42 protein-coding genes (1 of these 42 running past the window's edge) are annotated in these 57,671 nt (G+C 69.8%); 25 read left to right on the forward strand and 17 right to left on the reverse strand.

Annotated features, from left to right (window positions below; genetic code table 11):
- Nucleotides 1-64: 64 nt before the first annotated feature.
- Nucleotides 65-937, reverse strand: coding sequence for a glucose-1-phosphate thymidylyltransferase RfbA (rfbA, locus tag BKH28_RS01115; RefSeq protein ID WP_075417104.1), 873 nt, complete (start codon nucleotides 935-937; stop codon nucleotides 65-67).
- A gap of 204 nt (nucleotides 938-1,141) precedes the next feature.
- Between rfbA and BKH28_RS01120 the strand changes: the two genes are divergently transcribed.
- Together BKH28_RS01120 and manA are read left to right on the forward strand one after the other, a co-directional pair.
- Nucleotides 1,142-1,723: a dTDP-4-dehydrorhamnose 3,5-epimerase family protein gene (locus tag BKH28_RS01120; RefSeq protein ID WP_075417141.1), complete on the forward strand. Its 582-nt coding sequence runs from the start codon at nucleotides 1,142-1,144 to the stop codon at nucleotides 1,721-1,723.
- 71 nt (nucleotides 1,724-1,794) lie between these two features.
- The gene (gene manA, locus BKH28_RS01125; protein ID WP_075417105.1) at nucleotides 1,795-2,985 is read left to right on the forward strand and encodes a mannose-6-phosphate isomerase, class I; all 1,191 of its coding nucleotides are present in this window, start codon (nucleotides 1,795-1,797) and stop codon (nucleotides 2,983-2,985) included.
- A gap of 9 nt (nucleotides 2,986-2,994) precedes the next feature.
- On the opposite strand, the gene BKH28_RS01130 is transcribed toward manA, so the two are convergent.
- Entirely contained in the window at nucleotides 2,995-3,828 is an 834-nt protein-coding gene (locus BKH28_RS01130; protein ID WP_075417106.1) for a TIGR03089 family protein, read from the reverse strand.
- Nucleotides 3,829-4,156: 328 nt separating this feature from the next.
- Between BKH28_RS01130 and BKH28_RS01135 the strand changes: the two genes are divergently transcribed.
- Genes BKH28_RS01135 through BKH28_RS01145 form a run of 3 tightly spaced genes read left to right on the forward strand, consistent with a single transcriptional unit; the run spans nucleotide 4,157 to nucleotide 10,484 of the window.
- Nucleotides 4,157-4,477, forward strand: a complete 321-nt coding sequence (locus tag BKH28_RS01135; RefSeq protein ID WP_003787027.1) for a WhiB family transcriptional regulator — start codon at nucleotides 4,157-4,159, stop codon at nucleotides 4,475-4,477.
- The gene (locus tag BKH28_RS01140) at nucleotides 4,474-8,562 is read left to right on the forward strand and encodes a glycosyltransferase (protein ID WP_075417107.1); all 4,089 of its coding nucleotides are present in this window, start codon (nucleotides 4,474-4,476) and stop codon (nucleotides 8,560-8,562) included. Before BKH28_RS01135 ends, BKH28_RS01140 begins: the two co-directional genes overlap by 4 nt.
- Nucleotides 8,559-10,484: a DUF5719 family protein gene (locus BKH28_RS01145; RefSeq protein ID WP_075417108.1), complete on the forward strand. Its 1,926-nt coding sequence runs from the start codon at nucleotides 8,559-8,561 to the stop codon at nucleotides 10,482-10,484. The genes BKH28_RS01140 and BKH28_RS01145 overlap by 4 nt, the downstream gene beginning before the upstream one ends.
- A 35-nt stretch (nucleotides 10,485-10,519) precedes the next feature.
- Here the strand turns inward: BKH28_RS01145 and BKH28_RS13100 are convergent, their stop codons facing one another.
- Nucleotides 10,520-10,822, reverse strand: coding sequence for a metallopeptidase family protein (locus BKH28_RS13100; RefSeq protein WP_081379986.1), 303 nt, complete (start codon nucleotides 10,820-10,822; stop codon nucleotides 10,520-10,522).
- 234 nt (nucleotides 10,823-11,056) lie between these two features.
- On the opposite strand from BKH28_RS13100, the gene BKH28_RS01155 reads away from it, so the two are divergent.
- Nucleotides 11,057-11,491 carry a DUF3499 domain-containing protein gene (locus BKH28_RS01155; RefSeq protein ID WP_034491867.1) on the forward strand — a complete coding sequence of 145 codons (435 nt, stop codon included), beginning with the start codon at nucleotides 11,057-11,059 and terminating at the stop codon, nucleotides 11,489-11,491.
- Complete coding sequence (locus BKH28_RS01160) at nucleotides 11,488-11,724, forward strand: Trm112 family protein (RefSeq protein WP_075417110.1); 237 nt, start codon at nucleotides 11,488-11,490, stop codon at nucleotides 11,722-11,724. The genes BKH28_RS01155 and BKH28_RS01160 overlap by 4 nt, the downstream gene beginning before the upstream one ends.
- 58 nt (nucleotides 11,725-11,782) lie before the next feature.
- Here BKH28_RS01160 and BKH28_RS01165 read toward each other — a convergent pair whose 3' ends face one another.
- Nucleotides 11,783-12,661: an RDD family protein gene (locus BKH28_RS01165; RefSeq protein WP_075417111.1), complete on the reverse strand. Its 879-nt coding sequence runs from the start codon at nucleotides 12,659-12,661 to the stop codon at nucleotides 11,783-11,785.
- A gap of 17 nt (nucleotides 12,662-12,678) precedes the next feature.
- Between BKH28_RS01165 and BKH28_RS01170 the strand changes: the two genes are divergently transcribed.
- Entirely contained in the window at nucleotides 12,679-13,674 is a 996-nt protein-coding gene (locus BKH28_RS01170) for a stage II sporulation protein M (protein WP_075417112.1), read from the forward strand.
- A 23-nt stretch (nucleotides 13,675-13,697) separates the two neighbouring features.
- On the opposite strand, the gene BKH28_RS01175 is transcribed toward BKH28_RS01170, so the two are convergent.
- The 5 genes from BKH28_RS01175 to BKH28_RS01195 form a co-directional block, all read right to left on the reverse strand.
- Nucleotides 13,698-14,990, reverse strand: a complete 1,293-nt coding sequence (locus BKH28_RS01175; protein ID WP_075417113.1) for a DUF58 domain-containing protein — start codon at nucleotides 14,988-14,990, stop codon at nucleotides 13,698-13,700.
- 65 nt (nucleotides 14,991-15,055) lie between these two features.
- On the reverse strand, nucleotides 15,056-16,159 hold the full coding sequence (locus tag BKH28_RS01180; RefSeq protein ID WP_075417114.1) for an AAA family ATPase: 1,104 nt from the start codon (nucleotides 16,157-16,159) through the stop codon (nucleotides 15,056-15,058).
- Nucleotides 16,156-17,367 (reverse strand): DUF4350 domain-containing protein, encoded by a 1,212-nt coding sequence (locus BKH28_RS01185; RefSeq protein ID WP_075417115.1) that lies wholly within the window; start codon nucleotides 17,365-17,367, stop codon nucleotides 16,156-16,158. Before BKH28_RS01185 ends, BKH28_RS01180 begins: the two co-directional genes overlap by 4 nt.
- Nucleotides 17,364-18,050, reverse strand: coding sequence for a DUF4129 domain-containing protein (locus tag BKH28_RS01190; RefSeq protein WP_075417116.1), 687 nt, complete (start codon nucleotides 18,048-18,050; stop codon nucleotides 17,364-17,366). The genes BKH28_RS01185 and BKH28_RS01190 overlap by 4 nt, the downstream gene beginning before the upstream one ends.
- 7 nt (nucleotides 18,051-18,057) lie before the next feature.
- Nucleotides 18,058-19,461: a hypothetical protein gene (locus BKH28_RS01195; RefSeq protein ID WP_075417117.1), complete on the reverse strand. Its 1,404-nt coding sequence runs from the start codon at nucleotides 19,459-19,461 to the stop codon at nucleotides 18,058-18,060.
- 279 nt (nucleotides 19,462-19,740) lie between these two features.
- On the opposite strand from BKH28_RS01195, the gene mtrA reads away from it, so the two are divergent.
- Genes mtrA through BKH28_RS01210 form a run of 3 tightly spaced genes read left to right on the forward strand, consistent with a single transcriptional unit; the run spans nucleotide 19,741 to nucleotide 24,117 of the window.
- Nucleotides 19,741-20,421 (forward strand): MtrAB system response regulator MtrA, encoded by a 681-nt coding sequence (gene mtrA, locus BKH28_RS01200; protein ID WP_003786992.1) that lies wholly within the window; start codon nucleotides 19,741-19,743, stop codon nucleotides 20,419-20,421.
- 34 nt (nucleotides 20,422-20,455) lie between these two features.
- Nucleotides 20,456-22,339: an MtrAB system histidine kinase MtrB gene (mtrB, locus tag BKH28_RS01205; RefSeq protein WP_075417118.1), complete on the forward strand. Its 1,884-nt coding sequence runs from the start codon at nucleotides 20,456-20,458 to the stop codon at nucleotides 22,337-22,339.
- On the forward strand, nucleotides 22,336-24,117 hold the full coding sequence (locus BKH28_RS01210) for a GerMN domain-containing protein (protein ID WP_075417142.1): 1,782 nt from the start codon (nucleotides 22,336-22,338) through the stop codon (nucleotides 24,115-24,117). Before mtrB ends, BKH28_RS01210 begins: the two co-directional genes overlap by 4 nt.
- 135 nt (nucleotides 24,118-24,252) lie before the next feature.
- Here the strand turns inward: BKH28_RS01210 and hpf are convergent, their stop codons facing one another.
- Complete coding sequence (gene hpf, locus BKH28_RS01215; RefSeq protein ID WP_075417119.1) at nucleotides 24,253-24,903, reverse strand: ribosome hibernation-promoting factor, HPF/YfiA family; 651 nt, start codon at nucleotides 24,901-24,903, stop codon at nucleotides 24,253-24,255.
- Between the two features lie 215 nt (nucleotides 24,904-25,118).
- Entirely contained in the window at nucleotides 25,119-26,114 is a 996-nt protein-coding gene (locus BKH28_RS01220) for a ComF family protein (RefSeq protein WP_075417143.1), read from the reverse strand.
- 308 nt (nucleotides 26,115-26,422) lie between these two features.
- On the opposite strand from BKH28_RS01220, the gene secA reads away from it, so the two are divergent.
- On the forward strand, nucleotides 26,423-29,242 hold the full coding sequence (gene secA, locus BKH28_RS01225) for a preprotein translocase subunit SecA (protein ID WP_075417120.1): 2,820 nt from the start codon (nucleotides 26,423-26,425) through the stop codon (nucleotides 29,240-29,242).
- A gap of 71 nt (nucleotides 29,243-29,313) precedes the next feature.
- Here secA and BKH28_RS01230 read toward each other — a convergent pair whose 3' ends face one another.
- Complete coding sequence (locus tag BKH28_RS01230) at nucleotides 29,314-29,835, reverse strand: Rv3235 family protein (protein WP_075417121.1); 522 nt, start codon at nucleotides 29,833-29,835, stop codon at nucleotides 29,314-29,316.
- A gap of 96 nt (nucleotides 29,836-29,931) precedes the next feature.
- Nucleotides 29,932-30,840, reverse strand: coding sequence for a LysM peptidoglycan-binding domain-containing protein (locus tag BKH28_RS01235; protein WP_334070552.1), 909 nt, complete (start codon nucleotides 30,838-30,840; stop codon nucleotides 29,932-29,934).
- A 192-nt stretch (nucleotides 30,841-31,032) separates the two neighbouring features.
- On the opposite strand from BKH28_RS01235, the gene BKH28_RS01240 reads away from it, so the two are divergent.
- The gene (locus tag BKH28_RS01240) at nucleotides 31,033-31,581 is read left to right on the forward strand and encodes a Fis family transcriptional regulator (RefSeq protein ID WP_075417123.1); all 549 of its coding nucleotides are present in this window, start codon (nucleotides 31,033-31,035) and stop codon (nucleotides 31,579-31,581) included.
- A 23-nt stretch (nucleotides 31,582-31,604) separates the two neighbouring features.
- On the opposite strand, the gene BKH28_RS01245 is transcribed toward BKH28_RS01240, so the two are convergent.
- Nucleotides 31,605-31,829 (reverse strand): helix-turn-helix domain-containing protein, encoded by a 225-nt coding sequence (locus BKH28_RS01245; protein WP_075417124.1) that lies wholly within the window; start codon nucleotides 31,827-31,829, stop codon nucleotides 31,605-31,607.
- 203 nt (nucleotides 31,830-32,032) lie between these two features.
- Between BKH28_RS01245 and BKH28_RS01250 the strand changes: the two genes are divergently transcribed.
- The 5 genes from BKH28_RS01250 (at nucleotide 32,033) to rplL (ending at nucleotide 36,632) form a co-directional block, all read left to right on the forward strand.
- Nucleotides 32,033-32,713 (forward strand): hypothetical protein, encoded by a 681-nt coding sequence (locus tag BKH28_RS01250; RefSeq protein ID WP_075417125.1) that lies wholly within the window; start codon nucleotides 32,033-32,035, stop codon nucleotides 32,711-32,713.
- Complete coding sequence (locus BKH28_RS01255) at nucleotides 32,710-34,746, forward strand: AAA family ATPase (protein ID WP_075417126.1); 2,037 nt, start codon at nucleotides 32,710-32,712, stop codon at nucleotides 34,744-34,746. Before BKH28_RS01250 ends, BKH28_RS01255 begins: the two co-directional genes overlap by 4 nt.
- Nucleotides 34,747-34,833: 87 nt before the next feature.
- Nucleotides 34,834-35,316: a DUF6912 family protein gene (locus tag BKH28_RS01260; protein WP_075417127.1), complete on the forward strand. Its 483-nt coding sequence runs from the start codon at nucleotides 34,834-34,836 to the stop codon at nucleotides 35,314-35,316.
- A gap of 341 nt (nucleotides 35,317-35,657) precedes the next feature.
- The gene (rplJ, locus tag BKH28_RS01265) at nucleotides 35,658-36,179 is read left to right on the forward strand and encodes a 50S ribosomal protein L10 (protein WP_075417128.1); all 522 of its coding nucleotides are present in this window, start codon (nucleotides 35,658-35,660) and stop codon (nucleotides 36,177-36,179) included.
- A 63-nt stretch (nucleotides 36,180-36,242) separates the two neighbouring features.
- The gene (rplL, locus tag BKH28_RS01270) at nucleotides 36,243-36,632 is read left to right on the forward strand and encodes a 50S ribosomal protein L7/L12 (protein ID WP_003783501.1); all 390 of its coding nucleotides are present in this window, start codon (nucleotides 36,243-36,245) and stop codon (nucleotides 36,630-36,632) included.
- A gap of 380 nt (nucleotides 36,633-37,012) precedes the next feature.
- On the opposite strand, the gene BKH28_RS01275 is transcribed toward rplL, so the two are convergent.
- Nucleotides 37,013-38,134, reverse strand: coding sequence for a hypothetical protein (locus BKH28_RS01275; RefSeq protein WP_075417129.1), 1,122 nt, complete (start codon nucleotides 38,132-38,134; stop codon nucleotides 37,013-37,015).
- A gap of 719 nt (nucleotides 38,135-38,853) precedes the next feature.
- Here BKH28_RS01275 and rpoB point away from each other — a divergent pair.
- Entirely contained in the window at nucleotides 38,854-42,375 is a 3,522-nt protein-coding gene (gene rpoB / locus BKH28_RS01280) for a DNA-directed RNA polymerase subunit beta (protein ID WP_075417130.1), read from the forward strand.
- A gap of 179 nt (nucleotides 42,376-42,554) precedes the next feature.
- A complete protein-coding gene (locus BKH28_RS01285) occupies nucleotides 42,555-46,508 on the forward strand; it encodes a DNA-directed RNA polymerase subunit beta' (RefSeq protein ID WP_075417131.1) in 3,954 nt (1,317 codons plus the stop codon).
- A 110-nt stretch (nucleotides 46,509-46,618) separates the two neighbouring features.
- Here BKH28_RS01285 and BKH28_RS01290 read toward each other — a convergent pair whose 3' ends face one another.
- Nucleotides 46,619-47,575: a DUF4862 family protein gene (locus tag BKH28_RS01290; protein ID WP_075417132.1), complete on the reverse strand. Its 957-nt coding sequence runs from the start codon at nucleotides 47,573-47,575 to the stop codon at nucleotides 46,619-46,621.
- A 148-nt stretch (nucleotides 47,576-47,723) separates the two neighbouring features.
- On the opposite strand from BKH28_RS01290, the gene BKH28_RS01295 reads away from it, so the two are divergent.
- The 5 genes from BKH28_RS01295 (at nucleotide 47,724) to BKH28_RS13660 (ending at nucleotide 56,704) form a co-directional block, all read left to right on the forward strand.
- Complete coding sequence (locus tag BKH28_RS01295; RefSeq protein WP_075417133.1) at nucleotides 47,724-50,159, forward strand: sialidase family protein; 2,436 nt, start codon at nucleotides 47,724-47,726, stop codon at nucleotides 50,157-50,159.
- A gap of 74 nt (nucleotides 50,160-50,233) precedes the next feature.
- Nucleotides 50,234-52,468 carry a beta-galactosidase gene (locus BKH28_RS01300; protein ID WP_075417134.1) on the forward strand — a complete coding sequence of 745 codons (2,235 nt, stop codon included), beginning with the start codon at nucleotides 50,234-50,236 and terminating at the stop codon, nucleotides 52,466-52,468.
- A 105-nt stretch (nucleotides 52,469-52,573) separates the two neighbouring features.
- Entirely contained in the window at nucleotides 52,574-53,656 is a 1,083-nt protein-coding gene (locus BKH28_RS01305) for a hypothetical protein (RefSeq protein ID WP_075417135.1), read from the forward strand.
- Between the two features lie 486 nt (nucleotides 53,657-54,142).
- Nucleotides 54,143-55,033: a hypothetical protein gene (locus BKH28_RS13655; protein ID WP_256695417.1), complete on the forward strand. Its 891-nt coding sequence runs from the start codon at nucleotides 54,143-54,145 to the stop codon at nucleotides 55,031-55,033.
- 39 nt (nucleotides 55,034-55,072) lie between these two features.
- A complete protein-coding gene (locus BKH28_RS13660) occupies nucleotides 55,073-56,704 on the forward strand; it encodes a hypothetical protein (RefSeq protein ID WP_256695418.1) in 1,632 nt (543 codons plus the stop codon).
- Between the two features lie 66 nt (nucleotides 56,705-56,770).
- Here BKH28_RS13660 and BKH28_RS01315 read toward each other — a convergent pair whose 3' ends face one another.
- Nucleotides 56,771-57,671: the 3' portion of an AAA family ATPase gene (locus BKH28_RS01315; RefSeq protein ID WP_075417136.1), read on the reverse strand. The gene runs 2,543 nt beyond the window's last position; only the last 901 of its 3,444 coding nucleotides appear in the window; its start codon lies beyond the right edge, outside the window; its stop codon occupies nucleotides 56,771-56,773.

Raw genomic sequence — 57,671 nt, forward strand, 5'->3', positions numbered from 1 at the left:
CAGCTGGTGCCGCCCGCCCGCGGTACTGGTTCAAGGAGCCGGCGTCGGATGCTCCGGTGGCCGTTCAGGCCTGCTGGTGCTCCAGCAGGCCCAGGAGGTAGGCGCCGTAGCCGGACTTGACCAGGGGCTCGGCGCGCCGGCGCAGCCCTTCGTCGTCGATGAAGCCCATGCGCCAGGCGACCTCCTCGGGGGCGCCGATATTGAGGCCCTGACGGTGCTGGACGGTGCGGATGAAGCTGGTGGCGTCGGCCAGGGAGTCGAAGGTACCGGTGTCGAGCCAGGCGGTACCGCGGGGGAGGACCTCGACGGTGAGCCTGCCGGCCTCCAGGTAGGTGCGGTTGACGTCGGTGATCTCGTACTCGCCGCGGGCGGAGGGCTTGAGGTTCCCCGCGATCTCGACGACGTCGTTGTCATAGAAGTACAGGCCGGGCACGGCGTAGTTGGAGCGGGGGCGGGCGGGCTTTTCCTCGATGGAGATGGCCTTGAAGTCCTCGTCGAACTCGACGACGCCGTAGGCCGTGGGGTCGGCAACCTGGTAGGCGTAGACGACGCCGCCGTCGGGGTTGGTGTGACGGCGCAGCTGCGTGCCCATGCCGGGGCCGTAGAAGATGTTGTCGCCCAGGACCAGGGCGGCACTCTCGGAGCCGATGAAGTCGGCACCCAGGACGAAGGCCTGGGCCAGGCCGTTGGGCTCCTGCTGGACGGTGTAGGACAGGTTGACTCCGAGCTGGGAGCCGTCGCCCAGGAGGCGGTGGAAGGAGGGGGCGTCATGGGGGGTGGTGATGATGAGGACGTCCTGGATCCCGGCGAGCATGAGGGTGCTCAGCGGGTAGTAGATCATCGGCTTGTCATAGACGGGCACCAGCTGCTTGGAGGTCCCCAGGGTGATCGGGTTGAGTCGTGTGCCGGAGCCTCCGGCCAGAATGATTCCTCGCATGCCCCAAGCATGACCCATCCGGGCCCTCGAGTGGCACCAGGATCGGGCGAATCCGGGGTGCATGTCCGTGGTGCGCGGCACGTTCGGCTCGTGCGGCCGCGTCCCTGAGGTACTGGTGCGGTGGCGCCGTTAGACTCCGTCAACAGGGCTGCGCCGAGGTGGCGACGCCGATATCGGGACTGACACGTGCGGAAGGGACTGTTCATGGGGCAGATCGAGCTGGGCAAGCCGCTCGCGATCGAGAAGACGCCGATTCCGGGATTCCTGCGGATCGACCTGACTGTTCACGGGGACAACCGCGGCTGGTTCAAGGAGAACTGGCAGAGGGAGAAGATGCTGGCCCTGGGGCTGCCCGACTTCGGTCCGGTTCAGAACAACATCTCCTTCAACAATGAGGTCGGGGTGACCCGGGGTATTCACGCCGAGCCCTGGGACAAGTTCGTCTCTGTGGCCACCGGCCGGGTCTTCGGAGCCTGGGTGGACCTGCGCGAGGGGCCCTCCTTCGGGTCCGTCTACACCTGCGAGATCGACCCGTCGGTGGCGGTGTTCGTGCCTCGGGGCGTGGGCAACGCCTACCAGACGCTGGAACCCAATACTGCCTACACCTACCTGGTCAACGACCACTGGTCGGCCGACGCCCAGTACACCTTCCTCAACCTGGCCGACGAGACGGCGAATGTGCCCTGGCCGATCGCGCTGAGCGATGCGATCCTCTCCGACAAGGACAAGGCGCACCCCCGCCTGGCCGACGTCACGCCCTTCCCGGCTCCCGGGGCCAAGGCCTAGGACGCGCCACCACCGTACCGGTACGGTAACAAGGGCTAGGACGTGCCTGAGAGTCGGTACGGTGAGGCGCTATGAGACGACTTGAGCCCGCCCGCCAGCAGTACGCCTGGGGGTCGACCTCCGCCATTCCCGCGCTCCTGGGTGTGGCCGACGACGGCGCCCCGTGGGCCGAGGCCTGGTACGGCTCCCACCCGGCCGGTCCGGCCCAGGTCGCTGAAGGCGGTTCCCTGTCCGATCTCATCGACGCCGAGCCGGAGCGTCTCCTGGGTGAGGACATCATCTGGCGCTTCGGGCACCGGCTGCCCTTCCTCCTCAAGCTCATTGCGCCCGAGCAGCCACTGTCCCTCCAGGTCCACCCCAGTCAGGCCCAGGCCGCTGAGGGCTACGCCCTGGAGGAGGAGGCGGGCATCGCCCTGGACCATCCCTCCCGCAACTACAAGGACACGAACCACAAGCCGGAGATGGTCCTGGCCCTCACCCGTTTCCAGGCCGTCGCCGGTTTCCGGGCCCCGCGCCGCGCCGTCGAGGTCCTCGCCGGCCTGGACAGCCCTCTGGCCCGCAGGATGCGCCGCACCCTGCGCCTCAACCCCACCCGCTACGGCATCAGGCAGGTCTTCTCCGACGTCGTCTCAGCCGCCACGCGTCCGAGTCCCCAGGAGATCGACGCCCTTGTCACTGAGATCGCAGCCAGGTTCGAGGCCGGCACGTCCCCGTCGCTGCGAGTGGACTCCAACGTCGTGAAGATGGCGGGTACCTTCCCCGGGGACCCCGGCATCGCCGCTGCGCTCCTGCTCAACCCGGTCACCCTGCAGCCCGGTGAGGCGCTGTTCGTGCCCGCGGGAAGCGTTCACGCCTACATCTCCGGTCTGGGCGTGGAGGTCATGGCCTCCTCCGACAACGTGCTGCGCGCCGGACTGACCGCCAAGCACATCGATGTCCCCGAGATGCTGGCCTGTGTCGACTACGTGGCGGCGCCGCCGGTGCGCCCGGCCCCCGAGTACCTGTCTCGCGCGACCCGGGCTTACTACGCGCCGGTGGATGACTTCGAGCTCATGGTGACCACCGTGGTGGCCGCCGACGGCCGCCTGCCGGTCCCCGGACGGGGACCACGCATCCTCCTGGCCGTCGAGGGCGCCATGACGCTGGTGACCCAGGCCGACTCGCAGACGCTCGCCCAGGGCGAGGCGGTGTTCGTCGGTGCCGACGAACGCAGCCTCTCCGTTGAAGGGGAGGGCACCCTTGTCCAGGCCGATGTCCCCTGACCCCGGTGCTCAGTGGGGCTGAGCCCCGCCGGTCCACTCGGTGATGCCTTCCTGCCGGATGGCGGTCGCGGCGATGTCGTCACCCGCCTCGGGGGTGAGAATCACCGCTGTGCGCCCCGAGCGCCAGGCGACCAGTACCTCCTGGAGCATCTGGGCGGTGTCGGCATGGCGCACCAGGGCAGCACGTGAGGCGGACCGGTTGTCGGCTCCTGCGGTTCGGCAGGACGCCTCGACCTGGGCCACCAGCTGGGCGCGCGTCAGGGACGTGGGTCGTGGATCTGACGGGGCAGTGCCCGCAGGTCCGCCCTGAGCCGCAGGCGCAGCGGGATCGGAGGAGAGGACGCCGCGGTCACCGAGGTCGCTGAGACACATCAGGTCAGCAGCGGCGCTTACCGGAGTGAAATGGTCGGGATAGTGCATGAGGTCGGCGGCGCCGTCGAGTACGAGGGCGGGCAGCTCTCCCGGCCAACGCAGCGCCAGCGAGGCTGGGGGGACCAGTACCTGTGCCTCGGCCTCATCGCAGAGGTCCTCCGGGGTGAAGGCCACACTCAGCTCGGGGACGAGGCCGGCGGCGCTGATCTCCTCACTGCTTCCCAGGAGCACACTGCGCCCCGCCATCCACGTACCGCACGCCCAGGCGACGGTCCGCCAGTGCGGAGGAAGCCCCACATGGACTCCGTCACCCGGCACTGACTCTGCTGTGATCAATCCCGCGATCTTCGCCATCCACATGGACAGGACGTGTCCGGTCAGCTCGACTCGCTCGTCGATTCGATAACAAATGAGCCACGGCCTGTCGGCATCCTGAGGGCCGGGGAGCAGCGGGAGCAGGGGGTCGCGCATGACTCTGATTGAAGCAGATCTACTGACTATCAGGAAACTCCCTGGTGGCATCCAGCCGGTCGGGGCAATATGGAAACGTGCGCCAGGCCCCCTGAAATTCTCTGAAATTCCGTGTGTATTCCCGCTGTCAGCCAGGCAGTGGGAGCCTCCCAGGGGATTTGTAGGAAGTCGACATATGGTGGCGACCAGATGGGGTTATTCCTTGAGATATCAAGGAATGATGTCGGTGGTCACGAGAGGGTGAAGTTTCCCTCGGTGGCTTGACTGGCCTTGTCTCACACGCATGTAATTCTTACTGGCAAGAAGCTCGGATCGAAGGGAGGCCGGCATGTGGAACATCCTCGGCGACGGCCCACTGAAGCACCCGGAGGAGCCTGACGCGGAAGTACTGTCGCTCCTTTTTGGTGGCGGTGACGACGTCGATGAAGGTCCTCTGGCATGGCAGGAGCGCGCTCTGTGCGCTCAGACGGACCCGGAGGCGTTCTTCCCTGAGAAGGGTGGTTCCACACGCGAGGCCAAGCGAGTCTGTGCGACTTGTGAGGTTCGTGAGGAGTGCCTCGAGTACGCCCTCGCCAACGATGAGCGCTTCGGTATCTGGGGCGGTATGTCGGAGCGCGAGCGGCGCAAGCTCAAGCGTCGCGCAGTATGACCCGCACCGGCTCCACACAGGGAGCCAGTCGGGTAGGAGCCCTGGCCGTCGTCGTGTCGGCCGGGGCGAGCCCGTTTCTGGCGCAGACACTGTCCGCGATCACCGCACAGACCTGTGCGCCCGACGTCGTTCTCGTCGTCGATGTCGCCTCGCGAGCCAACGGGCTGGGGGACGGGACCCCGATCGAGGAGCTTGTTGAGAGGTCGGGACTGGACGCCGTCACCGCAGTGCGCGTCGTTAGGGCCAAGGAGGCCAAGAGCTTCGGAGACGCCGTCGCCCGGGGGCTGGCCGCCTATGCCGGACTCGTCGCCGCCGGCAACCGCAAACGCCGTAGTCCGGAGGCTGTCGACGGCGTAGAGGATTCAGACAGTGAGGCCACCTCGAGCGGGCCGCGCACCTCGGTGCGGGACCTTCTGCTGTCAGGCTCCGGTCCCATCACCGGCCCCACCGGAGCGCTCTCACCGATCACCGCCTACGAGCAGCGGCTCGTCGCGCCCACCGAGGCCACCCCGGAGATGCCGGAGCACCAAGTGTGGTTCTGGCTGCTTCATGACGACTCCGCTCCTGCTCAGGACTGCCTCGAGCGGCTCCTCACTGCTGCGACCAATGCGCGCTCCGTGGGAGTCGTCGGTCCCAAGCAGGTGGGCTGGGACAACCCCGAGCTGCTCCTCGAGGTCGGGCTGCGCGCCACCGCCTCGGCCCGTCGCGCCAACGACATCGTCCCCGGCGAGGTCGACCAGGGCCAGCACGACGACCGCAGCGATGTCCTGGCCGTGGGAACGGCCGGCGCCCTCGTCGACCGGGCCGTGTGGGAAGAGATCGGCGGCATCGCCCCGTGGCTCGGTCCCTTCGGCGACGGTCTGGAGTTCTCACGTGCCGCGCGCCTGGCCGGATACCGCGTCATCGTCGAACCCACCGCCGTCATCCGCCACCGACGGGCCTCCTACCAGGGGCTCCGCCGCCCCGCATCCGTCTCGCACTCCTCCAGTGCGCAGCCCCGTACCGATGCCGAGGCCATCGCGGTCAAGCTCCCCGAGCCCGACCCGGAGAGATCCTTCCGGGCTCGGCGCAGTGCCCAGCTCACCAACTGGGCGGCCTTCTCCACCCGCCCCATCGGTCTGCTGCTGACCTGGTTCGTCGTTCTGGGACTGATGCGGGTCGTGTGGCGACTCGCATCCAAGGCACCGGCGCTCGCCCGTGACGAGCTCGCTGCGGCTCTGACCGTGGCCGGACGTGGCCGACGGATCAGAGCGGCCAGACGCCGGCTCGCCCAGCACACCAAGGTGCCCGCATCCGCGCTGGGGCGTCTCTACGCGACGTCGGCCGAGATCCGTGGGGTGCGTCGTGACCGCACCCGCCAGGAGCGCGAGCGTCGTGCCCGAGCGGCAGCCCCCAGTGAGCTCGAGCTGCGTGAGCTGGCCGCATTGGCCCGTAGCCGGCGCCGCACCCTGAGCGCGGTCATGGTGCTGGTGCTGGCGCTGAGCACCTTCGGCCTGTCCCGGCTGCTGCTCACCCGCTCCATCACCGGTGGGGCTCTGCCCCTGTTCAGCGGCGGCTGGCGTCAGATGTGGGACACCGCCTGGAGCACCTGGATCGCCACGGCGGACGGCTACCCGGGCGGCGTCACCCCGTTCCTGGCCATCCTGGCCGGGCCGGCGGCTCTGGGGCGGCTGGTGGGGTTGGAGACCAGCGCACTCATCAGTGCTCTGATACTCCTGGCCGTGCCCCTGGCGGCACTGGGGGCATGGTTCGCCGCCGGCACGATGACCCGGAAGGTGGCTCTGCGGGCCTGGGCCGCGCTCGTGTGGGCGCTGGCTCCCGGCCTCCTGCTCTCCTTGGGACAAGGACGTCTCGGCGCTCTCCTGGTCCACCTCGTCCTTCCCTGGGCGCTGCTTGCCCTGGCCCGCGCCGTGGGCGCCGACCGGCGGGACCTCGTTCTGTCCGGGCTGGTGGGTGCCCACCTGCTCACTGATGAGGAACGCGCCGAGCTCGACCGCTTCTCCACCGAGAGAGTCGCCGATCTCGCCCACCTGGACGAGGAGGCGCAGGCCGCCTCGAGCGTCCAGGACGCCACCGAGTCCTCGCAGGAGGGGGACGCTGAGAAGGCGCCCGCCTCGGATGACGCCTCGGTGGGCGCGGCTGCGGAGCCGAGCACCACGAGTGTGACGGCCTCCGCCGATACTGAGGCCGGGACCTCGGGCGATGACACTCATGACCGTGGTGAGGACGAGGCGGAGGCCGGTCGAGCGGCCTCCGCCCTGGCGACCGCGCGCGAGGTTCTCGAATCCCTCAATGCCCCCGACCCGGCCGCCCCGGAGGCCGAGGTCGACCTGCCCTCCACCGAGAAGTACGGGTACGGGTCGGCGACGGCCGCCGCTGTCGCGGGACTGCTGCTGAGCGTCGTCGTCGCGGCCGTCCCGGCCACTGCGGCCGTGCTGACTGTCATCATCCTGCTGCTGTCCGTGACCACGCGACGCGGGTTCAAACTCATCCTCACTCTGGTTCCCATGCTGGTCACCGCCGCCCCGGCCTGGTGGGGCGCCTGGCGCCTGGGCCAGAGGGCCGGTTGGGCCGAGGGGGTTCGGCTGCTGCTGACCGATATCGGCCTGCCCGTCTCCGCACCGGCACCGAGCAGTCTCGACCTGCTGGCCGGCTCTCCCGTGGACCTGAACGCCCTCGTCACCTCGGGGCCCTGGAGCGCTCTGCTCCGGGTAGTGCTCGCGCTGGTCCCGGTCCTCGGCGTCCTCGGTCTGTTCGTCTCCCGACGCGTCCGGGTGGCCCGCACCGGCATCCTCCTGGCCCTGGGCGGCCTCGTCCTGGCCGGGGTCTGCCTGCGCACCCCGACCGGGTTGGGCCCGGACGTCGCCGGAGGCGGCCTGGCCCCCGTCAACGGCTGGGCCGGGGCCGGTCTCTCCCTGGCGCTGAGCGGTTTCCTCACGGCGGCCCTGACCGCGGGCGAGGCCATCTTGACCCTGATCGGACAACGGGCCGGAGGCGGCCGTCGAGCCCTGGAGCGCCGGAGTCGGAAGGACACCGACGCGACGTCCTCCACGGCCGCCGACACGAAGGCGAGGCGGGCGGGATCACGCCGACTCAGGGCGGCCTTCACGACCGCGGCCTGTCTCGTCCTGCTCGCCCCGGTGGTGGTCGGCGCCGTCTGGTCCTACCAGGCCCACCGCGGCAGCAACCCGCAGGTCCTGGCGCTGCACTCCACGCCCCAGCAGATCCCGCTCATCGCCGAGCAGTTCCAGGGGTCGGGGGCGGCTGGCAGGGTCCTCAGACTCACCTCCACCCCTCAGGGGCTCCAGGCCACCATCTGGCGCGGGCCCGGCACCCAGATCAGCGACGTCCTGCCCGGAGCGGTCAATATCGAGGCGCGCACCCGTGCCGCGGGGGCCCTGGCCGCCCCCGGATTCAAGCCCACCAGGGACGGGCAGGGGAAGGGGCGCAGCCTCACCTCCTCCGCTCAGGCTCTCGTTCTGGAGGACCCGGCTGACGCCGAGCTCGCCCAGATCGTCACCCGCGCCACCGCCGGCCAGGACAAGGGGGCCGCCGATGCTCTGGCGGCCCACGGCATCGCCGTCGTCCTGCTCGATCACAAGGAGGGTGACGCCGTCACCGCCGAGGCCCGTGTGGGCCTGGCCTCGACGCCAGGACTGGAACAGCTCGCCCAGACCACTTCGGGCAACTCCTGGCGGGTCACGTCTTCGGCGCATCCCGACTCGGCCCGCCTGAGCCTCGTCGACGCCGGAGGCGAGGTCACCCCGGTCGCCTCCACCGGTACCGGCTCGGGGACCCGCACTCGGATCCCCGCTGGATCGGGCGCCCGAACCCTCGTCATGGTGGAGCGGGCCGACGCCGGCTGGAGCGCCACCCTCGATGGTCGGCGCCTCGAGGCCACAAAGGTCCTCACCCAGGACGGCAGCTGGAAGCAGGGCTTCGCCGTCGGCTCCGAGGGCGGGGAGCTGGTCGTCACCCACACCCGCAAGTCCACCGCCGCCGCGACCTACACGATCTGGGCCGTCTGGGCTCTGACCCTGGTGGCGGCACTGCCCCTGCGACGCGGAAAGGAGATGGCCTCATGACTCAGCCCCGTGAGGACGACACCGACAGCCAGCAGGAGTCGCAGGGCACGTCTGAGTCCCGGCCCCCGGAGCACGAGTCGATGAGCCCGGGCCCGGAGCAGGCGGACGACGAGACCGCCACCGTGGACGAGGTCGAGGACGAGTCCGCCGGCGGTCCCGTGAGCCAGGATCAGGACACGGACAGCGCCTCCGCTGATCCTGCCGAGGATGGCGCCGGCACTGACGACGAGGAGACGGCCGATACCGGCGACGCCGCCCAGGATGACGCCCACGCGGACGACGAGGAGACGGCCGACACGGACGACTCCTCCTCCAAGGCCCCGGACACTGGCGAGCCCGACACCCCCTCTAAGAAGCGTCGGAGGGGCTCCGGCAGCTCCAGGCGACACCGCCGGCCGCTGGGGCAGACGGTCGCTCGCGGCGTCGGCATCCTGACCTCGGTCGCGCTCGCCGCTGCCGTCGGAGGCGTCGCCTGGTGGGAGCACGCCGCACCGACCACACCGACCCCGCAGCTGCAGGCCCTGAGCCTGGCCCAGCCCGGAGGCGCCACCACCTACGTGTGCCCGCATGCGCCCACCAATACGTTGCGGGGCACCGACGTCGGCGCCATGGACTCCACCACCGCCATCGTTCCCGCGAAGGGAACCGGGGCCGCCCAGTCGGCCACCTACGCGGGTCGGAGCGTTCCCACCGACACCGTCACCTCGATGAACAGCGCCGAGGGCGGCATCCTCGCCCTCGTCCCCGCTGACGGCCGGGTGGCCAACGCCGTCGGATCGGTGACGACTCTGACCAAGAGCGGTGACCTGCGGGGGCTCACCGCGGCTCCCTGCACCCAGCCGGCCGCCATGTCCTGGATCGTGGGCGGCTCCATCGCGGCGGGCTCGTCGGCCGAGCTGCGACTGACCAACCCCGGCGTCACCCCCGCCACCGCGAAGGTCACCCTCTACGGATCCATCGGCCGACTCAGCCTGCCCAGCAACGGGGAGGTCACCGTGCCCGCGGGCGGCTCCTCCTCCCTGGCCCTGGAGACGAAGGGCAGCCAGGACCCGCGTATCGCCGTATCCGTCGAGGCCGACGGCGGCTCCGTGGTGCCCGCGCTCGTCACCGAGTCCCTCGACGGGGAGACCCCCGCCGGCACCGACGTCATCACCCCGGGAGCCGCTCCGGCCACCGACCTCGTGATCCCCGGCGTGGAGATCGTCGAGCCCGCCTCACAGGGCGAGGTTCCCCAGGCCAAGACCGGTGCCGACTCCTCCGACACCCCGGCCGTGCGCATCGTCAATCCTGGACAGGCCCCGGCGACCGTGTCGGTGACCATGCTCGGCAAGGACGGGGCCCGCTCGCTGAGCGGGGCGCAGTCCGTGACCATTGACGCAGGCTCCGTCTTCGACATCCAGCTGGCCGGTGTGCCCGCAGGCACCTACGGTGTGCAGGTCACCTCGAGCACGCCGGTGGGAGCCGCTGTCCGCATGGTGCGCAGCGGTGGTGAGTACCCTGCGCGATCCAAGGCCCTCGTCCATGACCAGGCATGGGCGCAGGCCGCCCTGCCGGGAGCCGCGGACTCCGGCCTGCTGGCCGTGCCGCGCTCGGCCTCCCTGAGCTCCGCGGTCACTGTGGCCAACAGTGGCGCGGCCACCTCCGTCACCCTGTCCTCCCTCGACGGTTCCTGGCGCCAGGACGTCAAGGTCGCCAAGGGCAGCTCCGTCGTCGTCGAGGTGCCGGCCAAGGTCGCCGCCGTCCGCCTGAACTCGGCCGGTCAGGAGGACTCGTCGGGGGCATCGCGCACATCGAGCGGCTTGGCCGCCGCCACCATCGTGACCGCTCAGGCCGGGGGAGACCTGGCCGGGACGCTCATCTCCACCGTGCCGGCTCAGCCCGACGCCGCCGTTCAGGCCCAGCGCCGCATCCTGCTGGACTGACGGGCTCCGCCCAGGCGGGGGGGGGAGAGCCCGACTCACCGCGCCGAGCCCGGGTCGATCTCCTCGGGGCGGCGTCCCAGCATGAGGGCCACCTGCTCGACGACGACACGGCGCACCAGATCGGCCAGCTCGGCCTCGTTCGTGGCTCGGGAGGCCACCGGTCGTCGGTAGATGACGACGCGCGCCGGCAGCCCCGCTCGCGGCTCTGCGGTGAAGCCGCGTCCCAGCACTACTGAGCGCTCCCAGGGCGCCGGGTCCGAGGGAGGGACCTCCTCGACGGCGAACTGGATCTGATCCACCGACGGCCAACGCCTGGCCAGGTCCTGGGCCGCGTCCACGACGAGCTCATCGAAGCGCTCGGCGCGAGTGCGCCAGGCCGGCAGGTTCGGCGGCAGGAGCGGACCACGCATCCCCCGACCGTGACGATCACGACGACTGCTCGGGCGCCGCGCCGGTGCAGTGGCGGATCGCGGCGGAATCGGCCCGGGCGGGAAGGGGAACAGGTCGGTCACATCGGCCAGCCTAGGTGGCGTCTGGATGACCGGCGGGCAGCGGCACGGTAACCTGCGAGCGTGAGAAGAGTCCGACACTGCCGCAAGCCCGGCTGCGAGCGCCCAGCCGTGGCCACCCTGACTTCCGTCTATGCGGACTCGACCATCGTGCTGGGGCCGCTGGCCACCGAGGCGCAGCCCGAGGCCTACGACCTGTGCGATAAGCACGTCTCCTCCTTCACCGCCCCCCGGGGCTGGCAGATCATCCGCCTGGCCACCGAGTTCGAGCCGGCGCCGCCCAGCGAGGACGACCTCCTGGCCCTGGCCGACGCCGTTCGTGAGGCATCCCGCGCTCCGCGCCCCGTCGCCTCGCCGGCCGAGCACCGGCCCCGCCCCGGCGGGATCATGCCGGCGTCCCTGACGGCCCCGCTGCCGCCCCCGCCGGAGATCGCCGAGGACGAGATCCTGCGGCGAGGGCACCTGCGGGTCCTGCGCGGACAGAAGGACGACGTATGAGCCTGTCGGACAACGCATCCGTGCCCGAGCCCGGGCCGGTCCTCCCCATAGGGCTGAGGTCCGCTCTGCGCTGCCCGCTGAGCGGGGGCGAGCTCTTTGACGGCGTCGACGACGCCGGATGTCCGACCCTCGTCTCTCGGGGTACGGGCCTGGCCTACCCGGTGCGCGACGGCGTGCCGATCCTCCTGGTCCACGAGGCGCTACGCGTACCCGGTCCCGCCCCGCTGGGATGAGGCTGCGCGCCCCCGTCCCGCCCTGGACGATCCGGCCTGGGGGCGAGTCAGGGGCGCTTCAGCGCCGCCGGGACTCCCGACCCACCTCATAGGGCGGACGAGCCATGTCCCGGAGCACGTCCTCCTCCAGTCGGCGGTCGCGGCTCTCCAGCACCAGCTCACGGTTACGCCGCTCGGTGAGAACCGCGGCGAGGAACCGTTCGGGGTGCGTGCCCGCAGGCGGCGGGGGAGAGACGTATCCCTGGACCTGAGAGGCCAGTTCCAGCCCCAGCTGGTGGCGGGAGGCGGGCATGAGGGAGGAGGCCCGTTGCAGGAAGGTTCGCGCCGTCAGACTCAGGTCCCCGGGCAGGGCGCGCAGGTCCGTGCCCGCAGCCCACTCGGTCAGCTCGGGGGGCATCAGCAGCGGCGGCGCCGTGTGAGACCGGTGATGCTCTCGCACCACGTAGGTGCCGGCCAACATGTCCCCGAACCGCTTCCCCCGCTTGGAGACGATGCTGGCGCACAGGGCCGGCACGGCCCAGGTGCCCCAGATCTCAACGACGGCGAGCAGGGTCCGCACCAGGCAGTGACGCAGCTTGACGGTGCCGCCGTCGTCCCGCACCACCCGGGCCCCGGTCACCATGCGGCCCAGGCTCCGGCCCCCGCTGAGGAACTCGACGAGCAGTGGGATGACGACCAGCCAGGCGAGGGCGACCAGGGACAGCAGCGCCTGGAGGAACGCGAGATTCTCCTGGAGATCTGAGCCGTCGGCGATGGTCAGTGCCATGACCATGAGCACGGACAGTCCTGCCCCCAGGGCGTAGACGGTGTAGTCGACGAGCCCCGAGGTGATGCGATTGACGACTGTTGCCGGGGTGATGTCCAGGGCGACTGCCTCGCCGGTGATGAGCAGCTCGGGCTCGATCATCCGCTCGGAGGATGTGGGTGACGCGGTCATCGTGACAGACTCCTTGCGTGGATCTTGATGCCTTTTCTGCGGCTCACCGCGATCAGTGGGAACGTCTCGATGTACTCGTGGGGCGTCGCCACCTCAGCGGCGCTGAGACCGACGAGCTCGTGGCCCTTTACCGTACGTGTGCCCGCCATCTGTCGCGGGTGCGCTCGGCCGCACCGGATCCGCAGCTCATCGCCGAGCTGTCCTCCCGTGTAGCGGTGGCTCGTGGCCGTCTGACCGGAACGCGGGAGGTGAGGAGCCACTCGGTGCGTCGCTTCGTTCTCCAGTCCGTGCCCGCGGCCCTGTACCGCATCCGTTGGTGGACCTGCGGGGTCATGGTGGCCGAGATCGCCCTGGCGCTGGTGGTGGGGGTGTGGACCCTGCGCAGTCCTGAGGCCATGGCCGCCCTGGGCAGCCCCGAGAAGCTGGACGCTTACGCCCATGAGGCCTTCGAGTCCTACTACTCCACATACTCCGCCTCGGACTTCGCCGCTGTGGTGTGGACGAACAACGCCCGTGTCGCGGCGGTCTGCGTGGCTGGAGGGATCACCGGTCTCGTGCCGCTCGCCATGCTCTACACCAACGCCGTCAACGTGGGGCATGCCGGGGCGATCATGGCCGACCACGACATGCTCGGCGTATTCTTCTCGCTCATCTCGCCTCACGGCCTGCTGGAGCTGACCTGCATCTTCATTGCCGGTGCCGCCGGGCTCAAGCTCTTCTGGACCATGCTGGTCCCCGGCCCCCGCAGCCGCTCCGCCGCGCTGGCCGCCGAGGGACGCGCCCTCATCACGGTGGCCGTGGGCCTGACCGCCGCCCTGGCCGTTGCCGGGCTCATTGAGGCCTTCGTGACTCCGGCCCCCATTGCCTGGCCGGTGAAGATCACCATCGGATCCGGCGCACTGGCACTGCTGTGGGCCTACACGCTCATCCTGGGGCGCTCCGCCGTCGCCGGAGGAGCCACGGGGGACCTCGAGGATGACGAGGCCGGCTACGTCCAACCCGAGGCCGGCTGAGCCGGGTGACGGCACGGTGCACCTCATAGCCGCCCCGCCGCCTTGAGGCCCAGGTAGCAGTCGGCCAGTGCCGGTGCGAGCCCCTGGTCCGCAGCCTCCACGACCTCGACCCCGCCACGGCGCAGACGGCGGCGTACGGCGTCCAGCTCCACCAGGTCCTTCTCCGCGGAGGCGGCCACGTACACCGAGTCAGTGTCGTCTCGAGCAGCCCTGAGCTCCTCCAGCTCGGGGTCCAGGGCCGAGGCGAGAACGACCGTGTGATCCCGGGCCAGAGTCGTCAGCGTCCGAATCATCGTCGCGTCCCCTCCGCTGCCGTCCAGGGCGGAGATGACAACCACCAGCGCGCGCTGCGAGAGCGTCGTACGCACCAGGGAGGCCATGAGGGTCCAGTCGAGCTCGGTCAGGCGCGGTTCCACGTCCGTCAGGTGCTCGGCCAGCTCGGTCATGAGCACCGGTCCGGAACTGCCTCGCACCTGTGCGCGCACGGCGTCGTCCATGGCCAGGACGTCGACCCGGTCGCCGGCGCGGGAGGCCAGGGCCGCCAGCAGCAGGGTGGCCTCGATCTGGGCGTCGAGTCGGGGGGCGTCCCCCAGCCGGGCGGCCGACAGGCGACCTGAGTCGATGATGACGAGCACCCTCCGATCGCGCTCCGGTCGCCAGGTGCGCACCAGCACCTCGCCTCGGCGGGCCGTGGAGCGCCAGTCGATGGAGCGCACGTCATCTCCGACGACGTACTCGCGCAGGGAGTCGAACTCGGTCCCCTCACCGCGCACCATGACGGCGCTGCGTCCGTCCATCTCCCGCAACCGGGCCAGGCGCGAGTGCAGGTGACGACGTGAGCGGAAGGCGGGCAGGACCCGGACGGAGGCCGGAACGTTCAATGACGCCTGCCGCCCCGCGATGCCCAGAGGACCCATCAGCCTGACGGTCATCGGTCCCGCTTCGCGATCCCCCCGGCGTCGGGGCGTGAGTACCGTGGAATGACGACGGCGCTGGGCCGGTGGGAGCGTCATCGTCCCACGCTCGTGGGTCGCCCCTGCGCTCGGGGGCCAGGCATCGCGCAGCAGGAGACGGGCCGGGCGCCGACCGGTGTTGGTGATCGTGAGCGTCGCGGTGATCGACTCACCCAACCGCACTCCGTGGCTCACCGAGCGTGAGGCCCGCAGCACTCCGGGCGAGGGAGCGCAGACCACGTCGATCATGACGAGGACGGTGACCACGCCGGCCCAGGCCAGCACGGTCGCCGGGCGTGGCGCGATGAGGACCAGGACGATCCCCGCAAGCATCGCCCACACGGCGCGCATCGTCAGGAACATGCCACTCCTGTCATGAGTCGGTCAGGTGATCGGTTCTGTGCTCTTGGTCGTCCGAGACCGGCGTCTCAGCGCGGGACCGGAACGGTTCTCAGCACGGACTCGATGACGGACTGAGGGGTGATGCCCTCCATCTCGGCCTCGGCGTGCAGCTTGATGCGATGGCGCAGAGCCGGCAGAGCCAGGGCCTTGATGTCATCGGGAGTGACGAAGGAACGGCCGGCGAGCCATGCCCAGGCCCGCGACGCGGCCAGGAGCGCGGTGGCTCCGCGGGGTGAGACCCCCAGGGCCACCGAGGGCATGGACCGGGTGGCGCGCACGAGGTCCACCGCGTAGGCCAGCACTTCGGGCGTGACTCCGACCGTGCTCGCCTGGGCCCGGGCCTGAGCCAGGTCCTGGACCCCGGCGACCGCCTGTAGCCCTGCCGAGGGCAGGTCGCGTGGATCGAATCCCGAGGCGTGGCGGGAGAGCACCTCGATCTCCTGGGCCCGCTCGGGCAGGGGCAGCACCAGCTTGAGCAGGAAACGGTCCAGCTGAGCCTCGGGAAGCGGGTAGGTCCCCTCGTACTCCACGGGGTTCTGGGTGGCGATCACCATGAACGGATCCGGCAGACCCCGGGGCTCTCCGTCAATGGAGACCTGGCGCTCCTCCATGGCCTCCAGCAGTGCCGACTGCGTCTTGGGAGGAGTGCGGTTGATCTCGTCGGCCAACAGGAGGTTGGTGAAGACGGGGCCGGCCCGGAAGGAGAACTGCGCGCTGCGGGAGTCGTAGATGAGAGAGCCGGTGACGTCCCCGGGCATGAGATCGGGGGTGAACTGGATGCGTTTGGTCTCCACGTCCAGCGCTGTGGCCAGCGACCGCACCAGGAGGGTCTTGGCCACGCCGGGGACTCCCTCGAGCAGGACGTGCCCGCCGGCGAGCAGGGCGATGACCAGTCCGGTCACAGCGGCCTCCTGGCCGACGACGGCCTTGCTCACCTCGCTGCGCACGGCCACCAGGCGCTTGCGCGGGTCGGAGGCGGCCTCCTCGTGGGGGGCCGCCTGAGGGGCCTGGGTGGCACTGCGGGTACCCGAGGCGTCCGGGCCCCCGGGGGCCTGAGGGTGGGGGACGCCGGTGCCCGTATCACCTGCGATGCCCGGTTCGCGACGGGGGTCGGTGCTGTCCGTGCTCATGTGGAGTGAACCTCGCTCTCGAGTTGGTCAAGCTGAACTGCCAGGGTGGCCAGGGCACTGTTGCTGGAGGGTGGCGGACCGTAGAGAAGAGAGTCCACCGTGGTCGGGGCGGTTCCCGAGGCCATGGCGACGGCGGCGATCACGTCGCGGCGCGAGGTCCCGGGGGGCAGGCCCAAAGCGGCGCCCAGACGCAGCGCGGTACCCGAGCGCAGGGCCTGAGCGGCCCGGGGCCGGTCCGAGCCCTGACGGTAGAGACGCCCGCGCGCCACCGTGGTCTCGGTGGAGCGCACGACGACGGGCAGGTCCTCACTCACGACGCCGCCGAAGCGGCGCCCCTGGACGACTGCCAGCACACCGGCGATGACGATGAGCTGAAGGATGAGGACCGGTAGCCAGGGGGGTGTGGAGGCGGAGTTCCACACGGAGGGGGTCTCTGTGCGCTGCCCGTCCAGCCACAGGACGCGGTTGTGGTGGCCCAGCGCGCGTACGCCCAGGGCCGCGTGCCCCTCCTTGGCCAGGTGCGTGTTGGTCACCGGTGCGGGATCGGGCAGGACACGCAGCGTGGCCCCGCTGGGCAGGGAGTCTGTGGCATAGGCGTAACGGTCCTCACCCACTGGGAAGCAGCCGACGGCGTCGTCATCGCCCTGCAGGGACACGGAGGCGCGTGTACCGGCCAGGCTCTGGGCGGCCTGGGCGTCGATGTCGTCGCACTGCGGCGCCAGGGTGGTGGAGGCCGTTGCCGCGGTGCCCTTGGCGGTCATGCCCGTCAGTCCCGTCAGAGCGTCGCTGCCGCCCTCGGAGCCGATGACGACGACGTCTCCGCCCGCCTGGGCCAGGGCCTGCCTGTCCTGGTCGCTGAGACGGTCGGCGTTGACCACGGCGATGGTCGCGCCCTGGCGACTGGCATCCAGGGCCTCGGAGACGCTGCTCGCCTTGCTCACGGAGATCCCCTCGTGGCGCAGCAGCTCGGCGACGGCCATGGTTCCCCATTCCTTGGGGTTGTCGATGGCCAGAGGGACCGTGGAGGTGATGGTCCGGGCCCACACGGTGAGCAGGACGGGGATGAGCATGAGGGACACGGCGATGACACCGGGGCGCCACCGGCGCCAGCGCTGGGACCAGCGCTGGTCTGTCACCTGGTCCGCGGAGTCGTCGATCGGGGAGGACGGGGGCCCGGACTGCTGAGATGTCGTCGTGGACGTGCTCATGCCTGTGCTCCCGGATCCTCGGCGGAGGCGCCGACGAGGGCGCGCCCGGTTGGGGGCGCAACCGTGGCCATCTGATCGGCGAGCTCACGCATCCGCTGGTCCTGGGACCGGGTGGAGACCACTCGACCGTAGAGGACGGCGTCGAACAGGTGGGCTGCCTCAAGCAGCGGGGCCACGAGCCGGTGCTCGCCGAGGGCCTGGTGGGTGAGCGTGGCCGCCTCCAGGGCCGTCATGCCCGGATACTCGTCGATGATCCCGCGTTCGTCGAGGGAGCGGATGATGGCGCGGAACCGTTCGACGACGGCGGTGGCGAAGTCGGCCTGTGCGGACGCCGCATCCGCGGCTCGGGTCAGGGTGGCGGCGTCACGGTCGTCGGTGAGTACTGACAGTGACGGTGTCGTCGATACCCGGCGCGCCGAGGAGAACCTGGTCAGCAGGAGGATCAGCAATGCGATGACGGTGGCGACGACGAGGACCACGATGGTCGTCGACACCCAGGCGGGAACCCCTGGAACCATGCTGCTGGCATCGAAGTGCTCCCGGATCCAGCTCCAGATCCGGTCCCACAGATCGTGATGGTCGTGGTAGATCGGGCGGGAGAGCTCCCTGCCCGCGGCCCGCCGGGCCTCGTCGGCCTCGGGGGTCGCCGGGGCCTCGGCGCTGATCGTGCTGAGAGGGACCACGGCCGGCTCATACCCCGGCGGCGTGACGCAGCTCGACGTCCAGGCCCTCGGAGCGCATCCGCAGGTCGGTGTACATGAGCGCGACCACGGCGGAGTCGAAGGGCACGATCGCGGCCTGGATGAGGCTGTTGAGCATCGTCGACAGCACTAGGAGCGCGATCGTGGCGTCCGGAGCGGCGAGCAGGAGCCCCTGTGTGATGAAGGAGACGCCGTAGGACGCCATCTGGGTGGCGAAGAGGACGATGAGGAAGGAGAGCAGTCGGATGCCGACGATCCGCCAGAAGTAGCCCCGCGTGAGGGCCCAGGAACGGGAGATCCCCTCAAGGACACCGATGTTCTCCAGGACCAGCGCCGCCGGCGCCAGGCACAGCTTGCACATCAGGGCGAAGATCGACAGCCCGAACACGACGATCAGCGCCAGGATCAGCAGGACGCCGAGGATGATGACCCCGGCGGAGTCCTCGTCAGCCCCGCTGGCGATGATGTTCCCCAGGAGTGCCCAGCCGATACCGAAGCCGATCGCGATGAAGACGACTGTCACAACGGTGATGATGAGCTGGATGAGGAGCGTCTGACCGATGAGTGCCCAGACCCGCGGCCGGGTGCGCTGCCACACGTCGCTCAGGGACGCCTTGCGGCCCAGAATGGTGCGTGAGACGGTCACGATGAGCAGGCCGATGAGGATCGAGGTGGCCAACATGCTCAGCACGCTGGTCACCCCGAGCTGGACGAGCAGAGCCACGAACGACGACCCGAGCTGGTCCAGGCGGGCCCTGGACTCGGCCTCGGAGAGCTCAACCTGCCCGGACGCCAGGTTCGGCAGGCCGAGCCGGGACAGGAACAGGGCGAGGCTGCCGGCGGTCAGGAGCCCCACGATGCTCATCACCACCAGCGAGGGCACGAACATCGCCTTGGGGTTGGCGCGCAGGGACTCGAAGGCGCCTCCGAGGATCTCCCCGATGGACAGCGGTCGCAACGGGATGATTGACGGCTTGGGGGCCAGGACCGATGCGTAGCCGCCGTAGCCCGGGTACCCGGGTGCGCCGGGGCCTCCAGCAGCGCCGGGATAAGTAGCGCCGGGATAAGGGCCGTAACCGGGCCCCGAGGCGCCTCCGTAGCCGGGCTGGCCGCCGGGCGTGTGGGGCGGGTAGCCGGGCTGGCCGCCGGGTGTGTGGGGTGGGTAGCCGGGCTGGCCGACCGGTGGCGTGTGGTAGCTGCCGTAACCGGGATACTGCGATCCCTGTGCTGAGTTCTGTGCCGGGTAGGAGGGTGCTCCTGTGAAGGCGCCGGCGTCGGGGGCCTGCCATCCGTCCTGGTCGCCTCCGACGAAGCCGCTACCGGGGGCAGTGGGAGCCTCGCGGCCCGGGACTCCGTTCGGACTGACGTCGTCAGGGTGGGATTCGGTACTCATAAGCCCATGCTGTCATGCCCGGCCGACGTCGCGCCCTCCCCCTGAAGGAGGAAATCAGGCTGCTGGGGCTGCGTGAGCCCCTGCGGGCGTACTCCGGGCAGGGTCTGAAGGCGCCTCAAAGATCACGGTTCGGCCGCAATAATTCCGGCTCTCGGGCGTTCTGGTGCCGTTTTTTCCCGTAACTGAAGGGATTCTCTTAGAGACCTGAGGAAACTGTGGATGCCTCCTCGGTGGTCTGGATGTCCCTCGGGTCCTGGGGCTCATGCCAAGATACGGGCTATGAGCACGCGCATTCTGGTCGTCGACGACGATGCATCCCTGGCCGAGATGATCGGCATCATGCTGGAGTCGGAGAGCTACACGCCCACACTTTGTCATGACGGGGCCAAGGCCCTGGACGCCTTCCATGAGGTCAACCCCGATCTGGTCCTGCTCGACCTCATGCTTCCGGGGCTCGACGGCGTCGAGATCTGCCGGCTCATCCGCTCCGAGTCCGACGTGCCGATCATCATGCTGACCGCGCGGACCGACACGCAGGACGTCGTCGCCGGCCTCGAGGCGGGCGCGGACGACTACGTGACCAAGCCCTTCAAGTCCAAGGAGCTGCTGGCCCGCGTCTCCACCCGTCTGCGTCGCACCAACCCCGGTGCGGCCGAGCACGTGCGTGCGGGGGACCTCGACATCGACGTCGCCGGTCACCAGGTCAAGCGCGGTGAGTCGGTCATCTCCCTGACGCCGCTGGAGTTCGAGCTGCTGGTGACCCTGGCCCGTTCGCCGTGGAAGGTCTTCACCCGTGAGGAGCTCCTCAGCCAGGTGTGGGGCTACCAGCACCCGGCGGATACCCGCCTGGTCAATGTCCACGTCCAGCGCCTGCGGGCCAAGATCGAGAAGGACCCCGAGCGTCCCTCGATCGTGGTGACGGTGCGCGGTGTCGGCTACAGGGTCGGCGAATCCGCGTGAGCGACGGCGCATCGGGCGCCATACAATGAACCCGATGCGTAATTCAGTGGGCACGTCGATGGGGTCATCGGTGGGCACCGCGGAGGAGCGGCTGGTTCGGCGTCTGCCTCTGCCGGGGCTGCTGCGTCGCAGCCTTGAGGTTCGCATGGTGTGTACCGCGACCGTGATCGGCCTGCTCCTCATCGTGCTGCTGCTGACCTTCGTGACCGATCGCATCCGGTCCGAGGTGTTCGCCGATCAGCGTGACGTCATCCTTGCTGACGCCGCGTTGCGCGCCAGCGTCGCCCAGGCCGAGTTCGACTCGACCACTGCAGTCACCGTTGATGAGGTCTCGGCCGCGGCGGAGCGACAGGTCAACGGGGCCAAGAACTCGATCTCCTCCTCAGGAGGGGTGGGGGTTCTCATGCTGCGCAATGAGGAGGAGACCTCGACGACGGTCGTCAACGACCTGGAGACCGACACCCGCCTGCGCTCCCTCATCACCGGTGAGATGTCCCGGGCCCTCGACGAGGGTGGGGCGCGGGCGCAGTACTGGCAGTCGGTGGCCGTTCCCAACGATGAGGGGGGCACGGATCCCGGGCTCATCGTGGGGACCCGGGTGAGCCTGCCCCTTGCCGGGGAGTACGACCTCTACCTCGTCTACAGCCTGGCCAGTGAGCAGCGCGTCGTCTCCCTGGCCTCGCGCAACATCACCATTGGTGGTCTGGGCTTCCTGGCCATTCTCATCGTCGTGGTGTGGGCCTTCACCAGATGGGTGCTCAGCCCCGTGCGGCACACCGCCCGGGCCGCTGAACGGCTGGCCTCCGGGCTGCTGGCCGAGCGATTGAGCATTGAGGGGGAGGACGAGATATCCACCCTGGCCAGGTCCTTCAATCACATGGCGACCTCGCTGGAGGACCAGATCGAGCGCCTGGAGTCCCTGTCCAAGGTGCAGCGCCTCTTCGTCTCCGACGTCTCCCACGAGCTGCGTACCCCGCTGGCCTCGATCCGCCTGGCCACTGAACAGATCCAGGACGCGCGCGAGGAGATCTCCGATCCCTTCGCCCTGCGCAGCATTCAGGTCCTGTCGAGCTCAGTGGACCGCTTCGAGACCATGCTCACCGACCTGCTGGACATCTCCCGCATCGACTCCGGAAACGTCAAGCTCCGGCTGGAGGAGATCGACCTCGCCCAGGTGGTCGACAACGTCATTGAGACCACCCAGTTCCACTTCGACGCCACCGGCACCGAGCTGCGCCTTCACCTTCCCGAGGAACCGGCCACCGCGGAGATCGATGTCACCAGGGTCGAGCGCATCATCCGCAACCTCGTGGTCAACGCGCTCGAGCACGGCGAGGGCCATCCGCTGGACGTTACCGTCGCCGTGGACGAGGACGCGGTCGCGGTGCGGGTGCGCGACCACGGGATCGGGATGAGTCCCGACGTCGTCACCAAGGTCTTCGACCGCTTCTATCGCGCCGACCCCTCGCGCAAGCGCAGCCTGGGAGGAACCGGCCTCGGGCTGTCCATCGCCATGGAGGACGCCCGCCTGCACGGCGGTCGCCTGTCGGCCTGGGGGTGGCCGGCCGACGGCTCCTCCTTCCTGCTGGTCCTGCCCCGTACCCAGGGATCCGACGGCGGTCCCGGCCGACTGAATGGTCCCGGACCGCTCGAGCTCGTCCCGCAGGACGCACCCGCCGTGGCCCGTGCCGGGATCCTCATCGACGAGGAGTCGTCCTTCTCCCCGGTCGGACCCCTGGGACCTGCGCCCGCCACGCGCCGGGCACGCCAGAGCGTCGTCCTGGGTGACATCCCCTTGGCCGGGGAGAGCCATGACGCGGTCACCGAGGACGTCGGCCGGGTCGTCGTCGTCCTCCCCGGTCAGGAGCCCGCCACCCGCACACCCGAGGAGACCGAGGAAGAGGGGTGGCGCCGATGAAGCGGCCGACGCACCGCAATGCCTTTGCCGAGGGGCGCACGTCCTCCGAGCCCACCGAGCCCGTCGAGACCTCTGGGATTCCCCGGTCGTCCGCTCTGTCTCGGCGCAGCGCACTGGGACTGATCTCGGCCACGGCCGCCGGCGTGCTGGCCGGCTGCACAGCGCTTCCGAGCTCCAGCGGCGTCACCCGCTCCGGAGTGGCCGCCTCCGACACCAACGCCCTCATCGAGACCGCGCCCGGACCGGGCGAGGGGGACTCAGCCGAAGACATCGTCAACGGTTTCCTGCGTGCCGCCATCGCGGGGTTCTCCGATGACTTCGCCACCGCCAAGCAGTTCCTCAGTGAGCACGCCGTCGCGCAGTGGAAGCCCCTGGAGACGGTGAGCGCCTACAGCGGATCGACCGAGCCGCAGGTCTCGGTAGCGGCCAACGGCTCCTTCACGGTGACCTCCGGACAGATGGGAGTCCTGGACTCCCGGGGCGTCTTCACCCCCGCCCAGGAGGGGTCCACCTATACCGGCGAGTTCTCCCTGGCCACCAACTCCACCGGTCAGTGGCGCATCGTCGGTCTGCCTCAGGGCATCCTGCTGCCCTTCTCCCGACTCATGCAGAACTTCGCGGTCAGCTCCCTGGCCTTCCTGTCCCGTGATCGGTCCAGGTTCGTCCCCGAGCTGAGGTGGTACCCGCGCAGCTCGCAGGCGGACTCCCTCGTCTCGGGGCTGCTGGCCGGACCGTCGGCCTGGCTCTCGAAGGGGGCCTTCAGCCTCATCCCGCGCAACGCCGAGCGGGCGGGGCGGGGGGTCGTCGTCGAGTCGGGTACCGCCACCGTCCACCTGAGCGCGGACTCCGACCCCGCCTCGGAGGAGGCCCGTCGTCTCATGGTGGCCCAGATCGAGCAGAGCCTCGTCCAGATCAGCGGCATCGACCGCGTCCGGGTGCTCGCCGGCACCGTCGACCTCGGCGCCCCCGCCCAGCTGACACCGATGGCCCCCGAGGTCGGGGGCATCGTGGGGATGTCTGAGGGCTCCGTCGTCCGCGGCACGGGGGCCAGGCGCATCACCCTGGCGACCGACCGGGTCCTGGGGACCAGTGATGCCCGTAGCCCGAGCCTGGGGGCGGACGGGGCCGTCTACGCGTTGTCGGCCTCCAGCCTGCTGCGTCTGCCCCGGGGGCAGCAGTCGGCCAGTGTCATCCTCTCGGTGGGGGACCCCTCCGCGGGTGCCGGTGGGCTGGGGGCGCCGCTGGGCGACCGGCACGGCTGGGCGTGGTTGCTGGCCGAGGGACGGCTCACCGCCGTCAACGGCTCGGGGCAGCGTGCCACCCTGGAATCGTCCTGGCTGCAGGACGGTGCGATTACGGCCTTCGACCTGTCCGTGGAGTCCGAGCGGATCGCCGTGCGTCGAACCGACGGACGGGTAGCCGTCGCCATCATCATCAGGGACCAGGACGGCCGTCCCACCGGGCTGGGGCCGGCCCTGGAGATGCCTCGCGCCAGTGGGGCGGGCACGCGCGGACTCTCCTGGTGCGCCCCCAACGCGGTGTGCGTCCTGGCCGCTGCCGGAGCCGAGGGCGGGGGCGTGCCAGAGGTGCGTCTCATCCAGGTCGGCGGTGCGGTCAACACGCTGGTCGGGGTGCGCGGAGCCCGCTCCGTCATCTCCGACCGCTCCGAGGAGTCCCTCATCATCATCGACGAGGGCGAGCAGACCTGGCAGCGTCGTGGGGCGACGTGGCGGGTGCTCACCTCGGAGGTCTCCGACCCCTCCTTCTCCCTGCCCTGATCTCTCGAGTCGCTCCGGTCGCTCGGCTCGCGTCCCGACGACGCCTCTGAACGCGGTTCCGGGTGCCCCCGGTCGGTCAGGACCGCGGAGCACCCGGATATCAGGACGGACCCCGCGACGCGGGGCCGGACGGGGCTACAGCACCTGGGCGTCCAGACGGATGACGCCGTAGGTCCACCCGTGACGGTGGTAGACGGCGCAGGGCTGCTTGGTGGACTTCTCGATGAACAGGTAGAAGGGGTGCCCCACGAGCTCCATCTGGTAGAGGGCCTCGTCAACGGTCATCGGCCTGGCCTCGTGCAGCTTCTGACGCACGATCACCGGGGAGTCGCCGAGCTGCGCCTCAACGGCGACGCCTGGTTCGGTGGGTGCGGAGGGGGAGTCCTCAATCGGCGCGTCACCCGTCTCGGGAACGAGGGGCTCCTCCGTGTCAGGTGCTGTCTGGAGGTCCTCGTTCGGCGCGGCCACGGTGTGACGGCGGTGGTGGTCCTTCTTGCGGTCCCTGGCCCGGCGGAGGCGCTCGGTCAGCTTGCCCATGGCGATATCAAAAGCGGCGAAGCGGTCCGAGGAGGAGGCCTCCGCCCGGATGATCGGGCCCTTGGAGACGACGGTGATCTCCACTCTCTCGGCGGTGTCGGCCTGACGCGGGTTGCGCTCATGGGTGACCTCCACCTCGACGCGCTGGACCCGGGGGTCGAACTGCTCAACCTTGACAGCCTTGTCCTCGACGTAGTCGCGCAGGCGAGAACTGATCTCAGCGTTACGACCGACGACGGTGATATCCATGGTGGAACCTCTTTCTGGGCTCGTGGGCCGACCCTGACGGGCCGTTGCGACAAGTACCCGCCACGTCTCACGGCGGGTTCGGGACTGGTGTCATCACCTCCTGATCACCTCGTGAGGGCCCTCAGGCACCGAGGCGGGGACCCTGTCGACTGTCCTTGTCGGCGTCGGGAACCGCCTGTGCGTTGTGCCACATAAGGTACACCATATGGGGCTGTTCACGCTTCCCTTTCGCGTGCGCCGCGCCCGGAAGAAGCCTCCTGATCGCCGCAGGCGGACAAGTCCGGCACTCCCGGATCAAATGTCGTCACGGGCACTGCGGAGTCCCATGACCGCCGGGGGCTGGGAGGCACCATGACGCGCGCATGCGCCGGGGGCTGGGTGGCGCTCAGCGCCAGAGCCCCCAGGACCCGCCCGCCGCCCGCCCGCAGTGCCCGGGCGCAGGCGCCCAGAGTGGCCCCGGTGGTCACGACGTCGTCGACCAGCAGGATCGGCAGCCCGGCGACGGGAGCCAGCAGGCGTGGAGCCGCAGAGCGGTTGTCCCGCCGCTGACGGGCGGAGCGACCCGCCTGGTGCGCTGCGCCGCCCCGGCGACGCAGCAGATCCGTGCTCAGCACGAGCGCCGCGGGCGGTGCTCCGGGAGGCGGCGTCGACGTCGGAGCCGGCGCCTCAGCGGCCGATGGGGCGGCAGGGGGAGCGGAGCGCACCTGCTCGGCCCACTGTCCGCAGATCCCCTGGGTGACGGCGTCGGCCAGGTGGGCCGCCACCAGCCGGCCGCGCAGCCGGCGTGCGAGCCCGGAGGGTGCCGGGACCACGAGCAGAGCCCGCGCTCCCCGGGGCGAGTCCGCCCAGAGCTCGTCCGGCGCGTGTCTCAGCGCCCACCAGCGCCCCAGGCGTCGACCGCAACGGACCATCACCTCCGACAGATCCTCCCGGGCACCGTTCTTCCAGCCCAGGACCATGGTGCGCACCGGCCCGGTGTAGGACGCCAGAGCCTGGATGTCCAGGTCGCCGGCGGCGTCGGCATGCTCCACGGCGAAGGGCTCCGCCTCGAGCAGCGCCCGGCACCGCGGGCACAGCGCCGTCTCCCATCGGCCGCAGCCCGCACAGCTGGTCGGCAGTCCCAGGGACAGGCCCGGTGAGAAATCCACCGACAAGCCCGATGGCAGACGGAATGCGGCGGGATGCCAGGGCTCGTGCCGGTGGTGCGCCATGCCCTCACTGTGACGCAAGAAGGGGCCTTCCCGCTCCTGGCGGCGCTCGCGGTCCACACTGCGACAGGGCGGTCGCCATCACCGTCTCCTGTGGCCCCGTGCCCCGCCCGTGTCCTCGGTGGGAAGAATCTCGGTACTGGAAAGACCGCCGCCCACCGAGGTCCACTAGAGTACGGAGGCAGGTAGCCGGTGAGACCTGAGCCGATACCGAGCCGATCCTGCGCCGATGGCGAGTCGGCTGACTGGCTGATACCGCCTCTGTCTCATCACCGCTCTTCGCAATATGACGTCCCAAGGGAGAATGCAGCGTGTCGATCGTGGACCGGATCCTTCGCATTGGCGAGGGCCGCACCCTGAAGAAGCTTGATGCCATCGCCGACCAGGTGGAGGCTCTTGCCGACGAGTACAGCGAGCTCTCCGACGCCGAGTTGCATGAGATGACTGATGAGCTCAAGGAGCGCTACCAGGACGGCGAGACTCTCGACGATCTGCTTCCCGAGGCCTTCGCCACGGTGGTGGAGGCGGCCGACCGCGTCCTGGGCATGCGCCCCTACCACGTCCAGATCATGGGTGGGGCCGCCCTCCACCGCGGCAACATCGCCGAGATGAAGACCGGTGAGGGCAAGACCCTCGTGGCCACGATGCCCTCCTACCTGAGGGCCCTGACCGGCAAGGGCGTCCACGTCGTGACCGTCAACGACTACCTCGCCGAGTATCAGTCCGACCTCATGGGGCGCGTCCACCGCTTCCTGGGGCTGACCACCGGCTGCATCCTCGTGGGCCAGACGCCCGTCGAGCGCCGTGAGCAGTACGCCTGTGACATCACCTACGGCACCAACAACGAGTTCGGCTTCGACTACCTGCGCGACAACATGGCTCAGCGCCCCGAGGACCTGGTCCAGCGCGGCCACGCCTTCGTCATCGTCGACGAGGTCGACTCCATCCTCATCGACGAGGCCCGTACCCCGCTCATCATCTCCGGTCCGGCCAGCGGAGACGTCAACAAGTGGTATAAGGAGTTCGCCACGATCTCCGAGCGCCTGCGCGCGGGCAAGGACTACGAGGTCGACGAGAAGAAGCGCACCGTGGGCGTGCTGTCCGCCGGCATCGAGCGGGTGGAGGACTACCTCGGGGTGGACAACCTCTACGAGTCGGAGAACACCCCCCTGATCGGCTTCCTCAACAACGCCATCAAGGCCAAGGAGCTCTTCCACCGGGACAAGGACTACATCGTGCGCGACGGTGAGGTCCTCATCGTCGACGAGCACACCGGTCGCGTCCTGCCCGGCCGCCGCTACAACGAGGGCATGCACCAGGCCATCGAGGCCAAGGAGCGTGTGGAGATCAAGGCCGAGAACCAGACCCTGGCCACCATCACCCTCCAGAACTACTTCCGCCTCTACCCCGAGGGCTCGCGCTCGGGCATGACCGGTACCGCTGAGACCGAGGCCGCCGAGTTCGCCGGCACCTACAAGATCGGCGTCGTCCCGATCCCCACCAACAAACCCATGATCCGTGAGGACCAGCCCGACCTCGTCTACACTACCGTCGAGGCCAAGCTCGACGCCGTCGTCGACGACATCGCCGAGCGTCACGAGCTCGGCCAGCCGGTCCTGGTGGGTACCACCAGCGTGGAGAAGTCGGAGATCCTCTCCGAGCGTCTGCGCGAGCAGGGCATCCCGCACGAGGTCCTCAACGCTAAGCAGCACGCCCGCGAGGCCGCCGTCGTGGCCATGGCCGGTCGCAAGGGCGCCGTCACCGTGGCCACCAACATGGCCGGTCGCGGAACCGACATCATGCTGGGCGGCAACGCCGAGCACATCGCGGTCACCGCCCTCAAGGAGGCCGGCCTGGACCCCGAGGAGAACGCCGAGGAGTATGAGAAGGCCTGGCCCGAGGCTCTGTCCGCCGCCAAGGAGGCCTGCCGGGCCGAGCACGACGAGGTCGTCGAGCTCGGTGGCCTCTACGTGCTGGGTACTGAGCGTCACGAGTCGCGGCGCATCGACAACCAGCTGCGGGGCCGCTCCGGCCGTCAGGGGGACCCGGGCGAGTCCCGCTTCTACCTGTCCATGGAGGACGACCTCATGCGCATGTTCGCCTCCGGGCTCGCCCAGCGCATCATGTCCTCGGGCGCCTACCCCGATGACGTCCCCCTGGAGTCCAAGATGGTCACCCGAGGCATCGCCGGCGCCCAGCGTCAGGTGGAGTCGCGCAACTACGAGATCCGCAAGAACGTCCTCAAGTACGACGACGTCATGACCGAGCAGCGCGAGAAGGTCTACTCCGAGCGCCGCCGCGTCCTGGACGGTGAGGACCTCGAGCCCCAGATCGAGGCCTTCCGGACCCAGGCCGTCACCTCCATCGTTGAGGCCGGAACGGCCGAGGGGCGCCCCGACGAGTGGGACCTGGACGCCCTGTGGGGCGAGCTCGGCCGCCTCTATCCGGTCGGCCTGACCCAGGAGGAGGTCGTCGAGGCGCTGGGCGGCAAGAACGCACTGACCTCGGAGCGCCTCATCGAGGAGCTCAGCGAGGACGTCGCCGTGGCCTACGAGGACGCCGAGGCCCGCATTGAGGCCAACGCCCTGGCCCACGTCCAGCTCGGCGAGGAGCCCATGCGCACCCTGGAGCGCCGCATCCTGCTGGCCGTGGTGGACAAGCGCTGGCGGGAGCACCTCTACGAGATGGACTACCTCAAGGAGGGGATCGGTCTGCGGGCCATGGCTCAGCGCGACCCCCTCGTGGAGTACGCCAACGAGGGCGCCCGTATGTTCCGGGCGATGATGGAGGGGATCCGGGAGGAGACCGTCGAGCAGATCTTCGCCAACGTCACCCGCTTCGACGCCGCTGCCCAGCGCGCCGCCGAGGACGGTACCGTCGAGGCCGCCCAGGCGGTCGCCAAGGCCAACGCCACCGCCGCGGCCGGCATCCGCGTGGGCCAGGCGGCCGGCCAGGGGAACGGCACGGTGCTGGGGGACACCGGCCAGGCGTCCATGGAGCAGCGGGTCACCTACTCCGGTCCCAGCGAGTCCGGTGAGGAGGAGAGGTCAGGAGCCTCCTCGCGCAGGGTCTCCGAGTCGGGCGGCAATCGGGCCGAGCGTCGTCGCTCCAAGAAGAAGCGCCGGCACTGAGACTCAGCGAGAGCTGACGCGGCTGTCGGTGATCCCGTCGGAGCCCGGTGACCAACCGGGCTCCGACGGGATCACGCCATCTCCAGGCCGGTGAGGATCCAGCGTTCGCGCAGCAGCTCCAGACGGGCCGCCGCGGCCCGGACTCGGTTGCCCTCCTCCAGGAGAACGGTTGCCTCGCAGGCCCCCGACATTGTCAGCTCGGTGCGCACGCTGCGGATGCGTGGCCGTCGTGGGCTCGCCTGGCGCCCCAGCATCCGGGCGGCCAGCCCCGCCCGGCGGGCGAGTGCCTCGAACAGGGAGGGGCTGGTCCAGCGGATCAGGTGATCCACGGGGCGTAGCCCGGCCAGGACCTCACTGGCGGCAGTCACCACGATCGCGGCTGTGCGTGAGGCGTCGGTGCCGGTGCCGGTGCCAGGTCGTCTTGTCGGAGAGTCTCCCCGCATGACTGAGCCGGAGCGGTTCACGGGCCTGGAGGGTTTCTGTGGAACGGCGCGAGTCGGCGTCGGGTGGCTCGGTGCGGGGCGGCTGCGACGTTGAGGGCTGGTCTGGTGGTGCGCGGGACGAGTGGCTCGGGTGATGGCGGTTGCGGTCATGGCGGGCTCCTGAGAGTAGGCGGGTGCTTGGTGGGCACGGAGTGCGAGGTGGAACGGGGGCGGCATTCGAGGCCGCCGGCGCTGGCGCTGGGTGGTTCATCGCGATGGCGTCTGGCCTCCTGTCTTCGTGCTCGGTGCGGACAGGGAATCCGGGACGCTCAGGACTGTGCCGGGCCGGATCAGTGACGGGTCGGTGCCGACGACGTTGGAGTTGGCGCGATACAGGACCGGCCAGGCCTGTGCGATCTGCGCGGGGCCGGAGTCGGCGGGCAGGAGGTGGGCAGTGATCGACCACAGGCTCTCGCCGGGCACGACGGTATGAGTGGGGGTCGACGAGGTCTGGGGGTCAGGGGTGGTGGAGGGCTGTGTCCGGGAGCTGCCCGGCGGGGTCGACTGCGCCGACTGGCTCGCGTTGTCCGAGCCGCTGGAGCCGGTCGAAGTGCTCGAAGGGGCATGCTCGGGTGAAGCCGTGGAGCCATCGGGCGGGGACTGGGATGCTTCCGCCTCCGCGGTGGCCTTCTGGCCGGGCTGGTCGGCTTGAGGTGACGGCGTCGAGGACTGGACCGGTGGTGAGGCGGGTGCTGAGCTGGTGGGGCGCCATCCCAGATCGTCCCCGCCGGTGGGCTCCTCGGCGGCCAGTGCCGGCGCCGAGGACAGGGAGACGAGCAGTGCGGAGGCGGTGATGCGCCTGACCGCAGGCGCTCCCCAGGCCTCGAGAATCCTGGCCGCCAGTGCGCAGGCGCCGCCTCGACGGACGGAGCTGTGCCCGTTCTCCCCGGGAAGCGCCATGAGCGCCAGGAGGGCTGAGACCACGTGCCACAAGGCTCCCAGAGTCCCGATTGCACAGGTGCCGGCGACGACGGCGTCGGACAGCTCACTCAGGCTCCAGGACTGCGGAGGGACCCCCAGAAGCCGCTCCGTGGCGCTGTGGGCCGTGTGCCCCAGAAGTGTCAGGACAGTCCCTGACACTCCGGCCAGCAGTGCCAGCCGTCGACGAGTTCCCATGTCGTCCTCCATCACCAATGATGTTGTTTGGTAATGTTAGGTGTACTCCGATGGTGCGAAGATGTCAATAGTGACGATATAGTATGCCGTGTTTCTGAGTCGTGGTAGTGGGGGTGGTTGTTGCCGGCGGAGCGAGGTCCGAGCCGCCCCGGATCGCTTTCCTCGGCGTGTGGACTGTGGTGAGGTGGTCCTATGGACTGGGACGCGATGCTTGCCGACCTGGAGAGCAGCTTCGATGCTGAACGCCGTGCGGACCTGGTGGCGCAGAGCGCCGAGCTCGCGGAGGCCGAGCAGGCCTCCATCGAGGTCGTCGACCGTCTGCGAGGCTCGGTGGGGCGGCTCATCCACCTGCGGACTCGCAGCGGCGTTCCGGTCGACGGTGTTGTCTCTCGGGTTGAGCCCTCCTACGTCCTCGTCGATGAGGGGGAGGGGTTGCAGGCCATTGTCCCGGTGGGTGCGGTGGCCACCATGGTGTCGCTGGCCGGTCCGGCGCCCCGGGATGGCCGACGTCGGCCCACGCTGACGGCTCTGATGCGTGAGATCGCTCGGCGGGGAGCGCGGGTGCGCCTGGTCGTGGGTTCCGGGGAAGTGGTGGGGCGACTGGTCCGGGTGGGTGCGGACCATGTTGATGTCGCTGTCGACCCTGAGGGCGGAGTCCGTTCGCGTCGTGCTTCCGGGGCGGGTGGCGCGGGGGTCGTCAGCGTCATGACCGCCGCCATCGAGGTGCTGCGCAGTCGCTGACCTCGGCTACCGGGTGGGGTGTCTCAGGACTCCTCGTCCTCGATCCAACCCGCCGCGACCATGGCCCTGGTTGAGGCGAGCTGGCGCTGAATGTAGTCCTCCAGGGCCTGGTCCTCGATGCGCCAGAGCTTGCGGGCGCCGACCTGAATAGCAGGGAGATCACCGGTGCGGATGAGGGCGCGCACGGCCTGGGCGGACAGCTGAAGCTGCTCGGCGACGTCGGCGATGGTCAGGAATCGTGTGCTCATACCACGATGATCCCACTGCTGGATCCTCTCCACAATTCTTAAAGATGCTTGTGGATAACCTTGAGGTATTATTTTATCCCAACGATGATTGCAGGAGATCAAGGAGGATTCCCGTGATGTCATCTCGCCGTACCCGATCCCTGACCACCCCTGAGCGATCCCGTAGTGGTCGTTGGCGCCGTCCTGCATGGAAGGACCCGCGTATGGCCGGGGGAGTGGTCCTGGTTGCCACGGCTGTGGCCCTGGGGGCCTGGGCGGTCGATGCGGCCGCTGACACCACCCGCGTCTACGTGCTGTCCCAGGACGTCGCTCCCGGGACGGACCTGACCGCCGACGGTGTTCTCACGGTGGTCGAGGCTCATCCCGGCACCGATGCCTATGTCGAGGCCGGGCACCTGCCGGACGGCGCCGTGTCCACGCGCTCCATGCGCAAGGGGGAGCTGCTGGCCACGGCGGCTGTGAACAGCGGCGGGGAGCAGACCCTGCGGCCAGTGGTTCTCAATGTCGCCTCCAACCTACCGGCCTCAACGAAGGTCGGCGACTACGTCGATCTGTGGATCGTGCCCAAGGAGGGGGCGGCGGGCAGACCCGCGGCCCAGGCTCCCGCCACTGCACAGGCCGGGCAGGGCGGACAGGCGGCTCAGAGCGGTCAAAGCGCCCAACCGGGACAGGCTGAAGGGGACGGAGCCCGCAGCGTGGCCACAGGGCTGGTCATCGCCTCGGTCGGTGAGCCCAGCAAGGGGCTGATCTCCGGACCCAGCACCGGGGTGGAGGTCAAGGTCCCCGAGGCATCCCTCGCCGCCGTTCTCAGCGCCGTGGGGCAGGAGGGGGCTCTCGTCCTGGTTCCCACGGGTCAGGAAGCGCCCGCGGAGAAGGCCTCGTGAGCGCCCCGGGAGCCGGAGTCCTCCTGGCTCTGAGCGGCGACGACGCCGACATCCTGCGTGCGCTGAGCCAGTCGGGAAGCGGGCTGTGCGTCGTCCGCCGATGCGCCGATCTGCCCGAGCTGCTCTCAGCCGGGATGGCCGGACTGGCGAGCTTCGCCCTGCTGGACACCGGCTTCGATGAGATCGACCGCACCGTCCTGGATCGGCTCGCACGCGCCGGCCTGAGCGGACTGCTCCTGGTGGAGCCCCACGAGGAGGAGCGCTGGCGCAGCGCGGGATGGCCGGTTCTCAGACGCGATACGGAGCCCGGCCGCGTCTGCTCGGCGATGCAGGACCTCGTGCGTCGTGGCGCGCCCTCCGGCGGATCATCCCAGGGGACGGGACCGGCCAGCGCTGCAGTGTCGGAGACCGTGACCGCGCCGGTGGCCGCGGACACCGACTGGTCGAGCGCTGCCACCCCCGCTTCGACGGGCTCGAAGGCCGCCGCCCAGGAGACCGCCTGGCTCGAAGAGCTGTGGCGCCAGTCTCCCGGCTCCTCAGAGGACGCGATGGTGCCCTCGCCGCCGCCACCGACCTCCAACGGCGCAGGAACCTGGGGCGACTCGGGACAGAACCGCCGGCCCGGTCCGGAGCCGGCTGCGACGGGCGTGCCGGAGCACTCCTTCCCGGCTGCGATGAGCCCGGCGGATGAGGGGCGCCAGGGGAGGATCGTCCTGGTGTGGGGGCCTCACGGCGCCCCCGGGCGTTCGACGGTGTCCGCCTCCCTCGCCCACGGTCTGGCCTCTTCCGGCGGTGCGATCCTCGTGGACGCCGATGTGGAGGCTCCCAGCCTCGTGCAGCTCCTCGGCATGCCGGAGGACTCCTCGGCTCTGGCCGGGGCGGCCCGTCTGGCCACCCACGGCCGGCTTGACGCCGAGAGCTTTCAGCGGGTCCTGGCGCCGGTGGGCGGCGGGCTCTTCCTGCTGGGCGGCCTGGGGCGATCCGGCCGCTGGCGCGAGCTGCCGCCGGCCTCGATGACCGAGGTCTGGCTGCAGTGCCGCCGGGCCGCGGCCTGGACCGTCGTCGACGTCGCCGGTGGTCCCGTCGATGACGATGTCGACGACTTCACCCTGGAGCCCGGCCGCGGGGCCGTCACCGCCGACCTGGTGTCGCATGCCGACGTCGTTCTGGTCGTCGGCGGAGCCGATCCCGTCGGGGTGCGCCGTCTGCTTCAGCTCCTCGATGAGATGGGGGCCTCCATGAACCCCGCCGGTCGGGTCGAGGTCGTCATCAACCGGGTGCGTGCCTCGGCCGCAGGTCCTTCTCCCCAACATGCTCTGCGCGAGGCGCTGGCGCGTTTCGGCGGGCTGGAGGACATTGTGCTCCTGCCCGACGACGCGGCGACGGCCGATGCCTGCCTGCTGCAGGGGTGCACCGTCCTGGAAGGGGCGCCCACCAGTTCACTGGGCAAGGCCCTGAGTGCGCTGGTCGACCGGATCGATCCTCAGGCGGCGACGGCCCGCAAGGCCCGATCCCCGCGTCGTTCCCTGCTGCGGCGCTCGAAGAGGCGTGGTGGACACCGGGATCCCGCGGACCAGGCCGCAACCGCCAGAGGCAGGAACCGTTCAACCGCGCGCAACAGAGGCGCGAGGCGTCGCCGCAGAGGCGGGGACGGGGGGCAGGTGGTTGGTGAGCGGCTGCCGGCTCCCCGGGGCTCCGCAGGCCTCGCCCACGTCCCGCAGCAGTCCCTCCAGGCTCTGCCGCCATCGATTCAGCCGGGGAATCAGCCGCAGGGGCGGCTGCAGGAACCACCTCCGAGCCGGCCTCCGGTGAGACCACAGGCTCAGCCGCTACCGGCGCCGGGACCGGTCCCCGGCACGCCGCACCGGCCCTCGGCGGCGCCGTGGTCCGCTGCGGGGACGGCGTCGGGCGCCGGAAGGCCCCCGGGGCCGGCGCGAGGCCCGCAGGTGGGCCGTACCCCGGACAGGGGAGATGACCGGGGTCCGGGTGACCCTCCGTCGGTGCCGCCGGGAACCGGGCGACACCGCTACTGAGACCGGGTGCTCGCGTGAACGGTGCCGGGTGGGAGGCTCCCTGTGCTTCGTGGGAGGTCGAGCGCGACGGTAGGGCAGACTGGGGGCATGCGCATCTACCTGCCCGCCACCGCCGCCCACCTGCGCGCAAGCGTCCTCGGTTCCTCGCACAAGCCGTTCGCGGCTCACGCCGCCACCCCTGCTCTCGCTCGTGCCCTGCCCGATGAGGATGAGGAGGGCCTGGAGGTCTCCGCCTCGCTGTGCGCCGCCGACGCCTCTCTCGTTCTCCTGGCCGAGCCCGAGGCCTCGGGGCTGGCCGACCGGCGCATCGTCATCGCGGCCGATGTCGACGCCGAGAACGTGCGCGAGCTTCCCGTGGAGGGTGACGTCCTGCCCGGCACGATCGAGGTCGTCGGCGAGATCGCCTGGGAGGACGTCGCCGCCCTGCTCGTGGATGAGCCCGAGGCGGAGTCCGATGTGCGAGCCGCCAGACTCGGTGACGAGGACGCCTTCGAGCGCGCCGCCGAGGCCGACCTGCTCTGGTACGACGTCACGGAGCGAGAGGCGCTGGCCGAGAGCCTTGGAGTTTGAGGCGGCCGGCATCGCAGGCGGGTGAGGGACACGCCCGGCGTCGGAGCGACCGTTGCCCCCTGAGTCCTGGATCGGCCGGGTCCGCTCCTGGCGAGCATTCGCGGTGACGTGACCAGTTCCACGGCCGCCTGCCTTGCGCAGCAGAGCCCGCTGCTGGGTATGGTGCTCTCTGCCAAAGACCGCAGGTCGCCCGCTTCGGCGGGACCAAGTCCACGTCAGGTGGGGCCGGCGCAGGTGAGAACGAGACTTCGTCGGGCGTGCCCGAGATCAAGCCCCGTGCCCACCGGCGCGGGGCTTTTCCAGTGAATGGACCCCTGCGGCATACCACGGAAGGAGGGCCCATGGCACGGCCTGACAAGGAAGCAGCCGTTGCTGCGTTGGCGGACAAGTTCCGCCAGGCTGACGCGGTCCTGCTGACTGAGTACCGGGGACTGAGTGTCGCCCAGCTCAAGGAGCTGCGTCGTTCCCTCGCCGGTAACGCCGAGTACACCGTGGTGAAGAACACGCTTGCTGCGATCGCCGCCCGCCAGGTCGGGCTCGAGGACTTCGCCGATGACCTCACGGGCCCCTCCGCCCTGACGTTCGTCACCGGTGAGCCGGTCGAGGCCGCCAAGGCTCTGCGTGACTTCGCCAAGGACAACCAGCAGCTCGTCATCAAGGGCGGTGTCATGGACGGCACCGTGCTGTCCGCCGACGGCGTTGACAAGCTTGCCTCTCTCGAGTCCCGCGAGGTGCTGCTCGCCAAGACCGCGGGCGCCGTCAAGGCGTCCCTGTCCAAGGCTGCGTACCTCTTCGCCGCACCGGCCTCCAAGGCCGTGCGCACCGTCGACGCCCTGCGCGAGAAGCAGGAGACCGCGGCCTGAGGCCGCACGCGTCATCCACCAACCCTGCGCGCGCAGGAACCTGATAAGGAAGGAACGCCCATCATGGCGAAGCTGACCACCGAAGAGCTCATCGAGCAGTTCAAGGAGCTCACCCTCATCGAGCTGTCCGAGTTCGTCAAGGCCTTCGAGGAGACCTTCGACGTTACCGCCGCCGCCCCGGCTGCCGTGGCCGTTGCCGCTGCCCCCGGCGCTGCCGGTGGCGAGGCCGCCGCCGAGGAGAAGGACGAGTTCGACGTCATTCTCGAGGCCGCCGGCGACAAGAAGATCCAGGTCATCAAGGAGGTGCGCGCCCTGACCTCCCTCGGCCTGAAGGAGGCCAAGGAGCTCGTCGACGGCGCTCCCAAGCCCGTCCTCGAGGGCGCCAACAAGGAGGCCGCCGAGAAGGCCAAGGAGCAGCTCGAGGGCGCCGGCGCCACCGTCACCCTCAAGTGAGTCCCTCCCCGCTGCCTGAGGCGGCCTGAGGGGCGCCAACGGCTGGGGAAGTCCAGCATGTCTGGGTCCCGTCCACCACCAGGTGGGCGGGACCCGGTCGCGTTTCGGGGGGGGCTGGTGCTGCCCGGCTTCCGCGGCTTCGACGTCGTCGGGCTCAGGCTGGTGGAGCGCCGTCGGGTCGGAGATCGGTTGGTGTCTGTGTCGGAGGGGCTGGCGGGGATCGGGGACGTACATGTGTGCCGAGGACTGCGATGTCCTCCAGGTCACTGAGGTCCGCTCCCAGTGGTTTGGAGGAGAACGCAGTCGCCGATCGGAAATTACGTTCTCGACGTCGGTGGGCGCACGCGATAAGTCAGGAGACGGCGTCGGGGATCGTGACCTCATGGCACCAGCACTCCCGGTGGACGCTCGCCCCACAGCCCGCCACCTTGAAGCCCGGCCACCGGCGAGAGACGGGAGACCACCTCCAGGGGGAACATCGACAGCAGCCGGTCGGCCTGGGTGCGCATGTCGCTGAGCGAGGACCACGTCGTCCGGAAGAACCTCCACCCCTGCGTTTCGAGCTCGTCCTGGCGGAGCTTCTCGAGGAAGACGTCCTCCTCAGTGCGGTACTTGGTGCGGCCGTCGAACTCCGCGACGACACGGTGATCGGGCCAACCCAGGTCCAGGAACCGGTCCTTCGACAACCCCGGAACCGGGTACTGGGCGATGGCCTCGGGCAGCCCTACCACGAGCGTCATCCACCGCAGCACACTCTCCCCGGGCGAGACCGCCCAAGGGGTGGCGGCGGCCAGTACCGCACGCGCCTGCGCTATCCCTCGCCGCCCCCGATGACGTGCCACGAGCTCCTCCCAGCAGGCTCGAGCCGAGCGCAGCCGCGTGGTGCAGGAGTCGCGGTGCCACGGATCAGGTTGGCAGTGCCGGTTCAGGGCCGCATCGGCGATGGAGAGCGCGTTGTATGGAGGCTCGTCGCAGGCGCAGTCGAAGGCGGTGCGCAGCACGGACGTGACGGGAACCCCTCCGACCACCTCGATCTCCTCGTCCCGCAGCTGAAGCCGGCGACGGTGCATTCGGATCGGGGTGGCCTCGGGGTGCGTCGTATCGATGGGGGTCGGTACGCCCGACGACGGGTACCGGAACGCGGGCATTGTGGTTGTGGTTAAACGCGGGTTGCCGGAGACGGCGAGGTAGACATCCGGCTCTCGCGTCCACATGGCCAGCCCCTGAATCAGAGCGGCCGACGTGTGAGACAGGCAGGTAGCGGACGGTAGGAGTTGCTGTGCAGCGATCGCACGCGCTAGGGACACCATGAACCGCTGCTCCCAGCGTCGCCTTCCCGGGACTGCGTGCAGGTAGGCGCCCGGCATGAGTCGCAGCAGACCAGGATTGCGCGACGCGTGGAAGCGCTTGCGGCGGCCTGAGTAGATGATGGTCGGCCGAAGGTGCGCCGGGACCGGGCAGACGGAAGCGGGGCGGCTGGCAGTGATTGGGATGGGGCTCATGCAGCGAGTCTTCTCAAGAGGATCGGGGCATGACGAGCGCAGAGCTTCGTGGGTGTGGATTCGGCGGCGTCTGAGGGCAGGAGGGCTTCGCTGTGGAGCCCGCAGTGGCCACTGAACGTCCGCTTCCCGGCCGGTGGACGGGATCGACGTGCTCGTCGCGACGTCGTCGGGCTCGGGGACGTACATGTGCGCCGAGGACTGCGATGTCCTCCAGGTCACTGAGGTCAGCTCCCAGTGGTTTGGAGGAGAACGCAGTCGCCGATCGGAAAGTGCGTTCTCGACGCCGTCGGCCGGAAAGGATCGGGCGGGCGCAGAGGCTGCGGGGGCGGGGACGTGCAGGGGCTGTCGGGGCCGGGGGAGTGGATGGTTGGGAGGAGCGCGGGGGCAGCTGTGGCCTGGAGCGATCCGGCCGGCAGTCGCTCAGAGAGCGGGTAGCACCGAGGGACTCACTTCACGCGGCAGACACGGGTGGGGCAGTATGCGCGACTGTGGTGGGAATCGCAAGGATCCAGTGGGGATCGGCGTGGAGTCCTTGACGTCGGCCGTGTACGCTAGCGCTTTGCGTGCATTGTGTGTATTGGCGCGAGGAGTATCTGCCCTCCGCGCGGGCCCCGGCCCGTCGGAACCCTGGCGGGCGTGAGCCCGGCAACGGAGATTCTACTCAACCCAGTGCCGCGGTGTGCGTTGTGTGATCCCCGATCTGAGGGAAGGATCCCCCTTTGGCTGCCTCGCGCACCTCCGCACCCACTGCTGCTGACATCGCCGCCCGTACCGCGTCGCGTCGTATCAACTTTGCCAAGATCGCCGAGCCCATGCAGGCTCCGAATCTGCTTGCCCTTCAGACCGAGAGCTTCGACTGGCTCGTCGGTAACGAGAGGTGGCGCGAGCGGATGACCGCCGCCAACAAGGCGCACCCGGGCTCCCTGCCCGAGACCTCCGGTCTGGAGGAGATCTTCGACGAGATCTCCCCGATCGAAGACTTCGGCGAGACCATGGCCCTGTCCTTCCACGACCACCGCTTCGAGGAGCCGAAGTACACGGCCGAGGAGTGCCAGGAGAAGGACCTCACCTACTCCGCCCCCCTCTACGTGGTGGCGGACTTCGAGAACTTCTCCACCGGAGAGATCAAGTCCCAGACGGTCTTCATGGGCGACTTCCCGCTCATGACCGACAAGGGCACCTTCATCGTCAACGGCTCCGAGCGCGTCGTCGTCTCCCAGCTCGTGCGCTCGCCGGGCGTGTACTTCGAGCGCACCACCGAGAAGGCCACGGACAAGTACGTCTACAACGTCAAGTTCATCCCCTCGCGCGGAGCCTGGCTCGAGTTCGAGATCGACAAGTCCGACCGCGTCGCAGTGCGCATCGACCGCAAGCGCAAGCAGGACATCACCGTCTTCCTGCTGGCCCTGGGCATGGACGAGTCGGAGATCCGCAAGGAGTTCGCCGACTTCCCGGCCCTGACCTCCGCCCTGGACGAGGACCGCAAGATCACCACCCAGGACGAGGCGCTCCTGGACATCTACAAGAAGATCCGCCCCGGTGAGCCGCCGAGCGTCGAGGCCGGGCGCACCCTGCTGGAGAACTTCTACTTCAACCCCAAGCGCTACGACCTGGCCAAGGTCGGTCGCTACAAGATCAACAAGAAGCTGGGCCTGGCCTCGGACCTGACCGAGTCGACCCTGCGCATCGAGGACATCGTCGCGGCCCTGCGCTACCTGCTGGCCCTGCACGCCGGCGCTGAGACCGTCGAGGGCGTGCGCGACGGCGAGATCACCGAGATCGCCGTCGAGTACGACGACATCGACCACCTGGGCAACCGCCGCATCCGCGCGGTGGGCGAGCTCATCCAGGCGCAGGTGCGCACCGGTATGAGCCGTATGGAGCGTCAGGTGCGCGAGCGCATGACCACCCAGGACGTCGAGGCCATCACGCCGAACACGCTCATCAACATCCGGCCCGTGACGGCCGCGATCAAGGAGTTCTTCGGCACCTCCCAGCTGAGCCAGTTCATGGACCAGAACAACCCGCTGGCGGGTCTGACCCACAAGCGCCGCCTGAGCGCCCTGGGCCCCGGCGGTCTGTCCCGTGAGCGCGCCTCCATGGAGGTCCGTGACGTCCACACCTCGCACTACGGGCGCATGTGCCCCATCGAGTCCCCCGAGGGCCCCAACATCGGCCTCATCGGCTCGCTGGCGACCTTCGGACGCATCAACCCCTTCGGCTTCGTCGAGACCCCCTACCGCGTCGTCGTCGATGGCCGGGTCACCGACGAGACCCACTACCTGACGGCCGACGACGAGGACCGCCACGTCATCGCCCAGGCCAACGTCACCCTCACCGAGGACGGCCACTTCGCCGAGGACCACGTCCTGTGCCGCGTCACCGGCGGTGAGCCGGCCCTCGTGCCCTCCTCGCAGGTCGACCTCATGGACGTCTCCCCGCGCCAGATGGTGTCGGTGGGTACCTCCCTCATCCCCTTCCTCGAGCACGACGACGCCAACCGCGCCCTCATGGGCGCCAACATGCAGCGCCAGGCCGTGCCGCTCATCCGCCCCGATGCCCCGCTGGTGGGTACGGGCATGGAGCGGCGCACCGCCGTCGACGCCGGTGACGTCCTCGTGGCCGACAAGGCCGGTGTCGTCACCGAGGTCTGCGCGGACTTCGTGCGCGTGGCGAACGACGACGGCACCGAGAACGTCTACAAGGTCGCCAAGTTCCGCCGCTCCAACCAGGGCAACTGCTACAACCAGCGGGTCGTGGCCACCGAGGGCGAGCGCGTCGAGGTCGGCTCGGTCCTGGCCGACGGCCCCGCCACCAACGAGGGCGACCTGGCCCTGGGCCAGAACCTCCTGGTCGCCTTCATGACCTGGGAGGGCCTCAACTACGAGGACGCCATCATCATCTCCCAGCGCGTGGTCGCCGAGGACATGCTCACCTCGATCCACATCGAGGAGCACGAGGTCGACGCCCGCGACACCAAGCTGGGCGCCGAGGAGATCACCCGCGACATCCCCAACGTCTCTGAGGAGACCCTGGCCAACCTCGACGAGCGCGGCATCATCCGCATCGGCGCCGAGGTCCGCAGCGGTGACATCCTCGTGGGCAAGGTGACCCCCAAGGGGGAGACCGAGCTGACCAGCGAGGAGCGCCTCCTGCGCGCCATCTTCGGTGAGAAGGCCCGTGAGGTCCGCGACACCTCCCTGCGCGTGCCCCACGGCGAGTACGGGATCGTCACCGGCGTGCGTGAGATCGACGCCGCCTCCGACGACGCCGAGCTGCCCGCGGGCGTCAACCGCATGGTGCGCGTCTACATCGCCCAGCGCCGCAAGATCACCGTGGGTGACAAGCTCTCCGGCCGCCACGGCAACAAGGGCGTCATCTCCAAGATCCTGCCCGTGGAGGACATGCCCTTCCTGGCTGACGGCACCCCGGTCGACGTCATCCTCAACCCGCTGGGCGTGCCCAGCCGTATGAACGTCGGTCAGGTCCTCGAGCTGCACCTGGGATGGGTCGCCTCCCGCGGCTGGGACGCCACCGCCGCCCGCGAGGCCGGCGAGGCCTGGACCGCCAACCTCCCCGAGAACGGCATCAAGGCCGAGCCCCGCACGCCCGTGGCCACGCCCGTCTTCGACGGTGTGAGGGACAACGAGCTCATGGGCCTGCTGAACTCCACGCTGCCGACCTCCGACGGTCTGCAGCTGGTCGAGCCCAACGGTAAGGCGCGCCTGTTCGACGGCCGCTCCGGTGAGCCCTTCCCGTACCCCATTTCGGTGGGCTACATGTACATCCTCAAGCTCCACCACCTCGTGGACGACAAGATCCACGCCCGCTCCACGGGTCCGTACTCCATGATCACCCAGCAGCCGCTGGGTGGTAAGGCCCAGTTCGGTGGTCAGCGCTTCGGTGAGATGGAGGTGTGGGCCATGGAGGCGTACGGCGCCGCCCACGCCCTCCAGGAGCTCCTCACCGTCAAGTCCGACGACGTCAACGGCCGTGTCAAGGTCTACGAGGCCATCGTTAAGGGCGAGGACATCCCCGAGCCCGGCATCCCCGAGTCCTTCAAGGTGCTCATGAAGGAGATGCAGTCGCTGTGCCTGAACGTCGAGGCCCTGGACGCTGAGGGCGTCGCCATCGCCCTGGACGACACCGATGACGACGGCTCGCGCGCCGCCGAGGAGCTCGGCTTCGACCTGGGCCGGCGTCCGGGCGGGGCCACGGCCTCCACGGTTGACGAGATCTGAGTGGCCACCGCCTGGTGACGACTTCGTGACAACTTCATCGAGCCCCGGTTGAGGGCGGGTGGCGCACCCGCCGCCCGCCCTCCCACCAGGCTCGCAGGCGCCGTCGGAGTCATGGAACAACGACGACGGAACGCCCCCAGACCACCACCTGATGAGATTCACCATCGGAAGTAGGAACTGTGCTCGACGCCAACGTGTTCGACAGGATCCAGCTCGGCCTCGCCACCGCGGAGGACATTCGCTCGTGGTCCCACGGCGAGGTCAAGAAGCCCGAGACCATCAACTACCGCACCCTCAAGCCCGAGAAGGACGGCCTCTTCTGCGAGAAGATCTTCGGCCCCACCCGCGACTGGGAGTGCGCCTGCGGCAAGTACAAGCGCGTGCGCTACAAGGGGATCGTCTGCGAGCGCTGCGGAGTCGAGGTCACTCGCTCCAAGGTGCGTCGCGAGCGCATGGCCCACATCAAGCTCGCCGCTCCGGTCACCCACATCTGGTACTTCAAGGGCGTCCCCTCGCGCCTGGGCTACCTGCTCAACCTCGCGCCCAAGGACCTGGAGAAGGTCATCTACTTCGCGGCCTACATGGTCACCGAGGTTGACGAGGAGGGCCGTCACGACGACCTGCCCTCGCTGCGCAACGAGCTGGAGGTCAAGAAGAAGCACCTCGAGGAGTCCGGCCAGGCCGAGGTCGAGGCGCGCCAGCAGCGCCTCGAGGAGGACCTCGCCCAGCTCGAGTCCGAGGGTGCCGAGGCATCCCAGCGCGACAAGCTCCGCAAGACCGCCGAGCGTGAGATCACGGCCATGCGCCGCCGTAACCAGCGCGCCCTGGAGCACATGGACAAGGTGTGGGACCGCTTCGTGGGCCTCAAGGTCGGTGACCTGGAGGGTGACGAGGTCCTTTACCGCGACATGGTCGCCGACTACGGCATCTACTTCAAGGGCTCCATGGGTGCCGAGGCCATCCAGGCCCGCCTGCGCAGCTTCGACCTGGAGGGTGAGGCCGCAGCCCTGGCCGAGATCGTCGAGAACGGAACCGGCCAGCGCAAGACCCGCGCCATCAAGCGCCTCAAGGTCGTCAACGCCTTCCGCATGACGGGCACCGCCCCGGAGTCGATGGTCCTGGACAACATCCCGGTCATCCCGCCGGACCTGCGCCCCATGGTCCAGCTCGACGGTGGCCGCTTCGCCACCAGTGACCTCAACGACCTCTACCGCCGTGTCATCAACCGCAACAACCGCCTCAAGCGGCTCATGGACCTGGGCGCTCCGACGATCATCGTCAACAACGAGAAGCGCATGCTTCAGGACGCCGTCGACGCCCTGTTCGACAACGGCCGCCGCGGCCGCCCGGTCACCGGCGTGGGCAACCGCCCGCTGAAGTCCCTGTCCGACATGCTCAAGGGCAAGCAGGGCCGCTTCCGTCAGAACCTCCTGGGCAAGCGCGTGGACTACTCCGGCCGTAGCGTCATCGTCGTCGGACCCCAGCTCAAGCTCCACCAGTGCGGTCTGCCCAGCCAGATGGCCCTGGAGCTGTTCAAGCCCTTCGTCATGAAGCGGCTCGTCGAGCTCAAGGAGGCCCAGAACGTCAAGGCCGCCAAGCGCATGGTCGAGCGCGCCAACCCCAAGGTCTGGGACGTCCTGGCCGAGGTCATCCGCGAGCACCCCGTGCTGCTCAACCGCGCCCCCACCCTGCACCGCCTGGGCATCCAGGCATTCGAGCCCCAGCTCATCGAGGGCAAGGCCATCCAGCTGCACCCGCTCGTGTGCGGCGCCTTCAACGCCGACTTCGACGGCGACCAGATGGCCGTCCACCTGCCGCTGGGTGCCGAGGCGCAGGCCGAGGCCCGCATCCTCATGCTGTCCTCCAACAACATCCTCAAGCCGTCCGACGGGCGCCCCGTGACCATGCCCAGCCAGGACATGATCATCGGCACCTACTACCTCACCTCCGACCCCGACCCGGCGGTCGAGGTCGAGCGCGACGCCGAGGGCAACGAGATCGTCCCGGCCTTCTCCTCCTTCGCTGAGGCGGTCATGGCCTACGACTTCGGCAAGCTCCACGTCAACGCCGCCTGCGACATCCGCTTCGAGGAGGGCATCGCCGCGCCCGAGGGCTGGCGGCCGCCCGAGGACTGGAGCGAGGGCGACCCGATCACCCTGCGTACCTCGCTGGGCCGGGCCCTGTTCAACACCTCGCTGCCCGAGACCTTCCCCTACGTCAACTACGTCGTGGACAAGAAGCAGCTGGGCAACATCGTCAACGCCCTGGCGGAGAACTACTCGCGCGTCGAGGTCGCCGCCTCCCTGGACGCCCTCAAGGCCAACGGTTTCTACTGGTCCACCTGGTCCGGTATCACCGTCGCCTTCGCCGACGTCGTCTCCCCGGAGGCCAAGCAGGAGATCCTCGTCCGCTACGAGAACGAGGCCGCTGAGATCGAGGAGCAGTTCGAGCTCGGTGCCCTCACCGAGGACGACCGGTACGCCTCGCTCATCGACATCTGGACCAAGGCCACCGCCGAGGTCGCCGAGGCGATGCGTGAGAACTTCCCCCAGCGCAACACCGTCTACCAGATGGTGGTCTCCGGGGCCCGAGGCAACTGGGACCAGATCCGACAGCTCGCCGGTATGCGTGGTCTGGTGGCCGACCCCAAGCAGCGCCTCATCGAGCGCCCGATCAAGTCGAACTACCGCGAGGGCCTGAGCGTCCTGGAGTACTTCATCGCCACTCACGGCGCCCGTAAGGGCCTGGCGGACACGGCGCTGCGTACCGCCGACTCCGGCTACCTCACGCGTCGTCTGGTCGACGTCTCCCAGGACGTCATCGTCCGCGAGGAGGACTGCGGCACCCGCAAGGGCCTGACCAAGCGGATCTTCTCCTGGATCGACGCCGGCGACGAGCGCATCAAGGAGCCCTCGGAGATCCTGGGCACCACCGTGTTCGGCACCACCCTGGCGCGCGACGCCATCGACGCCGAGGGCAACCTCATCATCGAGGCCGGCGCCGACCTGGGTGACGCCGAGATCCGGGCCGCCATCGACGCGGGCATCGAGGAGATCACGGTCCGCTCCGTGCTCACCTGCGACTCCAACGTCGGCACCTGCGCCGCCTGCTACGGCCGCTCGCTGGCCACCGGTAAGCGCGTCGACATCGGTGAGGCCGTCGGCATCATCGCCGCCCAGTCCATCGGTGAGCCCGGCACGCAGCTGACCATGCGTACCTTCCACACCGGTGGTGCGGCCGGCGCCGCCGACATCACCCAGGGTCTGCCCCGTGTGCAGGAGCTCTTCGAGGCCCGCACCCCCAAGGGCGAGGCCGCCGTGGCCGAGGCCGCCGGCACCCTCAAGATCGAGGACGACGCCGACGGCAAGCGCCTGGTCATCACCCGCGACGACGGCGAGGAGGACGTCATCGTCCCGGTCTCGCGCCGTCAGCGCCTGCTGGTGAACGACGGCGACCACGTCGAGCCCGGCCAGGCCCTCACCGAGGGACCGGTCGACCCCAAGAAGGTCCTGCGCCTGCGCTCAGTGGCCGCCACCCAGCGCCACCTCGTCGAGGAGGTCCAGGAGGTCTACCGCTCCCAGGGCGTGGACATCCACTCCAAGCACATCGAGGTCATCGTGCGCCAGATGCTGCGCCGCGTGACCGTGCTGGACTCCGGGGACACCCGCCTCCTCCAGGGCGACCTCGTGGACGTCATGCACTACCGCGCCGAGAACCGTCGGGTCATGGCCGAGGGCGGCAAGACCGCCACCGGCCGTACCGAGCTCATGGGAATCACCAAGGCCTCGCTGGCCACGGACTCCTGGCTGAGTGCCGCCTCCTTCCAGGAGACCACGCGCGTGCTCACCGAGGCCGCCATGAACGGCAAGTCCGACCCGCTGCTGGGCCTCAAGGAGAACGTCATCCTCGGTAAGCTCATCCCCGCCGGTACGGGCCTGGCCCGCTACTCGGACATCGAGGTCGAGCCCACCGAGGAGGTCAAGGCCGAGGTCTTCTCCCGCGTGGACCTGGGAGACGGCGTCTTCGGCGAGTCCGTCGCCCTGGACGACTTCCACTTCGGCGGAGACCTGCGTGCGGACTTCTCCGACGACTTCCGTACCGGCTTCTCCAGCAGCGAGGACGTCGAGTTCTGATCGAGCCCCCACCGGGCCCACGCGGCCTGAGGCTCTCATAGCGTTCGGCCCGCTCCCCAGCAGGGGAGCGGGCCGAACGTCGTATGAGGCCGAGCGGGGAGGAGCTGGACTCAGGCGGTGAGCATGGTCTCGCGCACACGGCGCACCCAGGCGAGCTTGTCCTCCAGGGAGGCGCGAGCCGGGGTGTTGATCTTGAGGCCCTCGTAGACCTGCGAGCCTCCGGCGGCCCGCATCGTGGCGGCCACCCGCTCCGGGGTGAGCCAGCTGGTCGGTTCCTGCTCGGCCAGTGGCAGGTGCGCGTCAGCCCACGCCCAGGCCCACTGCGTCTCCTCGGGGCCGGCGCCGGAGATCATGACGCCGCCCAGCCGGCCGGCCTCAACGAGCTCGCGCACGTGGCTCTCCGGGGTGGCCGGGTCGTGGGTCTCGATGACTGAACGGCCCCAGTTGACGGTGATGAGTGCCGCAGTGTCCCGGCAGGCGGCGATCTCCTGGCTCAGCGGGAGGAAGGCCTTCTCCGAGGGGCCCACGCCGCCCTCGGCGTCGCAGTGCTCCACGATCATCCCCAGTTCACGGGAGGTGAAGTCCTCGCTCAGCTCGCTCAAGGAGGCGTGGAAGGCATCGGGGGTCGCCTGGTGGTGCGGCGCCGAGTGCAGCTCCACCCGGGTGACGAGCTGCTCGCCCGCAGCCTCGTGCAGGCGGTCGACGGCCTCCAGCAGTGAGCGGGTGTAGGCCAGCGCCTGAGCGCGTCCGTCGTCGTCGGGCGATGCCAGTCCGAAGACGGGGTCGGCCCCGGCGCGCCCCATGGTTCCCGGGATCGCCGTGACGACGCACTGGTGGAAGCGCCCCGCCAGCTGCTCGGCCAGCCACGGCTCGGGTGCGTCCAGGGCCTCCCGGAAGGGGAGCTCGATGCCGTCGACCCAACCGAGGTCGCCCAGGGCGGCGTACAGGTCGGCGGCTCCGCGGCGGTCCTCGTCGTCCGGTGGAAGCATGGGGTAGGCGCCGACAACGAAGGGTACGGTGCGGGGCTCAGCAGGATTCTCAGACCGATTCTCTGAGGTAGTGGACATGTGGTCTCCTTGAGGTTCTGGGATCGTGCTACAGTGCGCGATACATCAGACATCATATGACTGGATGTGCGGTGACGCACCGTCGCGCACGGCACTGCCGGTCGCACAACGCCGGTGGAGAGCTGATGCCGGCATGAAGGACGTCCCCATGATCTTCGATCTCACCGCATCCGAGACCTCCCCCCTGAGCCTCAGCGAGCACGATGTTGCCGCCCTGGCCGCCTGCGGGCACGGCACGATTCTTCTCGATGTCGCCGCCAGGGCCGACGCCACCCTCATCGTGCTCACCGGCACCAACGGACGGATCACGCTGTCCCTGCGCGCAGGCCGCCTCGACGGCGAGCAGGTCCTCGGTGCCGGCGGCCTTCCGGAGGACAGCCCCGAAGCGGGGGACGAGGGAGGTACCCAGCGGCGGGTACTCGATGCCGAGGACGCCCTGGGCCTCGATGACGGCCGCCCCCACACGATCGCCTTGACCGTCAATGAGGCCGGCACCCACCTCTACGCCGACGGCTACGAGTGCTTCTCCACGACGCTGCCGGCCTTCCTCACCCAGATCGGACTGACCGACGTCGTGATCGACCCCGACGGGATCGCCGCGGTCACCCGCCTGGCCGCCTGGGCCGAGCCGCTCAGCGACCGCGCCGTCATGGCCCAGTCCCTGGCCGCCACCCCGCTGGTCCAGTTCGCGGCCAGTGAGCTCTCCGCCCGCGACGCCCGCCGTACCGGCTCCCTGGCCAACGGCTCCATCCGGGCGTTGTTCCGCACCCGTGGCCGCGGCCAGGCCGGCACCATCATCGCCGCGAACGGCCAGGGAGGCACTCTCCACCTCGACATCGACGCGAGAGGCCTGACCTACCGTGTGCTTCCCGGTGAGGACTCGCCCGAGGGCGAGCCCCTCCTCGAGGCGTGCGCCCCGGGCCACTGGGATGACGGGACCTGGCACGACGTCGTGGTCACCTCGGCCCGCGGCGCGGTGGAGATCCACGTCGACGGCTACCAGGTCGCCCTCACCCCCGGCAGCGCCTTCCTGGCCGACATCGCGCCGGTGACGCGCGTCGTGGTGGGGGCCGACCTGGACGGCAAGCGCCTCTTCGGCGAGGCGCAGACCGCCATGGTCTACGACGCCGCCCTCACCGACGCCCAGATCAAGCGCCTGGCCGGGGCCGCCCCGCTGCCCACGCGCGCCCTGTTCGACACCGGCTACCACGGCGCCGAGTCCTACCGGATCCCCTCCCTGCTCGCCCTGGACAGCGGCGTCATCCTGGCCGGCGCTGACCAGCGCGTCTCGATCCCCAACGACGCCCCCAACGACATCAACCTCGTCATGCGCCGCAGCCTCGACGGCGGCGCCACCTGGGAGGAGATGCGCACCCTGCTCAGCCTCCCGGGCACCGGGGCGCTGGGCGCCAGCCTCATCGACTCCGTCCTGGTCCAGGACCGCTCCAGCGGACGCGTCATCTGCCTGGTCGACCAGTTCCCCGGCGGCATCGGCCAGCCCAACGCCGTCGTCGGCACCGGCTTCGACGAGCTGGGGCGCCGCGTGCTGCACAACCGCGACGGCGAGCTGTTCGCCGTCGAGCCCGACGGCAGCGTCCTCACCGCCTCAGGTGAGGCCACCGACTACCGCATCGTCCTGAGTGACGACGATGCAGCCGGGGCCCGCGCAGGTGACGTGCTCCTCGGCGGTCGGGCGGCCGGCAGCATCTACCTCGCCCACGAGCAGGCCCCCGAAGCGTGCCTCTTCCAGCACCGCGGCTCCCACCTGCTCATGATCACCTCTGACGACGACGGCACCACCTGGTCTCAGCCGATCGACATCACCGCCCAGGTCAAGGCCGACTGGATGTGCTTCCTGGGCACCGGCCCCGGCAACGCCATCCAGCTGACCGCGCCGGAGCACGCCGGACGCATCCTCGTGCCCGTCTACTACAGCCACGAGGCCGGCGGCACCGGCTACCTGTCCTGCGCCGCCATCTACTCCGACGACGGCGGGGCCACCTGGACCCTGGGCGCCTCACCCAACGACGGGCGCGAGGTCCTGGGCTCCGTCGTCTCCTCCCGTGACCTCGCCGAGGAGCGGGCCAGCCTGTACGAGTCCGTCCTCGTCGAAGGAGCCGACGGCGCCGTGCACGTGTGGGCCCGCAACCAGCACCCCTCGGGCAGGGTCGCTCACGCCGTCTCCCACGACGGGGGCGTCACCTGGGGCGAGGTCGACTACGACGAGCAACTCCCCGAGATCTTCTCCCAGCCCAACGCCATCGCTGTCATCGGCCTGGAGTGCGCAGCGGCAGACGCCGACGGTGCCGGCGTCGCCGACGGCGCGGACGGCCGGGGGATCGTCTTCGCCAACGCCTCCCGGATGCTGCCCTTCCGCGGGTGCGGCGTCCTACGGCTCAGCAAGGACGACGGCTCCACCTGGCCCCACAACCGGGTCATCAACCCGCGCCACTACGTCTACCAGTGCATGGCCCAGCTGCCCAGCGGCGACATCGCCCTGCTGTGGGAGCGCGAGTGGCAGGGGCTCTTCCTCACCACGGTGCCGCTGGCCTGGTTGACGAGCTCGCGCTCGACGATCAGCTGAGCCCACCCGGACCCGCCGACCCGGGCGCCCGCGGTGCACAGGGTATAGGGGAGAGGTGGGGGAGAATCGCCCTCATGACGAGTCCCTCGCCCTCAGCCTCCACTCCCCGGCCCGAGCAGACACCGGGTGTCGCCACGCCCCGCCTCGCCCCGCACGAGCTGCTGGGACTGACCAGCCCCGCCTACGGCGGCGACTACAACCCCGAGCAGTGGGACGAGGCAACCTTCGCCACGGACCTCGAGCTCATGGCCGAGGCCGGCGTCAACCTGGTCTCCTTAGGCATCTTCTCCTGGGCGCGCCTCGAGCCGCGCGAGGGCGTCTACGAGCTCGACTGGCTGGTGGAGATCGTTGACCGTCTTCACGACGCCGGTGTCGCCGTCGACCTGGCCACCGCCACTGCCACCCCGCCCGCCTGGATGGCCACCGACCACCCCGAGTCCCTGCCGATGAACGCCGACGGCGTGCGCCTGGGCCTGGGCTCGCGCCAGCAGTACTGCCCCAGCTCCACCGTCTACCGGGAGCGCTCCGCCGCCCTGGCCGCGGCGCTGGCCGAGCGCCTGGGCGACCACGCGGGCGTCGTCATGTGGCACATCGGCAACGAGTACGGCTGCCACACCGCCGAGTGCTTCTGCCCCGCCTGCGCCCAGGCCTTCAGAGCCTGGCTGGCCGAGCGCTACGGCGACGTCGAGCGCCTCAACGCCGCCTGGGGCACCGACTTCTGGTCCCAGCGCTACACGAGCCTGGAGCAGGTCGCCCCGCCCGCCGCCATGCCCACCTTCCCCAACCCCGCCCAGGTGCTGGACTGGAGGCGCTTCAGCGACCATCAGCTGCGCAGCCTCATGGAGGCCGAGGCCCGCATCCTGCGGGAGCGCTCGACGCGGCCGGTGACCACCAACTTCATGGGCGACTTCCCGGCCACCGACTACTGGCGCTGGGCCGAGTCCCTCGACATCGTCTCCGACGACTCCTACCCCGACCCCGCCGACCCGGCCGCCGCCCACGAGGTCGCCTGGGCCGGTGACCTCATGCGGGGCCTGGCCGGCGGGCGCCCCTGGATCCTCATGGAGCAGGCGCCCAGCGCCGTCCAGTGGCGCAGACGCAACTCGCCCAAGCGCCCCGGCCAGTTCCTCCTGTGGTCCCTGGCCCGCGTGGCCCACGGCGCCGACGGCGTCCTGCAGTTCCAGTGGCGCCAGTCCCGCCAGGGTGCCGAGACCTTCCACTCCGGCATGGTCCCCCACGCCGGGCGCGACAGCCGCACCTGGGAGGAGACCGTGGCCACCGGGCAGGCGCTCAAGCGGCTCGGACCGGTCCTGGGGGAGCCGCTGCGGGCCGATGCGGCCGTCGTCCTGGACTGGGAGAGCCAGTGGGCCCTGAGCACAGCCATCGGCCCGGTCGAGGTCGGTGAGCGCTTCGAGGCGGCCCGCGCCTGGCACCGCAGCCTGTGGGAGGCCGGGATCACCACCGACATCGTCCCGGTGGGCCGGAGGCTGGACGGCTATCGCCTCGTCGTGGTCCCGGCCGTGTTCATCGACCGTCCCGAGCTCGCCGGGCACCTGGAGCAGGCGGTCGCCGCGGGTGCCCAGGTCGTCGTGGCCGGCCCCACCGGGGTCGTTGACCCCAACGCGGGCGCCGTCCTGGGCGGCTACCTGGGATCCCTGCGGCCGCTGCTCGGGGTACGGGTCACGGATCACGCCGCCCTGACCGGCCCGGTCGGGCAGTCCGATCCCCGGGGCACGCTCGTCAACCGCCTCAGCCGCGCCGTCGGGACTCCCGGCTCAGAGACCTGGACAGGGCTGGAGGCCATCAGCGAGTCCCTGCGCCGGGTCCTGGATCGGATGGGCTCACCGGCCCCCGATCTGCGCGCCGGCGGCTGGGCCGAGGAGGTCCGTATCGACGAGGCACCCGAGGATGCGCAAGCCGGGCAGGGGTGGGAGACGGTTGAGATCGTGGCGGTTTTCGACGGTCGTGGTGGAGGAACGGACCTGGTCGGGCGGCCCGCCATCACCCGGCGGGTGGTTGAAGGTGCAGGGGCGGGCTGGTACGTGGCCGCCGACCTCGACGCCCTCAGCCGGGCAGCCCTGCTGACACTGGTGTGCGCGCACGCCCGGGTGCGACCTGTTGTCACCGACCTGCCCGACGGCGTGGAGGCCCAGCGGCGCGGGCCTGTCCTCTTCCTGCTCAACCACGCCGACCGGGCCGCCGAGGTGGCCGGAGTCGTGGGCACCGACCTGCTGAGCGGTGAGGCGTGTACGGGCCATGTGGTCCTGGCCCCTCGTTCGGCGCTCGCGGTGCGAGACAACATGCGGTGAGTCACCGCACGAGGACCTGAGGCTCCTCGTGCCTACGCCGTCGGTGGCGTAGCCTCGGGGGCGTAGAGACCCAATCGATACCCCCCCGTGGCAAGGAGCCTCATCGTGTCCCGTCCTCTCTCCCGTGGGCCGCTGTTCGACGACGACGCCGAGGGTGATGCGGCTGTCGACCGCGTCGACCATGTTGACCGTGGACGGCCGACCGAGCGGATCGACCTCGCTCAGGCCGAGGCGCAGGCGGGAGCGACGGAGGCGATCGCCATGCCGCCCGGGGGCGAGGGCTGGGGCTACCTGCCGCCGTCGACGTCGACCCCGCAGCTGGCCGCCTCACCCGACCAGCGCAGCCAGTACACCCAGGTCCTCCAGCCGATGCAGGCGGCGTCGCAGACGATGGCCATGCCGATGCAGGCTACCTACCCGGCTGAGCCGGTCCAGCAGGTCCAGCCGGTCTACGTCAACCCCGAGCCCGCTCGGCCGGCGGCCTCGCGGGGCCCGGTGCAGGAGACCTGGAACGAGCCCGAACCGGAGCGCCCAGTGGCGCTTCCTCGCCCGCCAGAGCGCCGTCGTACAGCCGCGCTGCCGGTGGGGACGATCATGGTGCTGGCGGCCTCCGGGCTCCTGGGATGGGGCACGTACACGTTGCTGACCACGCTTCATGTCTTCGAGATCATCTCGAGCCGGTCCTGGACCCCGAACTGGACCGCGGTCGGCGCGGTCGGCGGTGGAGCGGTACTGGCCTTCATCGCCTTCTTCGTCGCGTGCACGGCCCTGGCCCGGGCGAAGCCGAAGGCTCCGGCGGCACTGCTGCTTCTGGCCGCGCTGTTCCTGCCCCTGGCGGCGACCGCTGCGGGCGTCTACTACGGAGCCGGTGTCCTCAAGACGCAGACCATGGCTGAGGCGGAGAACTTTGCCGGCCAGATCAAGACTGGCGACATCGACCAGGTCCTCAACACCCTGCAGTCAGGAGTGTCCTTCCCCGGGCGGGACGACCTCGTCAGCATCCTCAACACGGTCAAGCAGAAGGCAGCCGAGCAGGGCGTCGACCCGCAGGGAGCTGACTCGCAGGGGGGTGACCAGCAGTCCGGCGACCAGCAGGACGGCACTCAGGACGGCTCCCAGGACGGCACTGGCCAGGAAGGCGGCGATGGCCAGCAGGGAGACGGTGAGCAGGCCGGCGGTGAAGGGTAGACAGAAGGCGGTAGGACGTTCCGCGCATTGATCGTGGCCGCGTCGATGCTCGGCTGTGGACAGCGGGGTCACATGTCAAGACCGGGTCACGAAATAGATGTGTGGCTGGTTTTGATGGGGTAGAACTGCCCTGTTCGAATCCCTATCGAAGGCAGCCCTGTGTCTAACAGTAGTTTTCCTCCTGAATCCTCACACAGCGCCGGTGACGCTTCTGCGCCTCCACCCCCGATGACATCTGGGCCAGAGACCGGCAGCTTCCCCGCAATTCCGGTTCCGCCGCCGCCGGGTGCCTCCGTGTCTGAACCTCCGGTTGCCGCGCCGGCACCGCCACCCGCCGCTGCTCCGGCACCACCGCCGGGTGCGGTCGCGGCCCCGCCGGGCGTGACCGAGGTTCCTCCGCCCCCGGCACAGGCCGCTGGCGTCGAGCCCGTGGCCGCCCCTCAGGCCGTGGGTGCCCCTGTCGCCGCGCCTGCTCCGGGAGAGCCAATGCCCCAGGCACCAGGCGGGTTCGCGCAGCCTCAGCAGGTCGGGCAGCCCTCGCCCCTGGCACAGACCTTCACCGCGTGGCTCCGCGCTCCGGGTCTGACCTCCACGGGCCTGACGCTGGCGGTCGTGCTCGGATCTGCGGCCATCAGCGCGATCCTCACGCTCGTGGCCATCACGACCATGGACACGACGGACACGTTCCCGACGACCTTCTCCATGCTGCCGCTGCTCATGGGCTGGAGCCTGGGCGGGCAGTTCGCCATGACGGGCTCAACCTCCTATGAGACCGTCACCCTGACCTTCACGTTACTTCCGATGGGGGCACTGACCGCCGCCGGTATCGGGGTCTACGTGCTGGCCCGACGTCGCGTTGCAGTTGACGGATCGGCGGCCCCGCTCGTTCCGACGCTGGCGAGGGCCGGAGCCGAGGCCTTCGCGGTGGCGCTACTGTCCTGCCTGGTCACGGCCCCCTTCTCCCTGAACATCAAGATGCTGGGGCTGGAGCGGGTCGTAGTCTCGTCCTCCCCGCTGATGACGATCCTGCTGGTGACTGTCGTGGTCTTCGCGGCACTGGTGGTGGCCCGCAGCGGCGGGCCCCTGCTCGAGCGCCTGCCGGGTCAGGTGGTGCAGGCCGGCCGTGAGCTGGGCGCCTTGAGCGTCGCGCTCGGTGTGGTTCTGGGAGTCTTCGTCATCGTCGCCTATATCGCGGCGGCGCTCACTCGAGGATGGGGGTTCGCCTCGATCCTCCTGCTCCCGGTTCTGCTGCCCAACCTGGTGCTGATCGCTCTGGGACTCGGCTCCCTGGGCGGCCTGACCGCGGACACCGCTCAGGCCATGGACCTGGCCTACTACATGCCGTCCCTGGGCGGCGAGAAGGGCGGCGACGCCTAAGCCTGGACCTGGTTCGGCAGCTGGTCGATCCTGTTGTTCGTGGCCATGATCATCGCCATCGTGGCGGCGGCGGTGCGCGTGGGCGTCAGGCGTGCTCGCACTGGGCGGGCCGAGTGGGTGCGAGTCTGGCAGCTCCCGCTCGTGTCGCTCGTCCTGGCGGCGATCGTCTTCTACGGCCTGCTCCCACTGCACTTCTCAGGCACCGACGCTCCGCTGCGCTCCTCGGACGGCGAGGCCGCTCGCCAGCTCTCCTACGGCATCCAGCCCAACGCTCTGACCTTCTTCATGTTCGGGATCGTGGTGGCGATCATCTCCGTTCTGGCGGAGCTGCTCCCCATGTGGATCTACTCCACCTTTCCGGCAGTGCTGCAGCTGGCCGGTGGGAAGAAGGCCAGCGCGGCCTGGCGTGCGGGTACCTCCGGCATTCAGCCGACGACGTCGGCCCAGCAGTGGGTTTACGGCACCGACCCGGTCACCGGGGCCAGTACCGCCACGGACACGGCCACCGGTGCGGTCTTCTCGGTGGATCCGGCGACCGGCCAGTGGGTGGAGACCACGCCGGCCTCGCAGGCGCCGGCTCCCGGCCTCGACGGCGCAGCCGCCGCAGGCGCTCCTGCTGCGGGCGCCTTGCCCGAGCCCGCCCCGATGAACGCGGCCTCGCGCCGCAAGGTCGTCCTGGGGCTGACTGTGGCCGGTGTCGTGGTGGCGCTGGTCGTGGTCGGCGTCGTCGCGCTCAACGTCGTCAACGGCATGCGCGGGCCCGACAAGGCGGTCGAGAGCTACCTGACGCTCCTGTCGGAGGGCAAGGCCGCCGAGGCCACCAAGATGGTGGACCCGAGCGTTCCCAATGACCAGCGCAAGCTGTTGACCGACGAGGCCATGAAGGCCGCCACGGCGAGGATCAAGGTCTCCAAGATCGACGAGCCCACGATCTCCGGTAACTCCGCCACGATCAAGGCTCACCTGTCCCTGAACGGAAAGGCCTTCGAGTACAGCTTCACCGCCTCGAAGAGCTCCGGCTCCTTCGGGCTGGAGACTTGGAAGGTGGACAAGGCCCTCGTGGTCTCCACGGATTTCAGCTCCTCCACGCTTCCCGGGCTGAAGGTCGGCGGGGTCGCCGTCGACCTGGCTAAGGACGACAGTGGGTGGGGTGGGACTCGTACCTCGGCCCAGTACGCCTACCCGGGTGTCTATCCGGTGGCGGCCTCGGACTCCGTCAGCAAGTATCTGACCGTGAAGGAGTCCTCGCTCACGCTGATTCCCTCAGGCGCGAGTGCGAACTCGTCCTTTGAAACGGCGGGCAGCCAGAAGGTGGAGGCCACTCCTACCGATGAGCTGAAGACCAAGGCCTTGGAGAAGGTCAAGGAGCAGACGAAGTCCTGCGCGACGGTTCCGACGAACACGGACAAGCTCTGCCCCTTCGAGACCTCCACGGACATGACCTCGTTGTCGGTGGACAAGGACGCCACGAAGGTGGAGTTCTCCGAGGACAGTACCGACCTGTCCTTCAAGTCCGACGAGATCAACATCTCCGGTTCGCCCAAGCCGTCGGCCTTCGACAAGAACCCCAGCTCCCGCAAGGCGAAGTTCACCTTCTCGGGGAAGGTGGAGCTGCCGGAGGGCTCCGGCGATCCCACCATCACGATTGAGTCCTCCTCCGGCGTCTACTAGGACGGCGGCCCGGTGCCGGCCGCTGGGACGGCACCGGTGAGGAGGACGCGTTCGCGGCGCGTCGTCTCAGGCGGTCACCCTCAGGGTGGACCCACCTGAGGCGACGCGCCGCACTGCGATGCGCTCCGCGATCTGGTCGCGCAGCTCGGCCACGTGGGAGACGATGCCGACCGTGCGCCCGCCGGCGCGCAGGTGGTCGATCTCGGCCATGACCGTCTGGAGAGTGTCGGCGTCCAGGGTGCCGAAGCCCTCGTCGATGAAGAGGGTCTCCAGGCTCACGCCCCCGGACTCGGCTGAGACGACGTCGGCCAGGGCGAGGGCCAGTGACAGGGAGACATAGAAGGTCTCCCCGCCCGAGAGGGTCCGCGGGTCCCGGGCGCGCTCGTCTCCGAGGTGGTCGACGACGGCCAGCCCCAGCCCTTTGCGGCGCCGGCGCTGGCCGGCCTCCTCGGCGACCCGGATGAGCTCGTAGCGCCCGGAGGACATCTGGGACAGGCGCTCGTTGGCGAAGACGAGGACCTCCTCGAAACGGGCCTGCAGCACCCAGGTGGCCAGGGGTGTGCCGGCCTCGTTCTCCCCACGGGCGAGCGAGGCTACCCGGATGAGGTCGGCGCTGGAGCCGGCCGCCTCCTCATAGGCGGCGGCCGCCTGCTCGACGCCGTCGACGGCCCGGCGCAGGTGCTCGTGGGACTCGGCGGTGCGCGCCTGGAGGGAGGCGGCCTGCCTCGCGGCGGCGTCCGCCCGGGCGAGCTCAGCGGAGGCATCCTCGAGGCGGTCCTCCTGCTGGCCGCTCAGGGCGGCGATCTGCGGGTCCTCCAGCCCGAGGCGGACCCGTTCCCGGGCGGTGGCGGCGGCGTGCACGCTTGCCGACAGGGTCTCCATAGCGCCTCGCTCCATGAGGGCCGCTGTTGCCTGGGCCGTATCGGTGAAGCCCTCCTCCTTCAGCGCCGTGGCCAGGTCGGCTAGG

It is taken from the genome of Actinomyces oris, from assembly GCF_001937665.1.
Classification (GTDB): domain Bacteria; phylum Actinomycetota; class Actinomycetes; order Actinomycetales; family Actinomycetaceae; genus Actinomyces; species Actinomyces stomatis.

Bases quoted from the DNA above. Each gene is read 5' to 3' on its own strand.
- rplL (WP_003783501.1), top strand. From the start codon at position 36,243: ATGGCGAAGCTGACCACCGAAGAGCTCATCGAGCAGTTCAAGGAGCTC.
- BKH28_RS01145 (WP_075417108.1), top strand. From the start codon at position 8,559: ATGACTCAGCCCCGTGAGGACGACACCGACAGCCAGCAGGAGTCGCAG.
- rplJ (WP_075417128.1), top strand. From the start codon at position 35,658: ATGGCACGGCCTGACAAGGAAGCAGCCGTTGCTGCGTTGGCGGACAAG.
- BKH28_RS01230 (WP_075417121.1), bottom strand. From the start codon at position 29,835: ATGACCGCAACCGCCATCACCCGAGCCACTCGTCCCGCGCACCACCAG.
- BKH28_RS01235 (WP_334070552.1), bottom strand. From the start codon at position 30,840: ATGGGAACTCGTCGACGGCTGGCACTGCTGGCCGGAGTGTCAGGGACT.
- hpf (WP_075417119.1), bottom strand. From the start codon at position 24,903: ATGGATATCACCGTCGTCGGTCGTAACGCTGAGATCAGTTCTCGCCTG.
- BKH28_RS01120 (WP_075417141.1), top strand. From the start codon at position 1,142: ATGGGGCAGATCGAGCTGGGCAAGCCGCTCGCGATCGAGAAGACGCCG.
- BKH28_RS01135 (WP_003787027.1), top strand. From the start codon at position 4,157: ATGTGGAACATCCTCGGCGACGGCCCACTGAAGCACCCGGAGGAGCCT.
- BKH28_RS01130 (WP_075417106.1), bottom strand. From the start codon at position 3,828: ATGCGCGACCCCCTGCTCCCGCTGCTCCCCGGCCCTCAGGATGCCGAC.
- BKH28_RS01300 (WP_075417134.1), top strand. From the start codon at position 50,234: ATGACGAGTCCCTCGCCCTCAGCCTCCACTCCCCGGCCCGAGCAGACA.
- BKH28_RS01185 (WP_075417115.1), bottom strand. From the start codon at position 17,367: ATGAGCACGTCCACGACGACATCTCAGCAGTCCGGGCCCCCGTCCTCC.
- BKH28_RS01240 (WP_075417123.1), top strand. From the start codon at position 31,033: ATGGACTGGGACGCGATGCTTGCCGACCTGGAGAGCAGCTTCGATGCT.
- manA (WP_075417105.1), top strand. From the start codon at position 1,795: ATGAGACGACTTGAGCCCGCCCGCCAGCAGTACGCCTGGGGGTCGACC.
- BKH28_RS01275 (WP_075417129.1), bottom strand. From the start codon at position 38,134: ATGAGCCCCATCCCAATCACTGCCAGCCGCCCCGCTTCCGTCTGCCCG.
- BKH28_RS13655 (WP_256695417.1), top strand. From the start codon at position 54,143: ATGCCCCAGGCACCAGGCGGGTTCGCGCAGCCTCAGCAGGTCGGGCAG.
- BKH28_RS01180 (WP_075417114.1), bottom strand. From the start codon at position 16,159: ATGAGCACGGACAGCACCGACCCCCGTCGCGAACCGGGCATCGCAGGT.
- BKH28_RS01210 (WP_075417142.1), top strand. From the start codon at position 22,336: ATGAAGCGGCCGACGCACCGCAATGCCTTTGCCGAGGGGCGCACGTCC.
- BKH28_RS01260 (WP_075417127.1), top strand. From the start codon at position 34,834: ATGCGCATCTACCTGCCCGCCACCGCCGCCCACCTGCGCGCAAGCGTC.
- BKH28_RS01175 (WP_075417113.1), bottom strand. From the start codon at position 14,990: ATGTTCCTGACGATGCGCGCCGTGTGGGCGATGCTTGCGGGGATCGTC.
- mtrB (WP_075417118.1), top strand. From the start codon at position 20,456: ATGCGTAATTCAGTGGGCACGTCGATGGGGTCATCGGTGGGCACCGCG.
- BKH28_RS01165 (WP_075417111.1), bottom strand. From the start codon at position 12,661: ATGACCGCGTCACCCACATCCTCCGAGCGGATGATCGAGCCCGAGCTG.
- BKH28_RS01220 (WP_075417143.1), bottom strand. From the start codon at position 26,114: ATGGCGCACCACCGGCACGAGCCCTGGCATCCCGCCGCATTCCGTCTG.
- mtrA (WP_003786992.1), top strand. From the start codon at position 19,741: ATGAGCACGCGCATTCTGGTCGTCGACGACGATGCATCCCTGGCCGAG.
- BKH28_RS01140 (WP_075417107.1), top strand. From the start codon at position 4,474: ATGACCCGCACCGGCTCCACACAGGGAGCCAGTCGGGTAGGAGCCCTG.
- BKH28_RS01245 (WP_075417124.1), bottom strand. From the start codon at position 31,829: ATGAGCACACGATTCCTGACCATCGCCGACGTCGCCGAGCAGCTTCAG.
- BKH28_RS01295 (WP_075417133.1), top strand. From the start codon at position 47,724: ATGATCTTCGATCTCACCGCATCCGAGACCTCCCCCCTGAGCCTCAGC.
- rfbA (WP_075417104.1), bottom strand. From the start codon at position 937: ATGCGAGGAATCATTCTGGCCGGAGGCTCCGGCACACGACTCAACCCG.
- BKH28_RS01160 (WP_075417110.1), top strand. From the start codon at position 11,488: ATGAGCCTGTCGGACAACGCATCCGTGCCCGAGCCCGGGCCGGTCCTC.
- BKH28_RS01195 (WP_075417117.1), bottom strand. From the start codon at position 19,461: ATGAGTACCGAATCCCACCCTGACGACGTCAGTCCGAACGGAGTCCCG.
- BKH28_RS01290 (WP_075417132.1), bottom strand. From the start codon at position 47,575: ATGTCCACTACCTCAGAGAATCGGTCTGAGAATCCTGCTGAGCCCCGC.
- BKH28_RS01250 (WP_075417125.1), top strand. From the start codon at position 32,033: ATGGCCGGGGGAGTGGTCCTGGTTGCCACGGCTGTGGCCCTGGGGGCC.